Below are 57671 nucleotides of genomic sequence, written 5' to 3'. Positions count from 1 at the left end.
GTGATTAGTAATGAAGAAGTTAAATAATTGATTTTATTTACGTAAAAAGAAAGAGCCCATAAGGGCTCTTTAAGTATGCAAACAGTATGTTAAGAAATATAAGCTATATCTCATTTCAACTAGTAACTACTTTCGTAGGGCCAATACCAATTAAAAATTATCTAGAGTTATCGAAGACTTTAAGTTTTTAATGCAGCTAACTTAACCTCATTCAAAACCATCATATTTTCAATTACCCATATCCAATACCTTTGGGTTAAAACAATTAACCTGATACTGAATCTATATTTCATAAACTGTGATCAATTAATTTGTTAATTATCGAACACAGTTAAATCTTATCACTATGGAGTGATAAATCAATTCTGAAACGATGTTTTACAATGCGTGTCACACATTTGAAATTAATGAAAATTAAAAATGAAATGACGTTTCAATAAATCTTGATTGAGTGGGAGTGATTGTTTATAGTTTTTGTGTTCATTTTGCTTCTGTATGACATTGTGGTTTTTCGGTGAGTACAGGAAAGCGAGGTGATCATCTTCCCTCCATAAATCGACTGTTGTTAGAGGAATCGTGATGCGCGCTGTTGAACATCGCAAGTTGTCCCTTCTGTTTCCGTTTTTAAAGTGGTCCTCAAAGGTAAACTCCCAAACCCTTAAAGCGGATGTTTTAGCCGGACTTACAGGGGCGATTATCGTGCTCCCCCAAGGCATTGCTTATGCCATGATTGCAGGTTTGCCACCTGAGTTCGGTCTGTATACTGCAATTATCCCTGCTATTTTGGCATCACTGTTTGGCTCATCGCATCATTTGATTTCGGGCCCAACAGCGGCACTTTCGGTGATCGTATTTACCACCATAAGCCAGTTCGCTGATCCAGGAACGCCTCTCTACATCCAGCTCTGTTTTACCTTGACACTGTGTGCTGGGATTATTCAATTGCTGTTCGGGTTGTTGCGTTTTGGCGCTGTGGTCAACTTCGTTTCTCACTCTGTGGTGCTTGGGTTCACTTTAGGGGCGGCGATTGTTATTGGGGTCAGTCAGCTAAAACATGTATTGGGTTTGCAATACGACTCAGGCGAAACGGCGGTTGAAAATATCATACTGCTTGTCGGCAATATCAATGCGTTAAATAGTAAAGAGCTATTAGTGGGCTTTGTTACCATCGCAGTTTGTGTGTTGTGTAAACGCATTTGGCCAAAACTACCCCACATGTTATTCGCGACCTTGGTAGCGATGGGATTTGCGACTTGGATGAATCATGCTGGTAACGAGGTACTCATGGTGAGCCAAGTAAGCAGCAACTATTTAAGCCTGTCTTCTCCTTTTGTTGGTTTTAGCCATATATCTACCATGCTTGACGGTATTTTCGCGGTTGCGATGTTGGGTCTGGTTGAAGCGATTTCAATTAGTCGCTCGGTTGCGATGAAATCTCGCCAACAGCTTGATAGTAACCAAGAGTTTATCGGCCAGGGGATCTCAAACATGGTTGGCTCGTTTTTCTCTTGCTATGTCTCCTCGGGCTCTTTCACCCGCAGCGGCGTGAATTACAGCAGCGGCGCGCAAACCCCACTAGCCGCTGTGTTTGCTGGCTTGTTCTTATTAATCATCATGGTGCTGTTTGCGCCGTATGCAGCCTATATACCGATTGCAGGTATGGGCGGCCTGTTGCTGGTTGTTGCTTGGAACCTGGTGGATGTTCATCACATTAAAGTGATTGCAAAACATGATGGTAAAGAGATATTTATTTTGGTTGTGACCAGCCTATCGGCGATTTTTCTTCATCTTGAACTTTCTATTTATGTTGGCGTAGCTGCCTCTCTTTTCTTCTATTTACGCAGAACGTCGCGACCGACTATCGAGTTACTCAATTGCGATGAGCTGAATATTGACGATCAGCAAGATATCGCGGTTGTTCGTATTAATGGTTCGATTTTCTTTGGTTGCGTTCAATACCTCCATCAAGAGTTGCAGAAGATCAGTTCTAAGCAATTGATTATTTTAGGAAGAGGGATCAACTTCATTGACCATCTCGGTGTACAGATGCTCGATGATTATGTGTCAACCAGTGGGCGGAGCGTCTATTTCTGTCGCTTTAAAGCGAACGCCAAAGCATCACTATTAAATGGCGCAACGTCGGTACGAGAAGAGCAATTTTCAGACCGTTTGACACCATTATTAAAGCTAATTTGTAAGAGGTAATTCATGAAAGTATTAGTGACGGGTGGCTGCGGCTATATCGGCAGTCACGCCTGTGTCGCATTGGCTGCTGCTGGACATGAACCTATTGTGCTGGATAACTTCAGCAACAGTAACCCTAAGGCTGTGGTTCGTATTGAGAAGTTGATTGGGCGTCCATTGGTTGTTTATCAGGGGGACATTCGCGACCGCCTCGTGCTTGATTGCATTTTCGAACAGCACAGAATCGGTGCCGTGATGCATTTCGCCGGGCTAAAAGCAGTAGGCGAATCAGTGGCTAAACCGCTTGAGTATTATGATAACAACGTCTCAGGCACGCTAAATTTGTTGGCTGCGATGAGAACCGCACATATTTACCGTTTGATCTTCAGTTCATCGGCGACGGTGTATGGCGATCCTCTAACGGTTCCTATTTCTGAAGCTGCTCAAACCGGCGCAACGACCAATCCATATGGCACCAGTAAACATATGGTTGAAAGTTGTTTGAGAGATTTCTCTGCCGCCAATCCGGACTGGAGCATCACGCTGTTACGTTATTTCAACCCAATCGGTGCGCACCCTAGCGGTTTAATCGGTGAAGATCCGACAGGTATTCCCAATAACCTGATGCCGTTTATTACACAAGTGGCGATCGGGCGACGCGACACGCTCTCTATTTTCGGTAACGACTACCCAACGCATGATGGCACTGGCGTGCGTGACTACATTCATGTGCAGGATTTGGTAGAAGGCCACGTGGCGGCACTGGAAGAGCGAGGTAATGTCAGCGGGCTGCATGTCTATAACCTCGGGACAGGTAATGGCGTCAGTGTCTTAGATATGGTAGCGGCGATGAATAAGGTACTGGGCCGAGAGCTGCCAGTGCGCATCGAACCTCGACGAGCCGGTGATATTGCTCAGTGTTTTGCCGAAGTGGATAAGGCTGAGAAAGAGCTTGGTTGGAGCGCGAATCACGATTTAATGGATATGGTTGAGCACAGTTGGAACTGGCAGCAACGTAATCCTAATGGTTACCAATCTTAATTTTTAAGGAAACATTATGTCTCAATCATTTGATGTTGCAGAGCATCCTCACCGTCGTTTTAACCCCCTTACGGGTGAGTGGGTCCTAGTGTCGCCTCATCGTGCTAAAAGACCGTGGCAGGGGCAACAAGAAACACTCAATATTGAAAACTTGCCAAGTTATGATGATAACTGCTTTTTGTGCCCAACGAATAAGCGAATCAACGGTGATGTGAATCCCAATTATCAAGGCACTTTCGTCTTTAAGAATGACTTTGCTGCTCTTACCGAGCAAACCCCTGACTCACCAGTGAGCGACGATCCTCTTTTTCAACTTCATAGTGCCAAAGGGGAAAGCCGTGTGATCTGCTTCTCACCTGATCACAGTCGCACATTGCCAGAGTTGAACCTGGAAGAAATTGGTCATGTGATTACTACTTGGATGGAACAAACACAAGAGCTTAGCCAGCGTTACCCGTGGGTGCAGGTATTTGAAAACAAGGGTGAAAGCATGGGCTGCTCTCAACCTCACCCGCATGGTCAAATTTGGGCAAACAGTTTTGTACCAACCTTGGTTGCGAAAAAAGACCAACAGCAGCAACACTATTTTGAACGACACCATAGCCCTCTATTGCTGGATTATGTGCAGCGTGAAGTGGCGTCTGGCGAGCGTGTTGTGGTCGAAAGTGAATACTGGGTCGCGTTGGTTCCTTACTGGGCGGCCTGGCCATTTGAAACACTGGTCTTGCCAAAAGTTAAGCTAAGTCGACTGACGGAAATGACACCAGAGCTCCAGGCTGATCTCGCCAAGACGATTAAGTTGTTAACCACTAAGTACGATAATCTTTTTCAGTGCTCCTTCCCTTACTCAATGGGCTGGCATGGTGCACCGTTTATCGGCGGAAATCCCGACGCTTATTGGCAAGTTCATGCGAGCTTTTTACCACCATTGCTGCGCAGTGCCACGGTACGAAAATTCATGGTTGGGTATGAAATGCTAGCAGAGAGCCAGCGCGACCTAACGCCTGAGCAAGCGGCAGAACGCCTACGCAACGCTTCAGAGACTCACTACAAGCAACAAGACTAATTTTGCGACGTTCGGAGAAGCATTTCTTCTCCGAACCTCTGAATCATATAGGTAGATGGCGGTTGGCGAGTTTGACCATCCGCTGTAATGGGAAGCTGATTGTCAGCTTTTTTTTGAAATTGATTTTTAAAATGAAATGATGTTTTAAAAATGTGAGCGGGCTATGCGTTTATCGAAAAGTATCACTGTAAACTATAGATATATCATCGAGCATAACCCTGAGTTTGCATTACAAAGGTTTTAAGAGAATTTCGGTATGAGTGAAACGATTACTTTGCGTCCGTTGCCAGGCACGCTGGACGAAACAAAAGTGGTGAACCATCTAACCACAGTAGTAGAAGCGATTAAGCGCAATATTGCTAAAATTGGTGAGCGTAATCCAAAAATTGGTACTTCGGATCACCAATGGGATTACTGCGACCAGTTTGACTGGGTTTCGTCTTTTTGGACAGGCGAGTTATGGCTTTGCTATCAAATGACGGCTGATCAGCAGTTTAAAAACAGTGCCAAGTTGCGCAAACAATATTTTGCCGACATGTTGCTTGATCCATTCTGGTTAGATCACGATTTAGGTTTCCAATACAGCTTAAGCTGCGTGGCCGATTACAAATTGACGGGCGATGAAGAGTCAAAAATGATGGCAATTCGCGCCGCTGATCACCTTATCCATCGTTTCCGCAAGATTGGTGGTTATATCGTTGCGTGGAATGACACGCATCCTCTTGGCCCTGAAATTACGCAAGGCAAATCGATCATCGATTCTTTGCAAAATACTGCGTTACTATTTTGGGCGTCAAAAGTGACCGGTTCTCCTGTTTATGCGCAAGCCGCTACTCGACACAGCGAGACGTTAGCTAAGCATATTGTTCGTGAGGATTACTCAACATATCACTCATTTAACTTCCATCCTGTTACACAGGAGCCTATTAAAGGTGAGACGTTCCAAGGCTTCGCCGACGATTCTTGTTGGGCGCGCGGACAGTCATGGGCAATCCACGGTTTCGCTCAAACTTATCTGTACACTCAAGATGAGAAATTCCTAACGCTGGCGAAGAAGCTCGCTCGATACGCTGTAGAGCAAATCACAGACGATGGCGTTCCTGTTTGGGATTACTCGCTACCAAGTGACGAAATTCAGTATAAAGACAGTTCCGCAGGCGCGATTACTGCTGCGGGCTTACTGTTGATTTCGCAGTGTATTCAAGATCCAGAAGAAGCGAAGCAGTACCGAGATTGGGGTAACTTCCTGTTGCAAGGTCTGATGAACAGCTGTGATTTAACGGACGATGAATCTGCGCTTGGCTTGCTTGCGCATGGCGCTTCATTTGTCAAAGTTGGTTTGTGCGACAACATGTTGCCGTACGGTGATTACTACTACCTAGAAGCTTTGATGCGCGCAAACGGTTATCAGAAGTTCTTCTGGTAAGCATACTCGAATATCCATTCAGGGGGATGAAAGCCCCCTGTCTCTCCCAACTTTTTGGAGCCTATCATGACCCAAGTTGCCTCTCGTAAAGGTCATATGACCCTGCCTGTCGAAGAAGGGCAGGAAGAAGTAGTACTGGATTTATATCAGCGTTGGCAAGCGGATGCACTTCGCGACAGCGATGGTACAACGATGCCAGATTCATTAGCTGAGCAAGACAGCGACATCTATTCGGTGATGTGCCTTGTTCGTGCCGATCAGGAATACGCCAATCAGCATCCAGAGTATTTGCATCGTAAATATTTGATGTCTTTCCCTGTGACGGCGATGAGTGATCGCGTTGAGATTTACCCGCTTAATGGCTACAGCAAAGACAAATATGAGCTGGATGATGACAGTGAGCCGAAGCTTTGGTGGGAAGTTAGAAACCGTACCTTGAACGAAGTGATTCCAACTGACAAGTGGGAATTTGATGCGGAACATCAGCGTATTGAACTCTTTGATGCGATCCCTTATCACGAGTACACCATTACCTTTATGGCTCGTCAGGTTTGGGACAGCGTTTCTATGTACAACGCGCTGACTAACGATTGGAAAGGCCCTCGTATTAAGAGTCTTGACCCATACCATCCAGAATGTCGTGCTCATCTGTTAAATCATTTTGCACATTGGTTGGAAACGCACCCGAATACTACAGTGGTTCGATTCACCACCTTTGCATTTTTGTTTGTTATTGATACTGGTGAGAAAAACCAAGACATTTATCGAGATTGGACGGGTTACGGCGAAACCGTGAGCCCACGAGCGCTGGAAGATTTTGAAAAGCGTTTTGGCTATAAGTTGTCTCCAGAAGATTTTGTCGATGCCGGTTACTACAACGGTACCTACAAAGTGCCTTCTAAGCAGTACCAAGACTGGATGACCTTTGTCCAAGAGTTCGTTGTAGAGTTTGCTGCAGAGTTAGTCAACATGGCTCATCAAGCAGGCAAAAAGACCGCGATGTTCCAGGGTGACCACTGGATTGGAACGGAACCATTCCTTGAGAGCTACCAAAAGATTGGTATCGATATCAATGTCGGCGCGGTAGAAGATGGCGTAGCGCTGCGTCGTTTAACCGATTCTGGCGGCGATCAGATTCGCGAAGCGCGTTTCTACCCGTATTTCTTCCCGGATGTATTCCGTGAGGGGAACGATCCTGTGGTTGAGTCTATGTCTAACTGGACCAAGATTCGTCGTGCCATGCTGCAAAAGCCGTTAGATCGTATTGGCTATGGCGGCTACTTGTCACTCGCGAACCAGTTCCCGCACTTTATCGATCATGTGACTGAAATCTCAAGTCAGTTTGGCGACTACCTTGAGTACACACAACGCAGTGAATCGAAGAAAGTAACAGGAAAAGTTGCGGTATTGAGCGCATGGGGTGCTGCGCGTAGCTGGCTGCAAAACCAAGCTCGCGACCAACGCTTCTACGTTCCACCTCGCCCAGATGTGATGGAACTTGTGGGTAACAACATCCTTGAGTGTCTGTCTGGCTTGCCGTTTGAGGTTGAGTTCATCAGCTTTGATGACATTGCAGAAAAAGGCATCGATCCGGAGATCAAAGTCATCATCAACACAGGTGACGCGAACTCTGCATGGAGTGGCGGTGAATGTTGGAATGATCCTAAAGTCATCGTTGCATTGCGTCAGTTTGTTGCTGAAGGTGGCGGCCTGCTGGGTGTGTCTGAGCCTTCTGCATGGCAGAAAAATGGTCGCTACTTCCAGCTAGGCGATGTGTTTGGCTTAGAAAAAGAAACCTCCCTGACGATGGGACGTGTCGCGATGCCACTGCAAATTGAAGAGAATCATTACTTAAGTCAGTTCATTAAAGGTGACGAGGATTTCGGTAACCCAAGTTATGTGTACCCACAAGCGGATGACTTGACGGTACTGGCAGCACAAGGGCAACACTTAGCGTTAACCGCGCGCGGATACGGTGCTGGTCGAGCTGTGTATCTGGGTAACTTGCCATTCAGTATGGAAAACGCTCGTTTGCTACAACACATTCTGTTATGGCTGACTCAGCAGGAAGCGCTTCCTCATGCATGGTTGTCTAATAACCCGTATGTCGATGTTGCTTTTTATCCTGAGACCAACAAAGCCACGGCCGTGAATTTCACGGATCAAGCTCAGCAGGTCACGGTATTCAATACACAGGGTGAACCACAGCAATTGGCATTGCAGCCGTATGAGTGGTGTTGGTTCGATAACTAATGAAGTTAAAGAAGGTGTGAGAGCACCTTCTTTTTGTTCCTGACAGTGAACAAAGTTGACTGTTGCATCCTCCCTTTGGACTGAATCAAGGAGTTGTTCGCATCATGTATTCACAACATTTGATGCAGATCCGACGTAAGCTGTCACAAACAATTATTGAACAGCAGTTGTCTCTTCATACACCACAGTCTTGGCAACAACAGATCGCGCAGTGGCAAGACACTTTCGCTCCTCACTCTGGATGGCCTGATATTCAGTTGGCAGACGCCGCGCACGATGGACAAATCATTCAAGCCTATTTACAGCGTGTGCTGCTTCTCGCCTGTCAATTTAATCGTCAGCGTTGTTTGAAGGCTCATTCCATCGCAGAACAAGCTTTGGTGTATTGGTATCAAATCAATCCAACTAACTGGAACTGGTGGTGGAACCAAATCGGAAAGCAGCGACTGATGGGGCCAATGGCTTTATTACTCAATGGAGAGCTTAGTCAGGCATTAAAAAGCAAACTGATCGAAGATCTACCGAATCAAGTTTCGATGACAGGGGCGAATCGCGTCGATCTTGCCAATGGAGTAGCGTATCGAGGCTTGTTAGAAAACGATGAAACACGCTTTGCAGAGGCGATGGACGCGATAGCAGAAACGATTGCCATTACTCACGAAGAGGGCATGCAGGCTGATTTCTCCTATCAACAGCATGGGCCGCAATTACAAAATGGTGGCTATGGTGAATCGTTTCTCAATGTTGCGCTTCCCTGGGCTTATGTTTGCGCGGAGACCCGGTTCCGTTTTTCATCACAGCAACAACGTTTGTTATTGACTTACTATCTACAAGGCTCGGTATGGATGACTCGGACCGGGCGCTGGGACTACAACGCCTGTGGCCGAGCTATCGCCAAACCTAATTTGGAAAAACCGCATTGTCGAACGATGCTGATGACCCAAGCTAAGATGTTGCTGGCGCTGTTCCCTTATTATCGCCTTCAGTTGCAAAGGTATCTCGAGCACCTTCAAGGGCATGACTATCCTTTTGCTGGGTTTAAACACTTCTGGCGTTCTGACTATGCGGCTATGGCCAATAACAAATACGCAGTAACTGTGAAAGCCAATTCCTGTCGCATTAAACCGATTGAAACTGGCAATCAAGAGAACCTTTTGGGGTTTTGGTTGGGTTTTGGCAGTATGAATATTGGGGTGACGGGTAACGAGTACCACGACATTTTTCCTTATTGGGATTGGGCTAAGATTCCGGGTGTGACGTGTCCACAAATTGTCATGCCAGCCCATGAATGGGGAAGAATAGAGCAACAAACGGATTGGACGGGCGGCGTCAGCAATGGTCGTTGGGGGATCACCAGTTTCGAGCTGGATGTGATGCAAACTCAAGGACTAAAATCTTGGTTCTTTTGTGACGGGGTGATTATCGCTCTTGGGGCGGGGATAAGTTCGACGCACCCTGAACCGGTAATGACCACCATTAATCAGTGCCACTATGATTTCCCTGCGTGTGTAAATGATGCATACCAGAACGGGGAGTCAACGACAGTTAAAGCCAAAAGTTGGCTGCATCATGCTAATGTGGGTTACGTTCTCGGTAATGTGAATGCTCACTTACATAGTCACATACAACAAGGCAGTTGGCAGCGAATTAATGCCCACTTGAGTGCAGACAAAGTGAGTGGCAGGGTGTTTAACTTGTCAATTGATCATGGTGTTCAACCTAAAAATGCCTGTTATGAATACACGCTGTTACCTGGGTCTTCATTGGCGGAGACAAAACGTTATGCCGCTCAACCTTATGTTAAGGTATTGGAGAATACACCTGCGCTTCAGGCGGTGGTTTATCAAGGCAATATTGGCTGCGTTTTTCGCTGTGCGGGTCGTATCGAAATACCAGAGTCTGATACGCAACAAGGCGTGACTCTAGAGGTTGATAAGCCGTGTTTATTACTTTGTGAGAGAACACAGACAGGCTTTCAATTTGCTATATCTACGCCCGGAAGAGGGGATAGAGTTAACCTGGTGCTTTACGTCAAAGGGGAAAGTCATCGCTTTTTTGTCGAGACTTTCGACAAGCTTGACCGACTCGGAGAAAGCGTCCGCTTTGACCTACACTTGCATTAGTTTTGTTTTAATTGAGCTGGTGTCTACGCTTGGAGTCCTGCACTTTGACTTTATTTGGACATAAACCACAGCTAAAGCGGGATCTGGCGCACTAATTTAAGCCGAAGATCCCATTACTTATATCAAGGCTATGCGACGAGAGCGTTTGTATTGCGTAGTCATCATCTCGGATCATTGCTATGCGCTATAGTTTGTTAGCCTCGACGTTACTATTATCAGGCTGTGTTGTTACCCCTCACTCGACAAAAATTCAGGCTGATGCCAACTGGCATGTTAATCAGTTGTCGAATGGCATGAGATACCACATCTACCCGACTCAAGACCAAGAGATCTCGGTGCGTATGGTGATGAACATTGGCTCGTTCCAAGAGCAGGAAAACCAAAAAGGTTATGCGCATTTTGTTGAGCACATGGCGTTTAATGGCAGTACGCACTTTTCTGGTAATGAGGCGATTAAATTATTTGAACAGTCCGGTGGGAGCTTTGGCGCGGACATCAATGCTTTCACTACCTATCAGCAAACGGGATACAAACTGGAACTCGCGGACCCAAGTCAATTGCAAGACGCATTAATCTGGATGCGTGATATTGGAGATGGGCTGACATTTGCACCGGCTCAAGTGGAAAAAGAAAAAGGCGTGATCTTAGGCGAGTGGCGCCGGGCAAACCCGGATGATAAGCCCTTTGCTTTGAATGCGTATCAAGCTTCGGTGGAAGGTACGCGTTATGGTGAGCATGATCCTATTGGTACACGAGACTCAATACAAAAGGCGACACCAACTACGCTGAAAAGCTTTTATGAAAAGTGGTATCAACCGCAATACGCCGAACTTATTATCACCGGCAATGTGAATCTAGCCTCTGTTTCGAAAATTATTAATAAGACCTTTTCTAGTTGGGAAAAAACGTCCGATGTTGCCGTTATAAAACGCCGCGATATTCGCGTTAACACTAACAATGAAATCCTGCCAAGTAATTCCATTGAGTCACCCAGCTTGCATCTTGTTGTTGAACGAGGCGCGATTGGGCGTCAGACTGTCGAACAACAGCATCAGGAATGGCTGGATGAAGTCGCCGGACAACTTATTCAGCAGCGATTGATTGCCGATCTTAATGGTGCTGCAGTGCCATTTCAGTATGCGTATGCTCAGCCTTATTATTCTAACTACCACCGCATGATGTCTGCTGGTATTTCCTTTGCGCCAGAGCGTCGTGAGCAAATGCACCGTTTGTTTTTCAGTACGTTAACTTCGCTTCGGGATTATGGTGTAACCCAAGCAGAATTAGACAGTATTATGGCCAACTGGCAAGGTGAACTCACCAATCTGGATTCTGACTGGAGCAAACGTAACCCCAATAGTTTTGCTGAAGCGCGTGTTTTCCAGTTAGAGCAAAACAGCGTCAGCCAGTCTAAACAGAGTTACGCTCAGAGCTTGGCAACGTTTCTCGACAACGCCACGCTAGTCCGTGTGAATACTCACATTACAGAGCTGTTAACTATACCACCAACTTTTTCTATCGGGATGATCAAAAACGAAACGCGCGCGCAGTTTTCCGGTGTTTTTTCTGCGTTGAATACGGCTTACTTCCAGCCCGGAGAAAAACCATTGTCGATGGAAGTGAGAGCGGGTGGTTTCCTTCAGCCAGTTAAGGACGGCAGCATTATCAACGCTCGCAAAGAGGCGGGAGGGTTCGAGGTCTACACACTCTCTAATGGCGTAGATGTATGGTTCCAAAAGGACGAAAAAGCGGGAGGGCGCGCTTACATTTACTTTGCCAGCCAAGGCGGAAAAGCGGCAGTAGATAAGCCGCTTTACCCAGCTTACGAGATAGCAACCATGGCAGCGGTAAGAAGCGGGCTCGGGGACTTTTCAGGTTCGGAGTTAGACAGTTACTTGCGTAGCAACAATACTTCTATTGTCCCGATGTTAGATACCACCAGTCACGGCGTAAAAGTCACCACGCAAAAAGCACAGTTGGAAAGTGCATTGAATGCAATTTATAACCTGAGCACAGAAATAAAGGTCGATGAACGCCAACTGACAGCGGTAAAGCAAGAGTTTAAACAACAGCGACGCGCCTTTTTTGAGTCACCAATGGGAAAGTTAGTTCAGGAAGCAAACCAAAATGCTTATCTGCCGGGAAGTCGTCACCGTATTTTGGATAGCGATGGTGTCGAGAGCGTGACGACGGAACAGATACTTGCGGTACACCAGCGTTTATTTAAGTTCAATAATGGCTTCAAGATGGTCGTGGTAGCAGATATAGAGCCAGAGCAACTTGAACCCATGTTGGCTAAGTTTGTTGCTTCTATCGAAATGAGCCCTGGTCGTTCAATTGACTATGACGTGGCGCTGAACCCAGATGAACCGACACGCACGGTGATGACTGATGGCCATGAGCCGTCTTCACTTTACTTGCAGCGTTTGACCAACGGCCATGATGATGCCCAAAGTGGGAGAGACACAATGATTGTCGATATCCTGCAACGCATCAGTACGGCACGTATATTAGATCAATTACGTGAGGAGTTGAGTCTGGATTACAACCCAAGTATCTATCCAATGATACAAGATCGTGAGCAAGTATCGGATTGGATCTTTGAATCGCAAGTCGATCCGAAAGATGTGGCGATCATGGACAGCCAACTTAATAAAATTTTTGATGAACTGGCAAAAAATATTAACCAACAAGAGGTTGATATCGCGGTGAAACAATTGGTGGTCGCCATGCAGGGAATGGAAGACAGGCCGAAACAGCGAGCGTGGGCATATGGCCGTTATTTGGTGCACGATTATGGACTGGATGTGTTGCTGAATGTAGAGCAAGCGGCCAAAAGTATCACTTTGCAAGAAGTTCAGGCGCGTGCGCGATCAGTCTTTGGACCTCAATCTAACCGTACCACTATTATACTCAACCCACGCTAATCCTGATTGATTCGCCACTCGATTTACCGTGACTCATTGTGTCGCCAACATTTAAATGGACATAATGAGTCACGATTCGAGCGGGGTGATAAGTAGCCTGATGTCATTGCTATCACACGTTTTCTTTTTTAGCCTCTTCCTCTTGTTCATAGCCGGTTATCATGGTGCGTATATGCGCCAGTGGAGTAGAACCCGTCGTGGTCATATAGATATGGCCAATGAAAAATATCGCTATTAAAAACGCACCAATAATATGTAATGTTGCAACCACTGCCAGAGACAGCCCCTCTAAACCGAATCTTTCCCACTCTGCATAAACAAGCAGTAACAACCCGGTAACCCAGATCAGTGGCCCCATTATTAGCTTAAAGCCCAAATAGGCGAAGACCTGTAATGGATTGTGCTTACGCTCAATAGTCGACTTAAATGGGTGTGGCTCACCCTGAAATATGCCTTTACTATAGAATCTTAGCACGGCGACAAGCTTTTCTGTGGTTGGAATATAGTGCCTCCATTCTCCCGTGGTGAAGTGCCAGAAAATCGCAAATACCCACAAAGTCATGAGTGCAAACGCACAGTATTCATGCCAAAGCACCGCAGTTGAAAATCCCAGCAACTGATAAGTACCGTGGATTTCAAACCCTGTTATCAGCATCGCAAACATTAACGCCGCCTGACCCCAGTGCCAAAAGCGCTCGAAGCGTTTATATATCATCACTTTCATTATTGGTTTCCTCGCTTTTTAGCACTGTTAGCGCGAAGCAGTGTATGGCCGATGACGACTAACGTTGTTAAACCAACCAGTAGCCAACCAAGAGAGTCAAGCCAGCCAATGCCGGTTTGGCTTGGAATATAAAATCCAGCTAAGTTTTTCATCCGTCCTTGTTCACTATGACAGGCTGAACATTTGAGCGCTTCTGATTTCGGAGCCACCATGTGAACAACTGGGAAATGGTAGACGCTTTCAACAAAGGTCATTTCCCCGCTGTATTCAAGCCCTGCGGTTTGTAACCCCGATTGTGCGGCTTTTTCCCAGTCAAAGTGTTTCCAGAACGCTGTACTGTCTTGCTTGTCTATAGGGAATAAATGAGGCGTAATCATGATCTCTTGCACGGGGTCATAAGGCTGTTTACTCCGCATGATTTTAAATGGCCAAATCCGACTGTCGGCATCCCCGCACTCTCCTTGCAGTTTGGTTAATTCAATCACGCCTTGATCATTGGGCTTAATGGCTTCGCCAATGGTTGTGTATTCGATGTCGCCATTGAAGCAGGCGTAATCAGGCACAACATTTCGATGCCACTCAAAATCCCCTTTTTTGGCGGTATAGGTAACATATCCTTCGTCATCTTTGGTTGTCGGGCGAGATTTGTCGCCGGCTGTTGACCAGTCCCAGCGTGTTTTGGTTTTGTTTTCGCGGGCAAATTCAGGAACATGGCAGGTAGCACAAGCGACGGTGCTGGTGTGCTCATTCAAACGGTTGGCAAGTCGACCGCCTTCATGGGGAGTGAGTCCATGGCACGACTCACAGCTTGCGCGGTTTTGATCACCATGGCCGGGAATGTCGATGCCGTCGAGGTCTTTCGCGTTGACGGTATAGCGAGAGCCAGCAGTTTGATGCCCGCAGGTGGTGTGGCAATCCTGGCACACAAAGTTAGCGCCTTCGGGTGACATATGGACATCCAAAGCATGGCTTGGGTTGAGTAGGCTGGTGTCGAGGTCGCCATGTTTTACGCCATCGCCTCCACCGCCATTAAAGTGGCAGGCGCCGCAGGTTTCCCGACTGGTTTTGCCGACACTCTGTGCTACGGCAACTAAATCGACAGCAGGTTTCATCTTGCCTGAACCTTTCGGCCACTCTTTTTCTTGATAATTAGGATGGCCAGCGGAGGTTGGGAATTTAAAATAATTGCCAGAAGTATCATGACAGGCAAGACAGTCGACATTTTGCTGTGAAGTAAGATCGAAGCTATTGTCCTCCCAGCCAAAACCGATATGGCAACTGGTGCAGCGCGGTTCGTTTGAGGTCGTCGATATACAAAAGTTGTTTAGCACATTCTTTTTACCCAAGACTTTTTTGTCAAAACCGACGTCAAATGCCCAGGTCCAGTGGGTAGTCTGGTGAATTTGCTTCGACGCTTCGGTATGACATTCAAGACAAGCTTGAGTCACCTCAGGGCCTGACGCGAATGGCCCCTGGAGTTGCTCGAATTGCGAGTGATCGGCGGTTGAGGTCGAGGCAGTAGCGGGCGACGCTTGAACGAGGTTAGTAAATGTACAGGCGACGAAAGCTAATGTGCACAATAACGTCCTATTCATATTAGCACTCCATGTATAAGTCTATGCTAATTTATAGTGCAGAATCGGACTAGCAGCCACTGTAAAAGTAAGGACTATTGCTTTTAATCAAAACCTCTGTCGATAGCTGATTATTTAGTGTGATTGAACTCGCGAATAAGCCATCAAATAGTGGATGGACAGACCCTAATTGAAGCCTTTACTTCTTCAACTGGTACTCATTCACCAGAGCGAGTTTTTCTCTGTAGTCGCTGATCAGCTGTTGTTTCGTTTTCCCTTCGTTATGGTAGAAGAGTGCCTCTTGTTCGCTAAGAAAATCATAATGATTGTTTATAATTTCAAGAACTGTGTTCACACGCTTTAGTGTCGTTGAAGTACAACTTTTGCCATCGAGATCATCTTCGATATCCAAAACATGAGAACGGAACATCTCAACAATAAACAAATCCTCTAAGGCCTGCTCACTCTGAAGGGCGGTTTGGTATTTAGTCACCAGAGCCTTTTTGTGGCTTAACACTGCTGAACTTGCCTCATTCCTCTGTAACCACTTACATTGCTCAAGTAAGACCCTAAGTGCTTCATGTTTAACATTTTTGAACAGGGCTAATGACTCTTTTTGCGAACAGTTTTGCTTCACAAGCCAGCCCGAAAGGAATCGGGTTTCAAAGCGTTCACAAAATTGAAAGATTGGCGCATTCAGGCCATCACTATTGAGCTCAGTTAACGGGTCGAAGGGGTACATGTAGCCAAAATCGAACAGCCAAAGCTTGTTGTCGTCATCCACAAGCAGGTTACCGCTGCACAAATCCCACTCGAACAGACCAATCTTTTCACAAGCTGACAATGTCGAGAACAGTTGATAAAGCAGTGAAGAGGGTATGTCGTTGACAGGTTGGCCTTCGATCCAGTCAGAAAGAATGATGCCCAACTGATAATCGGCATAAACCGTTGCAACGATGCATTCGAAGTCCACGGATGAGTGCGGGGAATCTTTCCGTTTTTGCAAATCGGATCGACGTTGTACTTCATTCAGAAACGAAAGCTGGCCATTGATATTTTGTACTTTGGCCTCTGGGCGTTTCTTTTTCAAGGTGTAGTCTTTGCCGTCAAACCGAACCCGAAACACTTCAGCCGTCAACCCACTCTGAAAAGCCTCGACCACATAAGGAGAGGTTTCTGTCGTCAGTGCTAATTGTTGCGGAGATATCGGGCAATCATCAATATTGCCAACGATGAGGTTTTCTCCGCTCTTTTCAAATTGCAGTTGTTGTTTCTGGCGCTCGTCCATATGTAGATGCCCATCTTCCTATTGATTCTGATTATTTTATCAAGAGTGTTAGTTTGTGAATCCTCCTTATTTCATAAACTAAGAGGCTGAGTCTTGAGGTGCACAATGGGTATTAAAGTTTTTTGAGGATGAGCTAGATGCGAGTGTCATCCCTTTCTGACCGATTTGTCGTATTGTTCTTAAACAATGATTAAGGGGATAAGTGTTTGAAAGTTCGTCTAGAGCTTGTGCTAGCTTAGCGATAAATGAGATTCACTTACGAAAAGATATTTATCTCTTTAAGGAGAACGTTATGAGTAAAGGTAGCCATTCAGCGGGGAAATGCCCAGTAATGCATGGTGGCATGACATCCACGGGATCTACGGTAATGGATTGGTGGCCAAATGCTCTAAATCTAGACATTCTTCATCAGCACGATAAAAAGACTAACCCCTTGGGTGACAATTTTAACTATCGCGAAGAACTCAAAACGCTTGATGTTGAAGCGCTGAAAAATGACCTTAAATCGCTGATGACAGATAGCCAAGAGTGGTGGCCAGCGGATTGGGGCCACTACGGTGGTTTAATGATTCGTATGGCCTGGCACTCGGCAGGTAGCTATCGTACTGCTGATGGTCGAGGCGGCGCATCTACCGGTAATCTGCGCTTTGCACCACTAAACTCATGGCCAGATAACGGCAATCTGGATAAGGCTCGTCGTTTGCTGTGGCCAATCAAGAAAAAGTACGGCAATAAAATCAGCTGGGCTGACCTAATGATTCTGGCGGGTAACATGGCTTACGAATCAATGGGTCTTAAAACCTTTGGCTTTGCATTCGGTCGTGAAGATATCTGGCACCCAGAAAAAGATACCTACTGGGGTTCTGAGAAAGAGTGGTTAGCGCCTTCGGGTGTTGAGGGGAGTCGTTATTCTGGCGAGCGAGACCTAGAAAACCCTCTAGCGGCTGTAATGATGGGTTTGATTTACGTAAACCCAGAAGGCGTCGATGGCAATCCCGATCCGCTAAAAACAGCAGCCGATATGCGTGTGACTTTTGCTCGTATGGCGATGAATGATGAGGAGACGGTTGCGTTAACCGCTGGTGGCCATACCGTGGGTAAAGCTCACGGTAATGGCAATGCAGCGGAATTGGGGCCAGAGCCAGAAGCTGCAGATATTGAAGAGCAAGGCCTTGGCTGGATCAACCATACATCACGTAGTATTGGCCGAGATACGGTGACCAGCGGTATTGAGGGCGCATGGACTACTCACCCAACGCAATGGGATAATGGTTTCTTCAAAATGCTGCTTGAGCACGAATGGGCACTGACAAAAAGCCCGGCGGGTGCTTGGCAATATGAGCCAGTAGAAATTGCAGAAGAAGATAAGCCTGTCGATGTAGAAGATCCTTCAATCCGTTATAACCCTATGATGACTGACGCCGACATGGCGCTAAAAGTTGATCCTGACTACCGTAAGATTTCAGATCGCTTCTACCAAGACCCAGCTTATTTCAATGAAGTCTTCGCTCGTGCATGGTTCAAACTGACTCATCGTGATTTAGGCCCTAAAGCTCGTTACGTGGGCCCGGATATTCCGGCTGAAGACTTAATCTGGCAAGACCCTATTCCAGCGGGTAACACTCAATACGATATCGAAGCGGTTAAAGCGAAGATTGCCGCAACTGGCCTGAGTGTTTCTGATTTGGTTGCGACAGCATGGGATAGCGCTCGCACATTCCGTCGTTCGGATCTTCGTGGTGGAGCAAATGGTGCGCGAATCCGCTTAGCTCCGCAAAATGCTTGGCAAGGTAACGAGCCAGCGCGTCTGGAGCGAGTGCTGGGTGAGTTAACGCAAGTGGCGGAAGAGTTTGCTATCAGTGTGGCAGACACCATTGTTCTCGCGGGTAATGTCGGTATTGAACGAGCGGTGAAAGCGGCAGGTTTCGACTTCAAAGTCCCATTCACTGCTGGACGTGGTGATGCAACTGCCGAGCAAACTGACGCGGAGTCATTCGACGTACTGGAGCCATTGGCTGATGCTTTCCGTAACTGGCAAAAGATGCACTACACAGTTACTCCAGAAGAGATGATGCTTGATCGTGCGCAATTACTCGGTTTAACCGCGCCAGAAATGACGGTACTGCTCGGCGGTATGCGTGTTCTTGGTACCAACTATAGTGGCAGCAAGCACGGTGTCTTCACGGATCGTGTTGGTGTATTAACCAATGACTTCTTCGTTAACCTAACGGACATGGCCTACACCTGGAAACCAACGGGCCGAAACTCCTACGACATTTGTAATCGTAAGACTGGCGAAGTGAAGTTCACTGCAACCCGTGCGGATCTTGTGTTTGGCTCAAATTCTATCTTGCGTTCTTACGCGGAAGTTTATGCTCAGGATGATAATCAAGAGAAATTTGTCAAAGACTTCATCACCGCCTGGACGAAAGTGATGAACGCGGATCGCTTCGACCTTGTTTAACGACACTGACTAAACGTCGTACGTGTTAAAAAACCAGCAGTAACTCTGCTGGTTTTTGCTGTTCAAGGATTAATAGGCTGGGACTTATGGAAAAGGGCTAGACAAAAGCAAATTTAGTCTAGCGGAGCTTGTTTCGCATTGATCTCAGCATAAGTGTGCAGAAGCTCTGTCAGCGTCTTAACCCACACAAATACATCCGTCGGGGTGTTTTCAAGTAGCTTTTCTACTTGCTCACAATGCGTTTCAAGCGTGATGGCTTCTTCCAAACGAAATGAGATCGCATAGAAATGCCAAAGGATCAGGCGTGTCATTCTCTCGCTGTTTTGCTTCGCGTGCTCGGAGTCATCAAACGCTTGTTGAACTTCACTCAGCGCAATAGCCGTCATACGCAGCATCGCATCGAGGCGGGCAGACAACATGCGGTCTTCACTATCCACTTCTTCTTGATCAAAAGTAAACAGCTCATTCATCACGTCTTCTGGCACCATTTTGCTGATCATGCGAGCACTAAACTCTTCCAGTTCATGACGAGGCATGGTTACAAGGCAATCGAAGGTGTAATCACGAAGCATAAAATCACTCTAGTTTGGTCATCAGTTTCAGTTGTTGCATTCTAAGTGCTGAGGCTTGGATTTCCACTGTTTATTTTCGTGAATTATTCTGAGTAGATAAGCCTTGTACGAGTTGTCTTGACACACAGCCTTTGTTAACGATTTTCGATTTAGAACCACTAGATCTTCAAATCGTTGCCGCGTCTGAGAGCCAAGTCATTCTCGCTGAACCAAGCATCTCGAGGTTATTTGGGTATAACAGGCTAAGATTTTTCTCGTATCGGTTAAAAGTACAAGTAACATAAAGGTTGTAATTAATACGTCTTATTTATTAGATAACTATTTTAATCGCTATATGCGTATATATGTAATTTTAAAATTTTTCTTTTATCTAAAATTTTTAAAGAATAAATTTAATTAGCCTTTAAATTTATCACCGACATCTCTTCTAATGATTAAATAATCACCTCTGATTCAGGTTTTTTGTAAGAACTATCTGAAACTCATGTAGTGACAGTTATGGAAAATATAATTTCAAAAATGTGATCTATGAACAGAATGCGAGGGAAATTTATGAATTTTGATTAAAATTAAAACTAAAAAGTGGATTTTTATTTTCCTAGTGTATTGATTGTCTTGTGGTTTATTTAAAATCTTTATGTGACTCGATTCTATAAATCCAATTTATATTATAGATAAACTGAAATTGTTAATTAAATCTCATTATTCCTATAGCATGCGCTTCAATTCTTAAGGCTAGTTTTTCTTGATTAAATTTTATTAAAAACGAAATCATGAAATAGTCGATTAATAATAGTTTAAAATATCTAATAAGCGCAGGAATTTCTATGAAATTAAAAGCAGTGACGCTAGCAATTATGTTAGCTGGTGGTGTATCAGTGGCAAATGCTGCAAACCTGGATCAAAATATCGATAAATCTGGATTCTGGCTGGGCGCAGCTGGTGGTATGGGTCTATCTGATACTGATGCTGGCGAAAGCGAAGTACTCAGCCCTAAACTTGAAATGGGCTACGACTTCGGTAAGCATTTTGGTCTCTACGGCAGCTACGATTACATGCATAACCTAAGCGATGCAGAACTGCACCTTGGCACTTTAGGTATGAAAGGAAACCTGTACTTCACTGACAACTTGTCTATGTTCGGTAAGCTTGGTGCAACCTACATCTTTGCGGATGGTAGCGAACTGAAAACTGACAGCTTTAGCGGTACTGCAGGTGTGGGTCTTGAATACCAACTGACTAATGCTGTAACGACAAAAATCGGTTACGACTACTACAACAATCTTGAAGCGAAAAATGGCCATGACCTTGACCTAAGCCAAGTGTACTGGGGTATGACGTACAAATTCGGCCAACCTGAAACGCCTTTAGTCGTTGAGGAAAAAGTGGAAGTGCCAGTAGAAGTCGTAAAAGAAGTGACGCAAACTTCTCGTTCTACTTACACACTGCCTTACCAAGTGGGTCAGGTTGATGTCAATGACTACGGTCGTTACAACCTTGATGAAGTGATCACGACAATGCGCAGCAACCCTGAGTTGACTGCTGAAATCGTAGGCCGTACGGATGCGACTGGTTCTGCTGCTACCAATGAACGTGTTTCAACGCAGCGTGCAGAGCATGTTGCACAATACATGATCGATCAAGGTATCGATTCACAACGCATCACTACTACAGGCGTTGCAGACCAACAGCCATTAACGAATGGTAGTAACGCACAACTTGAGCGCTCGGTTCAGATCACGTTGAACTAATACCGTTCGTCACAAATCCTCTCTAAGAAGATATGTAAAAACGCCACATGAACCTCGTTCAGTGGCGTTTTTTCTACCTTTCGTTGTCTGAAAAAATGGCGAGTGGTGGAAAAACCGTTAAACAGGTTCAATTGGCTGCGTTACCAAATTAATCAGGTCATAGCTTCTTGATTTAGTTTCAGCGATTTAAGTATCAAAGCCGCAGAGTTGTTGGGGGATTTAACAAGACTCTGTTTTATGCTGAGCCTCAGACACTGTGTCACCTCTAAAATTGCACAAAATATATATGCGTGTGAAGGCCTTACTGCTATTCTCAATAACAGGTTGATGGTCGTGGTTTGTATATTCTAAAAAACATAGAAGAGGCAGGGTTGAAAGCAAAAATCTTATTGAGCGGTATTTTTATCCTCTCTTTATTTGTGTCTTTATTCATAGGAACGCTATTCTCGTATCATCTCCAGAAAGACGAACAAGAAGACTTTGCCGCCAAGGTATTAGAAAATGCTGAAACCGTAACAGGGCAGTTAGTTTCTGTCTTGTCCACGACCAATCAGTTATCTGACTTTACGTGTACTGAAGACAATATCGACAAACTGCGAGAAGTGGTACAGGTTAACTCGGAGATTTTTGATGTCGGTTATATCGCAGAGGGCATTGTACTCTGTACAGCAAACTGGGGCGTGATAACGCCAGTTAAGCTCAAGGCTCAAGACGTTGGCTCGCAGAATGGGTACCATTTTTATTCGAATGAGCAAAATCTCTATCGTATTTCCGACCATTACAATATCACGGTTAAAAATAACTTTTTCGCAGTCAACATCACCACCCCATATTCGCGTATGATTAAATCCATGCCTGAATATCAATTTAAAATTTATTCTAGCAAGGGGCATGTGTTTGATGAGTTCACACCGCAACAAATCAAAAATGGCCCTTTATCCTTACGCTTAAAAACCAACATCTGTAGTGATGATTACGACTATTGTGTCATGACCTCGAACAGTAACGCTGGGCTTGCTTATTACAGTGCTCATACAATACAAATCATCTTTTTAACGAGTATCGTATTTTCTTATCTCATCACTCATCTATCGAAAATGCTTATTGCCAATAACCAGTCAATTGAGTCGCGTTTTAGGAAGGCATTGATTAAGAAGTCTTTGTTTATGGAATACCAGCCCATCGTTTCGATTCAGGATGGTAAAGTTATTGCCGTGGAGAGCCTCGTACGTTGGAAAGATGATGTCTTTGGTAGTGTGCCACCGGACCTTTTTATTGGTATAGCTGAAAAGCTTTCTCTATATCCTAAACTTGCTCACTTTACCGCCAAACGCACTATTCGTGATATGGCGCCGATATTGCGTGAAGATCCGCAGTTTTCAGTCGCAATTAATATTGGTAGCTATGAGATTTTAGAGCCTGACTTCTTAACGTTTCTTGAAAAAGTAGCGCAAAATGAAAGAGTGATTCCGAGTCAGATCAAGATTGAAATTACAGAAAGTATCGATGTCGTGCTTGCCGACCTTGCTGACTTTTCCAGTAGGGCCCGTAAGCTAGGTTTTATGGTGGTATTGGATGATTTCGGGACTGGCGTATCCAACTTAGTTTGGTTAACTGAAGTCGATTTTGACTACATTAAAATAGACCGTGTATTTGTCAACTCACTTAACTTTGATGTAAAGAAAGGAATGGCTAGCGCCGTTATGGAGCTTGTCGCAAGTCTAGGTAAAGAAGTGGTATTTGAAGGTGTAGAAACGGATCACGAGTACCGCATGATAAAAGAGCATTGTACGGCTGGGTACGTGCAGGGTTGGTTGTTCTACAAGTCCTTGCCATTGGCTGAGCTAAAGTCGCTGCTCAAATCAAAATAATTTATGAAGAAAAGAGCCAGCGAAATGGCGCTGGCTCCGCAAATATTTCTAACCTGAATTTAGGTGACTAAGTTAACCAAACAGACGTTCGCTGCGCTCATCACGCTCGTTAATCACAATCGTTTGAGCACGTTTGAAGAAGTTAAAGTCCGTTGCTGTTGCGCTGGTGTAAGCGCCCATCATGCGGCCAATGATCAAGTCGCCGTTTTCTAGTTTCGGTAACATCACGTTTTCTGCGATCACATCAATGCTGTCGCAAGTAGGGCCAGACAACACACTTGGTAAGTACTCGCCTTCGTGCTTCAGCGTCACCAACGGGTATTGCGCGTCATCAAACATCAAACCGCTGAATGAGCCGTAGATACCATCATCCAGGTAGTACCACATTTGGCCGTCACGCTCTGCTTGACCCATTACTGATGCCACACTGGTTACTGACTCTGCAACAATAAAGCGACCTGGTTCTGCAATAACCTGTACTGTTTCTGGCAACTCGTTTAACGCTTGGTTAATCGGTACGCAGAATTCATCAATTGGCATCACTTTTTCTGAGTAAGAAACCGGGAAGCCACCGCCAATATCCAGTGTGCTCAATGCAGGTAAACCGCGAGCCACAACTTCGTCCATCACTTGCTTACAAGTACGGATTGCATCAACGTATTTCTGTGGGTTCATTGTTTGTGAACCAACATGGAATGACAGTCCCTTAATACGAATATTCCACTCTTTCGCCGTTTCGATGATGTTGAGTGCCTGTTCTGGCGTACAACCGAATTTTTTCGACAAGTCGGCAAACACGTCTGAGTTACGGAAGCTTAAACGCACAAGTAGTTCTACTTTGTGGCTGTACGCTTTGAACTTTTCTAGCTCGTTCAGGTTATCAACAACAAACACATTGCAGCCATACGCTAATGCATCGCGAATATCACGGTCACGTTTAATAGGGTGCGTGTGAATCGTGCGATCTGCAGGCACACCTTGCTGTTTTACCAGGTCAACTTCACCTGATGTCGCCAAATCGAAACTTGCGCCTTCTTCCAACAGGGTTTTAACCACCGTTGGATGAGGTAATGGCTTCAATGCAAAGTGCAGAGTGACATTCGGTAATGCTTGGCTTAGCGCTCTGTAATTTTTACGAATCATATCGCAGTCGAGCATTAACAATGGCGCGCCAAATTGTTCAACAGATGTTTGAATAAGATCGACCGTCTCCGCTGGTAAATCCGGAGAAGAAAAAGATTGAAAACCTAGTACAGACGCAGAATGAGCCATCGCAAACCTCCAAAGTTAAGTAGACACTTTTCATGTGTATTGTGATGAAAAGTGGAGCGTCAATAAGAGCGGGGTTACCGCCGTCAAAGAAACTCTTGGATAGTTGCTCTATCGCCTTGCCACAAAACTGCTGTGATGTACTCGGATTGGCTATCATCAAGAAGCAGCGCGATATTAAGGTCATAAGTTTTCACGCGCAATAAAAAATACAGCAAATAAAGAACAAGTTTTTTATCGTCAGGATAACATTTATTAATTAACGTTTACTCTATGATTTCTAAGAATTTATCTAGTATTTGGTTGTGTTTTAACCCGCTTCTGGTCACTAATGAGATATCAGAACTGAAGTGAAACGTATCGGGAAACAACGGTCGCATTTTCCCGGTATTACTCCAATAATCGGCGTAGTGCTGCGGCAAAAATCCGATGTAAGTTCCTGTCAATATGAGGAAAGCAATACCTTCATGATCGGACGCTGTAGCCGAGCATTTTAGCTTTTGATACAGATCGGTGACTTCGGGAGACATTCGGTGTCTTGTGATGACCGAATTGGTCTGTTTAAGACGTTCTATCTCTCGATCGTTTTCGCTGAAGAGTGGGTGTTCGTGGCTACAATAGAGAAAATAATTTTCGTTGTACAAAGTGCGGTAATCAAAGTTGTTACTTTTGTTATTGGCAGGGAATGCGCCGACATGAAACCGTCCGTCGATTAAGCCTTTTTCGATATCTGCTGGGGTCGACATCGTGATGTTGATATTAATCTTTTCACTCATTTTACGGATATGCTTTAGCGCGCGGGTTATCTTCATGTGTGGCTGAGTGACTAAATTATTGACCAGTGCGATATTGAGTTCGCCTCGCAGTTCATTATTGATTTGGTTTACGTCATTACGAAATTGCTCAATTGAAGCAAGCAGAATCTCAGCAGAGTCTAATACTGCTTCGCCTTCATCGGTCAGTGTGATTCCACCTCGTCCCCGATGGCACAGCTTCATATTCAAACGTTTCTCAAGGTCGCTCATTTGTAACGATATCGCCGACTTGGTAATGCCAAGAATAGGTTCAGCAGCGGTATAACTGCCGCACTCGACAACGGTTTTAAACAGGCGGATCAGTTTAATATCAAAGTCGGTGATCTGATTAATGACGCTTCGGGTTTTATTGTTGAGCTTTTTCATAACTAACGTAAAGTAAATTTATAATCTACTTAACATACTCATGTGCTAAAAATAAGTCTAGTTAACAAGGATGGTATAGCGATGAGTAACTACAAATTTGCACAAGATGGAATCGGTTCAGATCTTTCTGCTCATTGGATGGCATTTACTTCCAATCGCAGCTTTCACCAAAACCCCCGCATCATCACTCAAGCTCAAGGCGCTTGGCTCAAAGATGCCAATGGTCGTGATATTTATGACTCACTGTCTGGGCTATGGACATGTGGTGTCGGGCACGGTCGCCAAGAGATTCAAAAAGCGGTAGCAGAGCAGTTAGGGACCCTCGATTACTCACCTGCGTTTCAATTTGGTCACGAGCTCTCCTTTAAACTGGCAGATAAAATCGTCGAGAAAATGCCTGAAGGTTTAGACCATGTGTTGTTCACAGGCTCTGGCTCGGAAAGTGCTGATACATCACTTAAGTTGGCAAGAGCTTACTGGCGTGTCAAAGGCAAAGCGTCGAAAACTAAGCTGATTGGTCGCGCCCGTGGCTACCATGGCGTTAACGTTGGTGGAACCAGCCTGGGTGGCATTGGCGGCAATAGAAAGACATTTGGTCAGTTGTTTGATGCAGACCATATTCCTCACACTTTACAGCCTGAATTAGCCTTCACAAAAGGCTGTGCGGAAACAGGTGGAGTAGAGCTTGCGAATGAGTTTTTGAAGCTCATTGAACTTCATGACGCATCCAATATTGCCGCCATTATTGTGGAACCTATGTCGGGTTCTGCGGGTGTTATTGTGCCGCCGAAAGGTTACCTACAGCGTCTGCGTGAAATTTGTGACCAGCATGACATCCTGTTGATCTTTGATGAAGTGATTACTGCCTATGGACGCATGGGATGCTGGACTGGCGCTGAGTATTTTGGCGTGACGCCAGATATTATGAACACCGCGAAGCAGCTTACCAATGGTGCAATCCCAATGGGCGCAGTGATTACGTCTCATGAAATCTATCAGGCATTTATGGAGCAGGATTTACCTCCTCATATGATCGAGTTTGCCCATGGCTATACCTATTCCGCTCATCCCGTCGCATGTGCCGCAGGGTTGGCAACATTAGATCTGTTGGAAAAAGACGCGTTAATCCAACAGTCGAGCGAGCTGGCACCGATTTTTGAAAATAAACTGCATGCGATAAAATGTGCAAACCACGTTCTCGACATCAGAAACTGCGGCTTAGCCGGAGCGATTCAGATCGCACCGAGAGACAATGATCCAACGATTAGGCCATTCGAATGTACTTTAGATTTGTGGGACAAAGGATTTTATGTACGTTCTGGTGGCGACACGATTCAATTCGGTCCAAATTTTAATGCCAAAGCTGAAGATCTAGAGCGCTTATTCGACGCGGTTTACGAGACATTGAATCAACTAAATTAAAAAATTAAGGAAGGAAGTCAGATCATGGAAGTTATTTCTCACTTTATTGACGGAGACAAGTTCTCACACTCAGGTTCGACGATTGATGTTTACAACCCGGCGACAGGTGAGCCGATTCGCCAAGTAGAAATGGGGTCGTCTGAAACCGTGAATCAGGCAATAGAATCGGCGAAACGTGCCTATCCAGCCTGGAGTAAAACGCCTCCGCTAAAACGAGCGCGTATCATGTTTACGTTTAAGGATCTTTTGGAAGCGAATCAAGATCAAATTGCTCGATTGATCAGTGAAGAGCATGGTAAAACAATAGAAGATTCTCTCGGTGAGCTGCAGCGTGGTATCGAGAATGTGGAATACGCTTGTGGCGCGCCAGAGTTATTAAAAGGTGAATACACCCGAGGAACCGGGCCGGGTATTAACGCGTGGAGTGATCACAAACCTGTCGGCATCGTCGCTGGTATTACACCATTTAACTTCCCTGCAATGGTACCGCTTTGGATGTATCCACTTGCGGTTGTTTGCGGTAACTGTTTTATCCTCAAGCCGTCAGAGAAGGTACCGGCTTCAACTTTATTTATTGTTGAGTTATTGCATAAGGCAGGTTTGCCAAATGGCGTATTAAACGTGGTAAATGGCGGCAAAGAGGTTGTTGACGCGTTGATTGAAGCTCCGGAAGTGAAAGCGATGAGCTTCGTTGGCTCGACGCCTGTCGCGGAATATATTTATTCGCAAGGCACTAAGCGCGGTAAACGAGTACAGACACTTGGTGGCGCGAAGAACCATGCGATCATTATGCCGGACGCCGAAGTATCGAGCACCATCAACTCACTGATGGGTGCGGCATTTGGCTCTTGTGGTGAACGCTGTATGGCGATTTCAGTTGCGGTGTGTGTGGGTGATGAAGTCGCAGATAACTTGGTGAAAGAGCTCACTCCTCGAATTCAGGAACTCAGAGTCGGAGCCTTCACGCAAAATGCAGTGGACATGGGGCCGGTGATAGCAAAAGAGCATCTTGAGAAGATTTCCGGTTATATTGAAAGCGGTGTTGAGGCCGGTGCTGAATTAGTCGTGGATGGCCGTGGTCTTTCGGTTCCTGACTTCTCTGCTGGCTACTTTATCGGTGGCAGCTTGTTCGATAGAGTGACACCAGAAATGAAGATTTACACGGATGAAATCTTTGGCCCTGTGCTGTGTGTGGTGAGAGTTAAGTCCCTTGAAGAGGGTATTCAGCTCATCAATGAACACGAGTTTGGCAATGGGACCTGTATCTTTACACGCGATGGTGAAACGGCAGAGATATTCTGTGACGAAGTGGAAGCTGGCATGGTTGGTGTCAATGTACCGCTTCCTGTCCCGGTGGCTTACCATAGCTTTGGTGGCTGGAAACGTTCGTTATTCGGTGATCTTCATGCGTATGGCCCTGACGGCGTGCGCTTCTACACTCGTCGCAAGTCTATTACTCAGAAGTGGCCAAAGCCGCAAAATAACGAAACTGCGCAATTTGCTTTCCCAAGTAACAAGTAAAAGTTAGCGCTAATTTTCTTGGTTAATCACCTATCCCCTGGCTTTTTAGCCGGGGGATAGGTGATAAGCAGGCTAGATCGGCTCACCCGCTTCATCTTCTACTACGATATCTTTTTCTAAGCTTGCTTCCGCTAGCCAACGCTGCATGGTGTCGCTATTCAGGACTTTTTGCTGATATTGGGTTGCCTTCTTTGACAGTTTGATGCCGTAAGTAAGCGTGCGCAGTACCACTGGTGCATACATTGCGTCCGCAATAGACCATTCTCCAAATAGCCAACCATCCGGGTATTGTTCCATTTGCAGTGACCAGATTTGGTCAATACGCTCGATGTCTTTAAGCGCGTCTTTACTCAAAACTACCGATCTTTTAGCGCGGCAGTTCATCGGCATTTCATCACGTAGCGCCATAAATCCGGAATGCATTTCTGCTGATATAGCTCTTGCTTTGGCTCGCTCAGTAAGAGATTGTGGCCACGCCTTACCATCTAAGAAAGCTTCGTTTACGTACTCGAGAATCGCCAGTGAGTCCCACACGGTAACATCATCACAAACCAAAGTTGGTACCTTGGCGGTCGGTGTAATGTCCTCAAGGGTGTTGTAAAATTCGTCCGTAAACAGTTTGATTTTTTGGACTTCAACATCGATGTCGTATTGCATGAAGATAAGCCATGCTCTGAGAGACCAGCTCGAGTAGTTTTGATTGCCGATATAAAGTTTCATCCATGCTTCCTTGTTTTTTCGCAATTCTCGGAAACATTTACCGTAATCGATTGTGCTATCAAAAACTAGGGGGAGTTTTTGATAGCATCTTCCAGCCCTATGATTTAGTGACCAAGCTTCAACATGACCACGCCAGACAAAATCAGCATGATTCCGATGTAGCGAACCATGGAAGTCGGGTCTCCGTAGAAATAAACGCCGACAAGAAATGTTCCGGCCGCGCCAATGCCTGTCCAAACTGCGTATGCGGTCCCCATCGGGATCGCTCGCTGTGCTGCAAATAGCAACGCGCCGCTGATCGCCATGAATATCACTGCCATTGCTATCCCTAACACCTTGTGCCCAGACTGAGCAACTTTCAATCCAACCGGCCATCCAATTTCCGTAAGACCAGCTAAAACTAAATATAACCAGCTCATAATTTCCACCTGATTAGATAAAGGAAAAACATTTGCAGGCTATGGTATCGATTATTATGATGGATAAAAGTTAATAACTATCGATTTTTTTCATATGTTGAGTTTGGAACAAGTTAGGATGTTGGTACTCTCTGCGGAGCTAGGGTCATTTTCTGCCTGTGCAAGGAAAATGGGCAAGGTTCAATCTGCGGTTAGCCATGGTATCAGTACCTTAGAGATTGATTTAGGCATCGAATTGTTTGATCGTTCGGCCAGAAGCCCCAAGTTAACCCCCGCTGGTGAACGTTTGATACGCAGTGCGAAAAACTTGTTGGCGCAGGCAGATGAATTCGAAAAAATTGCTCAATCCATTGAACGATCGGAAGAAAGCCAGTTGACGATAGCCATTGACGACGGCGTGTATAATCCAAAGTTCGCCGATTTGTTTAAGCGTTTGGATAATCAATTTCCCACGATTCAAATCGATGTGCTGAGTTTAGCGTCTGGAGATATTTCTGCTGAAGTTGCAAATGGTGATGTTGATATCGGAGTGATGTTCACCGAGTTTGAACAGTTAAAGCAAGTCGACTTCTGTTATGTGGGAAGCATTGATTACCTTCCTGTCTGTCATCCGAATTATCCGCTCGCAGATATTGATGTCGAGCTGCAATCGGATTTGGCACCGTTTCGACAACTGGCGATCCGAGGAAAGTCAAAAGTAGAATCGCAGGCTTTGATCAGTATAGCGCCCAAAGTTTGGTGGAGTTCAAGTCATTACAGTGCGTTGGAGCTAGTCAAGCAACAAGTAGGCTGGGCTTATTTACCCTCTTTTTTGGTCAATGAGTTAATCGACTCCGGTGAATTACACAAAATTAAAGTGGCCTTTGACCATAAGCCCTGGAATGCGCCAGTCGATTTAGTCTTTAAAAAGGGCAGAATGAACGGCCCTATCTTTCAGTGGCTATTTGACGAACTTAAACAAATATTTACACCGACAACTTTGATTTAGGTAACTTCACATTGAAGCCGGATGCATCATAGTGACTTGATTGTTTTTATTCTAGATAACACCGGTTATCTGCCCGGTGTTATCAAATATACTCTGTTTATTGCGCTGCAACGACAGACATTTCTACCAGAATAACATCTCTTGCCATGCGAGCTTCAACACATGCGCGCGCAGGTTTTTCTCCGTTGGCAACCCACGCATCCCACACTTTGTTCATCTCGGCGAAGTCTTTCATGTCGCGAAGGTAGATAGTCACGGATAGGAGTTTATCTCGATGGCTACCCGCTGTTTCAAGTAAGGCATCAATCTTATCCAGGCAGCGTTGAGTCTGCTCGGTAATATCCCACGCCGCATCACCAGCTGTCTGGCCACAAAGATAAATAGTACCGTTGTGTTTAACAATACGGCTCATACGCTCTGTGGATTCTATTCTTTCAATTGTCATTGTTTTCCTTTTGACTGCTTTTTTAGGATTTAGTGATAGTTATGATACACCAACCTAGCATTATGACTTCATGAGTCTTGCTTACGTAAATGACTCAGAGCCATCACGTGGCAACTTATTTAGGTTGATGTCGTCGTCAGCTTCGACTCAAGATGAATGTTAACAAAATCAGTCCTTGGAAACAGTGATCGTTTCTTGTAGACCAGTTGTTTCGGATTTTTCTTATGCTTTATACTCAAGTAACCGCGAGTTTTTTAGTCAAGTATCACTTGGAAAGCCGTACTATGTTGCAAGCACAAGTTAATGAAACAAAAATGGCGACTCGAGGCCGCCATGTCATTTGCTGATAGCATTAACGTCGATAGTATAAAGAAATTCGATTCCCATCGATTTCCTGAACGATAAACCGAATCTCATAAATGTCGCTTAATACCGCTTCATCAATCACTTCGTCTACCGTGCCAGCTTTGATGACTTCACCCAGTTTCATCGCAACGATGTGGTCGGAATAACAGGAAGCAAAGTTGATGTCGTGAATCACGATCACGACCGCTTTGTTTTTCAGTTTGGCTAATTTGTGCAGCGTGCTCATGATATCGACAGAGTGTTTGATATCGAGGTTATTCAGTGGCTCATCAAGGAATATGTAGTCAGTATCCTGCGCCACGACCATCGCGATGAACGCCATTTGGCGCTGACCACCAGAAAGTTGGTCAATAAAGCGATCTTGTAAATGGTCGATTTCCAGATGCTGCATAGACTCTTCAATGATGCGATGGTCTTCTGCTGTTAAACGTCCCTGAGAGTAAGGGAAACGCCCGAACGCGACCAAATCTCGCACCGTGAAGCGCATATTGATGTTGTTGGATTGACGTAGAACAGAGAGACGTTTTGCCAAGTCTTCTGTGCTCCACTGGTCGAGCGGTTTGTCACCGATTACGACGCTTCCAGCATCGCTTTCCGTCAGACGGCTTGCCATGGAAAGCAGAGTACTTTTACCTGCGCCATTTGGGCCGATAATGCTGGTGACTTTACCAAGTGGAAAAAGGGCATCTGCATTTTTTACCACGTATTTTTCATTGTATTTTTTGCTTAAACCTTGAATACGGATCATCTGATACACCTTTAGTCGAATTTATTTTTCATAAGCAGAACGAGGAAGTAACCGCCGCCAATAAAGTTGATGATTACACTGATGGTGGTCTCGAAATCGAACAGGTTTTCGACTACCCACTGGCCGCCAGACAGCAAAACCATTGACAGTACAGAACTTGCGACAATCAGAAGGCGATGTTGGTAACCGGTAAATATTTGGCGGGTCAGGGCGACAACAATTAAACCAAAGAACAGGATTGGACCAATCAGAGCAGTTGAAATAGAAACCATCAGCGTGATGATGAACATCACTTGCATCGTTAGCTTATGCGTGTTTACGCCCAAACTCTTAGCGTTATCCACACCCAACCACATCACATCCAGCTTGTTTGAGATACGCATTAAGTAGGCGCCGCATAGCAGCATAGGAACGACACACCAGTAGACTAGCTCGCTGTTGATGTTATTAAAGCTGGCAAACATGGATCCCTGAATGAAGCTAAATTCGTCTGGATCGGTCACCATAGTGAAAAAGCCTGTGATGCTACTGAACAAGCTGCTGAGCACGATACCAATCAGTAGTAAAGTGAAGATGTTGCGCTGACGACCTCTAAAGTAGAAGCTGAATAGGGTCATCGCACACACAATCATAATGCCAGTAGATACGACAAAATTGAGTTGGCTGTTGATGACCAAGACACTCAGCCCACCAAACATCACCACCAATATTACCTGAATCAACACGTATAGAGAGTCAAACCCGAGAATCGACGGCGTCAGGATTCGGTTATTGGTGATCGTCTGGAAGATCAGTGACGAGGAGGCAATGGCAATAGCTGCTAAGACAATTGCCAGGACTTTAGGCACACGACGAGACAAGAAAAATTGGTAGTTGTCTGGTGTCAAACCCTTGCCGATAAATACGGCGCAAATAAGTACTGCGATAGCCGCGAGTACCATGACTTTAATGGAATCACGCATTCGCTTTGTCTCTCAATACCAGGTAAATAAAAACAGAACCGCCTAAGATACTGATTATCATAGAAATAGGAATTTCGTAAGGGAAGATAATCAGGCGCCCTAAAATGTCACAGGTCAGTACCAATATGACCCCTGCGTATGCCGTCCAAGGCAAGTTGCGACGCATGTTGTCGCCAATAAATATCGACACTAAGTTTGGCACGATAAGGCCCAGAAAAGGAATCATTCCCACGATCATCACAACAGACGAGGACAATACCGCGACCAAGATAACGCCAATAAGTACGATACGTTGGTAATTTAAGCCGATGTTTTTCGCGAAGCTCTCACCAATACTGGCAGCACTGAAGCGGTTAGCGTAAGCGTAAGCCAGCAGAGATACCGGAAGCGCCAAATATAAAAACTCGTAGTTACCTTGTAAAACTGAAGCAAAGTTCGCGACCGTCCAGGAACCAAGTGTCTGCACCAAATCATATTTGTAGGCGACAAAGGTCGTCATCGAAGAGACCACATTGCCATACATGATGCCGATCAGCGGCACTAAAATGGTATTTTTGAACTTCAAGCGTTGTAGGAAACGAACAAAAATAATCGTGCCAAGTACCGAGAAAGCGAAGATGGTGATCAGATGTACCCAGCTATTCATATCAGCAAAGAAGATCAAAGCGATGATGTAACCGAACATTGCCCAGTCTACGGTACCTGTAGTGGATGGTGCCGCAAAGCGGTTCTGAACGATTTGTTGCATGATCAATCCGGCGATACTCAAGCCCGCACCGGCTAAGACAATGGCAAGTAATCGCGGCAGTCGACTGACTAGCAGAATATTCAAACTGTGACTGTCACCAGCCAGAATTTGCGATAGGGATACGTTTGCTACCCCGACCAGCAAAGAGGTGCCAGCGAGGATGAGGAGCAAAGCAAACGCCAAAATATGATGTAATTTCATGGTGAAAATATAGATATTATAAAAATGACAATGACCTTTCACGCCATAGGCGGAAAGGTCATCTTTTATAGGGTGACTAAAGTGAGCTTATTAATTAACAACGACTTGGTTTAGCTCTTTAATCATGGTTTGAGTTGATTGGTAGCCGCCAGCTGTTAAATACCATGCTGCTGGGTCAATAAACTTCACGAGACCATTTTTCGCAGCTGGTGTGGATTCGATGAGTTCGTTTTCAAACAACGCTTTTGCTTTACCATTGCTCTGACCAATAGCTTGTTCACGGTCCAGAACCAACAGTACTTCTGGTTGTGCATCTGCAATGTATTCAAAAGAAATCAGGCTGCCATGTCGGCCTGCTGTTGTTTTCACATTGTTAGACGTAGAGGTTGCAAAGCCTGCTTCGTTATACACAAAAGAAAAACGGCTGTCAGGGCCAAACATCGCGAGATTACTTCCGCTGTTAGAGACCGTCAAAGCGCGTGGTGGATGATTCGCTACTTTGGTGTGAAGTTTCTCAATCTGGCTTTGAACATCACTAATTAATTGCTTTGCTTGCTCTTGTTTATTGAAAATCTCACCTAGATTGTTCCAGTTATTTTGGGTACTTTTCCAGTAATCTGTGTTATCGATCTCAAACATATAAGTTGGTGCAATGTCTTTAAGATCTTTATAGATGCTTGCCATGCGCGCTTCTGCAATGATCAGATCAGGTTTCAACGTAAACAAGGTTTCAAAATTCACTTCTTGCAAGCTGCCTGTATTTGCCACAGAATCGCCTTTGTACTTTTCCAGCGTGGCTGGAAGTAATACTTTTGGCACACCTACTGGTGTGATCCCAAGGGCGTCGACGTAATCAAGGCTACCGTAGCCGAGAACGACAACGCGTTTCGGTACTTCATTTATTTCTACTGAGCCTAAGCTGTGTTGGTAGGTTTTAGCGATGGCCCCGATTGGTGCTAGTGCCAGTAGCAGCGCACTTGTTGCTACACGAAGAGAAGTTTTACCAAACATAATGATTCCCAAAAAGGTCTATAAGTCAGTCATCTAACTGGAAAAGCGTTTAAGCATGAAAACAGAGCAAAAGATGATCTGAAAGTACTGAAACTTAAGTTAACTAAAATCAAATAAGAATGATTATTGATTGCAGACACGTTATCAGATAGGTTATAACCAGCAACTGAATTATAGGAATAGTGAGTATTCAAAAAATGAATTTAGCTCAAGTTGATTTGAATTTACTGTTTATTTTTAAGAGCTTACTTGAAGAAAAGCACGTGTCCAATACCGCGGCTTTATTGAATATGAGCCAGCCATCTGTTAGCCGGTCTTTACAAAAGCTGAGAAATTTGTTTGGTGACGAATTGTTGGTTAGGACCGCTCATGGTTATGAACTGACTCCCAAAGCCGAGGAAATCAAACAAGATTTAACCACTGTGTTAACTGGGTTAGAAAAGCTAATGTATGGTCAGTCTTTTGTTGCAGAGAAGAGCAAGGGAACAATACGTTTCTACGGTTTAGTCCCGCAAGTGACGATGTTGTTGCCTAGTGTGATTTCACGCATTCGGCAAGAAGCACCTAGCATGATTGTTGATGTCGACTCTATCCCTAAAAGGCATTTTGATGGTTTGATTACTGGTGATGTGCATTTTGTGCTCTCTACCGCTTCTCCCCCAAGCTCTGAGCAAAACTTGTATCGCATGAAAATTGCAAACCGAGACTATCGATTCTTAATGAGCGACTCTCATCCTTTGGCAAATGTCGAAGAGTTGACGATAGACATGTTACTGGAATGCAACTTTGGTCAGATTTCACTTCAGGGTGGGAAAACACTGTCTATTTACCACCGATTTACCGAACTTGGTGTGGTGGATAAGAATCGAAGCTTGTCGATACCCATACAGCTGTCCAATTTTAATGCAGCGCCTGCAATTGCCGAAGCATCCGATGTGGTATTTCATTTACCGACACCTTTTGCTGAAGGCGCATGCCTTGGTCGAAAATTGGTCACAAAAAAAGTACCAAAAGAAATTCGCCTTGATAGCGAATCGGTCTATCTATATTGGCATAAACGCTACCACAATGATCCGATGTGCAGCTGGGTGAAGTCCTTATTCAAAGAAATTTACGGCTCTGTTGAAGGTGAATGATTAATTTTTTGTTTGCGCTCTGTTCACACTTGTGATGTTGAAGCTTCGCGTACTGACAATGTTGGTATGAATACAGACTGCTAAGCAGAAACTCAAATGAAAAAGGGGCGTTGCAGTTTGCACTGTGGCGCCCGTTTGTTTGCCACTCAGCTTAACTGGACTGAGCCACCTCGTCCACCGTCTGCTCTGCTGGCAGTGACGCACTAAACCCTCGTAGAATATTGATTAAGGTAATGCCAGTAAACAGTGCGATGACCAGTGAAAGGTGCCACGCTTCACTTAAACCAAGCTGAACCAGCGTCAAACTGACCAGAGAAGAAGCTATCATTTGCCCGCCACCAGACATTGCTGCTGCGGTTCCTGCTTGTTCCTTATAAGGTTGCATGACCAAAGCCTGAGCACATGGCAAAGCAATGCCGTTACCCAATATCATCAGTAGTTGCCCAAGCATCAAATACAACGGTTCCACCGGACATAAGAACAACCATATTGCTGCACTGATATGCAACACCGGCGTACATAGCAGCATCTTTTTGTTGCCAATGATCGGGCGGACACGGTTACAAATGGTTGTGCCACCCAACATACCAAGGGCAGGGATCAGTGCCCACATCGCGTATTCATCTGAAGTCATACCGATTTGATCCTGCATAATAAATGGCATGACAGACACGGTTGTGATCATCAAACTGAAGTTAAGCCAACTGATGCTAGCAAAGCTCATGAAGTAACGTGAGGTAAGTAGATTTCGGTACTGACGTAACATCGTCTTAGGCGATGGAATGGAAGAACGCTTTGAAATTGTCTCGGTAAATCGAAAAGCAATAATAATCCAGGCAATCGACACATAACCTAACAACGAAATAAACACCATACTCCAGCCGAAATGGAAGTTGATAAAACCACCAATTACGGGCGCCATTAGAGGTGTGATAGAAGCTGCCATCGCAATGTAAGACATCGCAACCGGAAGTTCGCTACCGCTAAATCGATCACGAGTAGAGGCGCGAGCTAATACCGCGCAGCAGCCAGTACCTAATCCTTGCAGAAAACGCCCCATGACCATGCCAGTAAAAGTCTGACTCATAAATATGATCATCAGCAGCCCAGACATGGCAATCAGCAATCCGGCTAACAAGACTTTTTTCCTGCCTAAGGCATCGGATATTGGGCCATAGATAAATTGGGACGGGCCAAATCCAAGTAAGTAAATACTTACTAATAGCTGAGCTTGGTCGAGTGAAATCGAGAAGTCTTTTGCTATCCATGGCAAAGATGGCATCACCAATCCCATACTCAGCTGACCGACACTGATAATCAGGCAGGCGAGTAAAATGGAACGAAAGTTAATGGCATTTCTCATGAAGATTCACCATTTGAAAGACCGGCTCTCCCGCGAGTTCTCATTCCGCCCTCATCGTCAAATTCATTCAGCTTGGCTTTCACACGTTTTACGGTCGATAAGCTGACGTCACACTGCTCGGCGACGTTTTGTAGCGTGTTACCTTCAAGTAAGAGTGTCGCGATTTGCTGATGCTTTGCCTTATCTGCTGGGCGACCGCGGAATTTTTTCTTCCACCTTTCTGGCTCTCCTTTAATCGCACGTCGACCCTGTTCTGCGGCAAACAAGCGGTGCTGGGTTTGCACTTTTCCGTAGCCAGATAGCAGTGCGATCATGGTTTTGGTCTCGAGTGAATTTGGCTCGAAGCGCAGTGGTTCGCACACAGTTTGAAGATTCACGTTTTTATTGAGTAGGAGTTCAATGGTATTGAGTGACTGACTGAAATCACGTCCAAAAGTCGTTAGCCACCAAATGATGACCGTATCGCCAGGTTTGATGATGTCGAGTAATTGTTGGAATGCCTCGCGCTCTGTCGGAGGTATGCAGCCACGCGCTTTGTCTTCAAAATGTTGCGCTTCAGGAGCCGCCGCTTTCAAAATTGATAGGTTCTCACTGTAAGCACGATTTCGAGGCGAATAGCGAGAGTAGAGGTAGGTTGTCATTATGGTTTGCCTCGTAAAGAAATTGGTTCATATAATGTAATGGTTCATAAATATACGCTGGTTCATTAATGTTTTCAACACCAAATGAACCAAAGAGAAGGAAATCAGCAGAAATAAAAAAAAGCCAGTCAAAAAATTTTTGACTGGCTTGGTTTTAAAACCTAATGGCAGGGGGGCCGTTTTTCATCTTATCTATTTCCTCATTTCTCTGGGGCGAGAAACGAGGTAGGGAGTGGTTAGCTAAGAGACGAAACGTTTAAGCGGTTGCTTGCTTATTCTGTTTTGCCTTTTCACGCATGCCCAATACGACGGTCAGGGCAAATGCAGTGATGAAAGAGATAATCATGCCAATGATGTAGTAGCTTATTTTGTCTGGTGAGATAGAGATAATGCCAGGTAAGCCTGCTGCACCAAGTGCTTGCGCTTTCACGTTAAATAGGGTGATAAACGCACTCGCAACGGCTGAACCTACGATAGCTGCTAAGAATGGGTAGCGAAGCTTCAGGTTCACCCCGAACATTGCTGGCTCGGTAATACCCAGTAACCCAGTGATACCAGATGGGACAGCGATGCCTTTCATTTTCGTATCGCGAGTTGTAAAGCCTACTGCTAGTGCTGCTGCACCTTGTGCTACGTTCGACATCGCGGCAATTGGGAAGATAAATGTACCGCCAGTGGTCGCGATGTCGGCCAGTAGCTGAGTTTCAATCGCGATAAAGCTGTGATGCATACCGGTAATAACAAACGGAGCGTAGATAAAGCCAAACAGAGCGCCACCAACAAAACCAGCCGAATCATATAGCCAGTTCAAACCGTCACCCAGCATAAAGCCAAGGTCGCGAGTAAACGGGCCGACCAAAGTGAACGTTACAAAGCCAGTAATAAAGATAGCCAGCATTGGGGTTAGCAAGTTATCCAATACGGACGGGATAACCTTACGCAGTCCAAGCTCCACTTTTGCCAGAATAAACGCAGAGACTAAAACTGGCAGTACTGAGCCTTGGTAGCCGACTTTTTGGATCTCCAAGCCCAGAATGTTCCAAGTTGGGACCGTGCCCGAAACCGATGCACTGCCGAAGCCCCAGCCATTCAATAAGTCAGGGTGAACCATCAGCATGCCAAGTGCAGCACCCAAGAATGGGTTACCACCAAATTTCTTCGAAGCAGAAAACGCCAATAAAACAGGTAAATAAACAAAAGGCGCGTTAGCGAATGTGTTGATCATGCTCGCTAGGTCTGCCAGGCCTGGGTACGCTTCGATGATCGACTGACCTTCAATAAACAAGCCTTGTGCGGTAAGCAGATTGAAAAGACCCATAAGTAGACCGCCGGCAACGATCGCTGGGATGATTGGCACAAAAATATCCGACAGGCCTTTCACGGCACGTTGAACGATATTTTGTTTCTGGGCACCTGCCGATGCGACGTCGTTGGTCGACATTTCGGCTAAACCAGTCTGTTTCGCCATTTCTGCGTAAACCTGGTTTACGATGCCAGAACCGAAAATAATCTGGTATTGGCCCGCAACTTTGAACTGGCCTTTGACCCCGTCTAAGTTGCCGATTGCTTCTTCATTGACTTTGTCTTCATCTTTTAGCGCTAAGCGTAGACGCGTTGCGCAGTGAGCAAGGGCTTGAAGGTTATCTTTACCGCCTAAATGCTCGAGTAATTGTTTTGCTATGACTGGATAGTTCATTGCACACCCCGATTGGTATTACTGAAATTTAAAATGTATCCAAGTGCTATCGCCAATATTACAGATTGCTCATTGTTACCGAATCACCTGTTTTACCGCTCATAATTGAGGGGATGTTTGACTTTATAATACTCAAGCCCGCTTAAATTTGTGGTCTGAGTACCTATCTGCACCTGATTTATCGTTTTTGTATTTTTGGGAACGTTTGCAAAATGGATTTTTGATGATTATTCATAAGTGGTCAAAGCATAAGACCAAAATGTGTGAGTGTGATCCCCATATTCGTCAACAAAATTCCGCTTAACAAGGGTAAAATCACATAATTGACTGGGGATACAGATAGCTTTCTGCAAACAATCCCAAAAAATAAATCGAATAGAGGCAATATGGCAAGTTTGCACGACGTTGCGCGTTTAGCTGGGGTTTCTAAATCCACTGTATCTCGCGTGATTAACAACGAGTATGGGGTAAAGGAAGCCACTAAAGTTAAAGTACGTAAAGCGGTGGAAGAGTGTGGCTACGTAGTGAATCAAGTGGCTAAGGATCTCAAATCGCAAAAGACAAATCTTATTGGCGTGATCGTACCTCGCGTTTCTTCTCATGCGATTTCTCAAGGTGTCGATGGCTTAACCGCGGTTATTGAGCAGTCTGGCAAGCACGTCCTATTGGCCAATACACATCAGCTTTATGAAAAAGAAGTTGAATATATTCAGATCTTTAACCAAAAGCGGGTTGAAGGAATTATTCTCTATGCGACGCACTTAGATGCAAAACTAGTGAAAGCGATTCAACAGTCTAATGTACCTGTTGTTCTGGTGGGACAAGATGGCTCTCTACACAATGTACCGAGTGTTGTTCATGACGATGTACGTGTGGGATTTGAAGCGGGTAACCGCCTAATTGCCGCAGGTTGTCAGCATGTCGCTTTTATTGGTGTTCAGGGTGATGACATTGCGGTTGACGCACTGCGTTCTCAGGGGCTTAAGCAGGCTTTAGCCTTTCATCAGCAATCATTGCTCGTCCATGTCCGAGGTGACTTCACCATAGAGTCTGGTTACCAGCAAGCACAAGCGTTGATAGAAGACTACCCAGAGGTCGATGGTCTGTTTTGTGCGACTGACCGTATTGCAGTGGGTGCTGTAAAGGCACTGCGTGAAATGGGCGTTAAGGTCGGAGATCAGGTACGCGTGCTGGGCGTTGGTAATGATGAACTGTCGAGGATTAGTATTCCAAGCTTATCAACGTTTAACTATGCGTTTGATAAAGCAGGGGAAAATGCAGCTAAAATGCTACTTGAACGCATTGAAGGCCGTGGTGAAGAGATGAGCAAAGTCGTACTGACTTTCCAAAACATCGAACGTGAAACCTGCTAGATGGAAAATGCCCTTTTAGGGAACGTTCCCCTAAACTGAAAATAAAAAACCGATGTGATTCAAAGCATCGGTTTTTTGCTTCTCGTTCTACCCTAAAGAACCGTTCATTACGCAGAAATGCCGTTCGTTTAGCAACTAACGGCGTCTTTAAGCCTTCAGTCATCCTGAACCACGACGAAGGAGTGTGATTCAGGATCTAATTTCCGAGCACTTTATGGCCGAAATTATTTCATTAACTGCTCAGCGCGCTGCTATTAGATTCCTAGTCTCGCTAGAGCTCGCTGGAATGACACAGATGAAATCGTTAAGCGATTGGCATCATCATTACGCAGTGGGTTTAGCTTTAGAGTTTGGCTGGTAATGCAGTATCACCATGGAAGTCGGTGAAAGTAGCACTTCGCCTTCAGCGTGGCCTGGGTTTAAGTTGCGGACATTGGTATCACAAATCGTTGTCCAGTTTTGTTTACGATCATTGGGTAACTTAAAGCGTGCTGTTGCATTGGTTTGGTTGATTAAGTACACCAACTCTTGCCCATCTTTGCCAATTCCAAGGTGCAGTGCCACAGAGCTGAGTCGGTTCCAGTCATCGTGCTCCATTAGGTGGCCATCCGTTCTTCGCCAAAATATACGATTGTTATTACGATTGTCCCCACTGAACGAGCGGATAAATGGCACCATGTATTTTTTACGGTTGGCAACCATTTGCGACATCCAGATTTTGAAATGTTGTTTGCGTTCTGTTTCTCCCCAGTTTAACCAGCTGGTTTCGTTGTCCTGACAGTAGGCATTGTTATTTCCTCCCTGCGTATGAGACAGCACGTCAGCCGTCAAGATGTGAGGAATACCAAATGAAAACAACAAGCTCGCGATGAGATTACGTTTTTGCTTCTCGCGAGTCGCAATGATCATTAGGTTTTCAGTCTCGCCTTCTACCCCGTAGTTTTCTGAGCGGTTGTCACCGTGTCCATCGCGGTTTTCTTCACCATTGGCTTCATTGTGCTTTTGTTTGTAGGAAACCAGATCCTGGAGTGTGAAACCATCGTGGTAAGTGATGTAGTTAACGGTCAGCTTGTACGGCCAGTTGGCTGCGCTGTATATGTCACGAGAACCCATCAGACGAGTCGCGAACTCTTTTAAGTAGCCTTGATCGCCGCGCCAGAAGCTGCGTGATATATCGCGCAGCTTGTCGTTACATTCATTCCAACCGAACGGGAAGTTACCCACCTGGTAGCCGTTAGGACCGATATCCCACGGCTCTGCGATCAATTTTGTCTCTCTTAGAACCGGATCTTGCGCGACGGCTTTGAAAAACGCGGCTTCAGGATTGTAATTATCTCCCTGACGGCCGAGCGTCGCGGCCAAATCGAAGCGGAAACCATCAACTTTGAACTCACTCACCCAGTAACGAAGCGTGTCCATGACTAAATTTAATGCTGGTTGGTAAGTGAGGTCGACGGTATTACCACACCCGGTATAGTTGGCAAAATGGGTTCCATGCTTGATGTAAAAACGAGAATCCAGAGCCTTTAGGTTAAAAATGGTCGGGCCTTCACCGCCTTCAGCCGTGTGGTTATAGACCACATCCAGAATGACTTCGATGCCGTTTTTATGCAGTTCACGAATGGTCGTTTTCAGTTCATTCACTGCATCCTTTTTCGCATAACGTGGGTCGGGTGTCATGAACAGGTAGGGATTATAGCCCCAGTAGTTCGCTTTCTTCATTCCAAGTAAATGTGGCTCATGCATACACGCTGCGACAGGTAGCAACTGCAACGTGTTGATGTTCTGCTGCTTATAAAAAGCCAACATTTCTGGCGAAGACAATCCGAGATAATGCCCTTTCTTAGCGGCATCAACTTTGGGATGAAGTTGAGTAAGACCTTTCACATGGGTCTCGAATAGCACCATCTCTTCTCTTGGGATACGCGGGTGTTCTGTTTTGTGCCAATCAAAGTCATCTTTGATTACCACACACTTTGGCATAGCAAAGCTTTTCTTGGCAGAGTAAGGCGGTTGGTAATGGAGTACCTTATCTATCGATTTGGCGTAAGGGTCTGAGATGAGCAGCGGTTCATCATTGTGGGAGACAATGTAGCCGTACTTCTGTCCAGCCTTCACTTTTGGAATAAAGGTGTGCCGTATTCCGGCGTATTCACCGGGTAGATCGTGCAGCGTGTACTTGTCGTCGTCGGAAAACAACGCCAGTTTTATGTCTTTATTCTCGGGCGAGTGAATAGAGAAGTTACAGCCTTCTTTATTCAGTGTTGCACCCAAGGGGTATGGGCGAGATCGAAATTGCGTCATCTGAGATTCTTTATTTAATAAATATTGCTACCTATAGGAAACTATAAGTTAAAAACTTTGTCTTACTAAGGTCAACAGCCTTAATTACATAAAGAAGATAAAATATTCATGTAATTTAATTACTTTAAATATTCACTTTTGTGTTTAAAATTTGATCTTCCTATCATTTTGTACCTGTCCATGAATGAAAAGACTTACGGACTACGCCCTATATCCGTGATATACCTAGATGAAACGCCGTTCGGTAAATTTTCTACGCCTTTCTCATCCCCCTTAATTTAGTTTGGGGCGGAGGAAGTCATCCCTTTACGCCTCGGGTAATCTCGTTTGTGTTGAAACAAAACGGGGACTTGTTCCCATCTTACCTCTCTTTCTCTAGATGAAGTTAAACTGCCTTTATTCATCTTAAGAGCGAGCAGGGAAGACAGAATTATAAATACCCTTAATGGAGTTAAGAATGAAAAAAGTAAGTGTAATTGCTGCAGCAGTGGCTGCTTCTTTAGCTGCTGGTTCTGCATTCGCAGTGGACTTTCATGGTTACATGCGTGCTGGCGTTGGCGTGAGTGGTGACGGTGGCCAACAAGTAACATTTGAAAAGAACAAAATTGGTCGTCTTGGTAACGAAGGCGATATCTACGGTGAGGTACAACTAGGTCAGGAAGTTTACAACAACAACGGTAAAACGTTCTACGTAGACTCTATGGTTGCAATGACTTCTAACGGCTCTAATGACTGGGAAAGTACTTCTGCTAACTGTGGGACAAGTTTGAACTTTCCTAATGGCCCAGATTCAACTGAAGGTGCAACAGCTGAAACCAACTGTGTAGACGACGCACAATTCGCTCTACGTCAGTTCAATGTGCAAGCGAAAGGCCTGCTAAACTTCGCTCCTGAAGCCACACTTTGGGCAGGTAAGCGCTTTTACCAACGTCACGACGTTCATATCTCTGACTTCTACTACTGGAACATCTCTGGCGCAGGCGCGGGTATCGAAGGTATCGAAGCTGGCCCTGGTAAATTTTCTTTCGCATGGGTTAGAAATGACCGCAATGACAACTTTAACCTAGGAAACAATCCTGGCGACACTCCAGACGCTGGTAATGATGGCGGCGCAGTAAACGTAAACACGCTAGACTTCCGTTACGCAGGCCTTTCTCTATGGTCAAATGCGTCTCTGGAAATGGGCCTAGACTACGCAATCGTAAACGAAACTGAAGACGCGTCAAGCGCAGCTAAAGATGCGAAAAATGGCGTTATGGTTACTGCTGAGTTGACGCAAGGTTTAGACTCTGGCTTTAACAAAACAGTATTCCAATACGGTACAGAAGGTTACTCTAAAGCGTTCGCATTCTGGGGCGATGGTAGCTGGTACGGCGCGGAAGCAAACGACGGTGCAGACGGCTACCGTTTAATCAACTGGGGTGTAATTGGCCTGGGCGATAACTGGGAACTTGGCCACCAGCTAGTGTACGGTGTTGGTCAAGATATGTGGGATGGTCAAGACAAATGGGAAACTGCATCTGTCGTTGTTCGTCCAGTATTCAAATGGGATGAAAACAACAAGACTATCTTCGAAGCGGGTTACGCGATGGATGATAACGATGGTTTCGAAAGCACTTACGGTAAGATGACGGTTGCTCAAGCTTGGTCTGCTGGCTCTAGCTTCTGGGCACGTCCAGAAATCCGTCTATACGCGACTTACCTAACAGCTGACGACGACAACGACATTCAAAGATTTGATGGCGGTCGTTCAGACGATACATTCCAATTTGGTGTACAAGCTGAAGCTTGGTGGTAATCATCTAGCCACTAAGTCCTAAATTGTCCTAGAATGATACAGCCAGAACCTATCTGGCTGTATTTATTTCAAAAACAATAAAAAAGTCGAGGTAGACAGTAATGAGAAAATGGCTTGCTCCCGTACTGCTGGGCATGTTGGCGTCTGGCTGTGCGTCTGTAGAACAAGTAGAGATGACTTCTAATGACCAGCAACAGGTGATCACCCAGTCTGGTGATATTCAATGGGTACCGCTCGATGTACCTGTAGTTACTGATTTTGCTTTGACTGATAAAAGCCAAATGCTACTGGATGGTAACAGTGCAGGCGCTATCGCCGCATTTGCACTTCCGGGAAACCGTGGCAGTCTCGATTTACAACTAGAGACATTCGTTAGCACTGACCTTCAATTTTACGCACCAAATGTCATCGTGGTTAATGCGGACGGAAAAACCGTTTATTCAGCAGATTTTTCAAAGTTTGAGTACGTACCTGCAAAAATGTTGGATAACGACAAATTCGTACTCGATCTCAATGTTATTCCTGACATGAGTGGTAATGACCTTCATGTGTTGATTTACACCACTTCCGAAGATTTGAAAGGAAGTACTCAGATTCTGCATCCGGCAAAAGCCTATGCTAAAGCGCGTCATACTCAGCCACCAGATATTGCTGATCCATATGCGAAGCACAGCCCTCTTGGTCAGTTCCGTCTCTCGGTAACCGCAAATGATATCGTTACGACTAAGATTGTGGCGAAAAACGATAATATTCCAGAAGGTGCAGAATTGACCGGTTACTACCACCGTGCAATTGAAAGAGCTGTAGCCGAAGACAATATTCCTAAAGCCCTAACCTTACTCGATGAAGCGAAAGAGTTAGGCATCGAAGGTGCACAAGAAGTATTTGTTAAAGCGGTAAATAGCAAATAATCGAATAAAAAGGCCAGTGCAATACTGGCCTTTTAAATAATAAATTAATCTTTAAATAATTACCCCTACATACAGTTATCTCATTCACATATTTATTTTTATCCCTTTGTTTTTAATACTAATCAGAGTAATAATTAAACAATATTCCTAACCTGATTTTTATGCTCGGGGAATATACCTATCCAAGTAAATAAGCTCAGCAGGATAAAGTTTTTATGACCTCATACATGAGGGGATCTCAATATTAAGCTTTGTCTGTTTCAACGAGCTTTACTAATTAAAAAGGAATGACGTGAATATGAAGATGATGAAGACTTCTCTTGCTGCTGCCTTACTTGTTGCTTTAGTTGGGTGTCAATCTACCTCTGAATCTGAAACGGCTACGCAACCTGTTATGAATATGTCTGATGCTGAAGCGATTGCATTCATGCAGGCTTGTGATAACCCAGATAGTGCAGATAAAGGACCAATTAAGAAACCGTTATTTGTCGTGGGTACATTTGCAGATTCTGACTGGAAGCATGTGCCTCAGCGCCAATATAATTACAAAGGAAATAATATCTACCAAGCTGTGACTCAAGAAAAATCAGGCTCATTTAAAATGCAGTATGCAACAGAGTTATGGTTCCCTCAGTTTACGGCTAAAGGCAATCGAATGAATGTTGGCGAATTAACGCGATTAACATTTGGTGGTTACGGTACAGATACTTCAGTCGATATTAAAGAAGACGGGAAATACGTCTGGAACCTTCAGTTTGAAGGGGAAGGTAAACCTCTTCATGTCATGGTTAATAAGTGTCAGTAATATTCTATTAAGTTAGTTTAATTTTGATTTTTATTTAATTAGCCCCTGCATGTGAAAAATGCTGGGGCTAATTTTTTTTGGGAGATTATACGTGAATAAACGACTATATCGCTCTTTACTGGCCTTAGCCGTAACAGGCGCTCTATCGGGCTGTAACTCATCTGATGGTGATAACGGAACAACGTTACCCGAAGTCCGTAACTATGCTTGCCAGACAAATGTATTGGAGCAAAGTAATCAGCTTCGGACTTATCAGATCATGGTTGAAAGCTTTGTCGATGGTGATACGAGTATTGGTTATTCCACGGGATATGGCACCAGTCATCACAATGGTGACCTGCAAGGTATTATTGATTCACTCGATTACATCCAAAGCTTAGGGATGAATGCAATTTGGCTAACGCCTATTTTTGAGTCTGAAGCGATTGAGGGACAAGATGACTGGGCTGATCGTTTGGATGCCACGGGGTATTATGCGACGGATTACTTTACGATAGATCCACACTTTGGTGATTTAGAAACCGCGAGAACGCTGGTGAAAGAAGCACACAGGCGAGGCTTGTATGTCTTTTTTGATGGTGTGTTTGGTCACCACAAAGCGGGATTAATTAAACCTTCTCCATCGGGCTTGCTACCATCAGGATCAAATAACCCCGTTGATTATCCACAGAGCCTAGAATTCTATAAAGAAGTGGCGACTTATTGGATCAACGAGATCAAGATAGACGGATGGCGTTTAGATCAGGCGTATCAGGTCCCGACCGACGCCTGGACACAACTGCGTAAAGCGGTGGATCAAGCCTCGCAAAATGTGACATACACCAATAGTGACGGTGAACAGGTGAACCCTCTTGGCTACATGGTGGCGGAAATCTGGAAAGGGGAGTCAGACATAGCAGATGAAGCCTATGGCACAGAAAGTGCTCCTGCCTTGTGTTCTGCTTTTGATTTTCCGATGCGTTACCGTATTGTCGAAACGTTAGCCGTAAATGAGAGTGGTGTGGGCGGCAGAGGGGTTGACTGGCTGGATAATGGTTACTTTACTCATCAACAGTACCCAAGTCATGCACAACCTAACTTAATGATAGGCAACCATGATTTAGTGCGTTTTGGTGATCTATTGCAGCGGGGTGGGATTGCAGATGTGAACGATGCAGAATATTGGTTACGCCATAAAGCAGCATTTGCTTTCCAGGCGGCTTACTCGGGACCGATCACCTTGTATTACGGAGACGAAATTGGCGATCAAGTCGATGGTTTTGCTGCAAAAGAAGACATCAATACGTGTGCTTTGGCTGGATTGTGTGATGACCATGTCGCCAGAAGCAGCGCAAAAATAGAAGGGATTACCGCAACTTTAGATGCTAATCAGGCTGACCTTAAAAGTTATGTTCAATCTCTGATGACAATGCGCGCTGCGCACCCTGCGTTATATGAAGGTTCACGTACTAACCTGTTGTCGAGCAACGGCAGTTATGTCGACCTCAAGACATCTGATACCGATCAGGTATTGTTTACGTTAAATACGCTGGAGAGTGCCAGAACGGTAATACTCAGTGAGGAATCGGTAGGGAGTAATGGTGTTCTGGTGGATCTGTTAACCAACGAGACGATCACGTCAAGCAATGGCCAGTATTTAATCCCGATGTCGCCTTTACAAGCGCGCTTTTTTGCAATAAGCCTGTAGAAGTTAAAAAAGGGGGGAAGCGATAGCTTCCCCCTTTGGTATCGTTGAATCAATTAGTTTTGAGTGACCGTTACGATTGGTGCTGCTGTATCAGCGGCATTGAAGTGGAAGTTGTAGCTTGCGTCTGCTGGTACCGTAATACTAATGTTACCGCTTGCTCCGCCCGCTTCCATAGTAAATGGAGTACCGAATTCAATTGCCCCCTGGCCTCCGAAGTTAGTGGCGTCAGCCCAATCTGAGCTGGCAACCTTCATGTCGAATGTGCCTGCAGTCAGGTCAATATCTAATGAGTACACATCGTTTGCAACATAGCTGAACTTCGCGCTTTCAATTGCTCCCCAGTTCGCATCTGTGACATCACCGCGTAGGTAAAGTGCTGTTTCCCCAAACGTTGGTGCATCTGCTGACTTGGTTACCGAAACGACAGGTTTTTCTACGCTTTCATCTTGAACGTTAAGTGCGTTAAGAATGAAGTTGTATTTACCCGTTTCAGCTACCGTCAGTGTACAGTTCTCCTCAGTTCCCAGATCAAGAGAGTCATCTGCCTGATCTGCTGCGTCACAACCAATATTTGGATTTGACCAACCAGCATCGGCAAACTTAAACTCATGGTCGCCTGCTTCTAATACGCCAGTGACAGAGTACATACCGTTACCAATGAAGGTCATTGCCCAGTCTGAACTGTCTGCCCAGCCGTTCATTGTGCCTTTCACATACACCACGGTGTCACCGAAAGGAGGAATGCTTGATACGTCTTTGTTTGACGTATTCACAGGTAGGCCTTCGCCTTGGGTAGTACCTTGAGGCTGTACAAATACTGCTGTTGTTAGTGCTGGTACTGTGAAGGTTTCTTGTGCGAAGCGTGCACCTTTCACGGTACCATCAGCAGAGTTTTGCTGAATCGTGTGAAGTTCAAAACCACTCGCGCCCGCTACAGTAAAAGATTGTTCTTCAGACGATGAGTTAATCACCGCTACAATCGCGTCGTTTACTGGATCCAGATCTTGACCGGCAGATACACCATCATCAATCGACATAACAATCAGGCCAGCAACTTGATCTTGCCCAACGTTACGGAAGTCAACACGGTTCATCACTTCTTGAGCAGTATCCAGACGGAACAATTCGCTTGAACTACGGATTTTGAGTAGCTCTAGGAATTGCTGTTTAGTCAACTCAATATCATTTGTATCAGGCATAGCCGTGCTGTCAGCGATGATCGTTTTGATGAGATCCCAGTTATCGCCATCTTTATCCTCGCGAGGCAGACCCACGTTCCAGTTGTTGTCGCTACCGTCAAAGAATACACGGTTGAACCAGTCGCCAGAATCGTAAGAGTCGCGCTGCATCGATTTCGAACGGAGTAGTTCTGAACCCATGTGAATGAACGGAATACCCTGACCTAGCATTACGGTTGAAAGAGAAACGCTTTGCATGCGAGCACGATCAGCAGAGCTGGTACCCGTTGCGATTTTGTAGGCGTTGTTATCCCAAAGTGTTTGGTTGTCGTGCTTCGAAACGTAAGAGATGTTCTCTGAAGGCATCTTAGTGTAACCAGCAGGAGCGCCGTTGTAATCGACATTCTTACCAAGCTTGGTCTCACCGGTGTAATCGAGAAGTACATAATCCGCCAAGTTACCAGCCATACCCAAACGAACGATATCTTGGTTGTGCAGACGGCCATTCACTGAGTCCGAACCTGTTTTAGTCTCTTCATTTGCGTATGCAGCGTTACCAAAGCCCTGATTGTAGCGTAGCGAGTGGCTACCATCGGAATCGACACCACCATCGAAAGGACCGCCACCACGAACGGCGTCACGTAGACGGTCTGAGAAGGTACCAATCTCTGTGCCAGCCATGTTCAGCTGAGTCGCTTGATCAAAGCGTGCGTCGTTCGCCACTTCACCAAAGTCCCAACCTTCGCCGTAGAATAGTGTATTTGGGTCAATCTGACGGATTTGCTCTAATGCATAAACCATCACATCTTTTGGCTGGTGGCCCATCAAGTCAAAGCGGAAACCATCGACTTTATAGTCTTCTGCCCAAACCTTGAGTGAGTCAACCATCAGTTTGCCCATCATCAGGTTTTCAGTCGCAGTGTTGTCACAACAGGTTGAGTTTTCTACGCCACCAGTATTGACGTTTAGACGGTGGTAGTATCCCGGAACGATTTTATCCAGCACGGATTTGTCATTGATGCCAGATGCGTTGGTATGGTTGTAAACCACGTCCATCACTAGCTTCAGATCCATCTTATGTGTCGCCTGAACCATCTCACGGAATTCAAGAATACGCTGGGTACCATTAGGGTCCGTTGCGTAGCTGCCTTCTGGGACGGTGTAATGGAATGGGTCGTAACCCCAGTTGAAGCTGTCCAGAGCGCGCAGATCGTTCATCAATGCCTGTGCTGAATCGGTTGAAGGATCGTAATCGTTGAGTACATCTTCAATAATTTTTGCATCATCTTCTGATTCACAAACCGAAGCGTCTGGTTTAATACCACACAGTTTGCCAACCGTGTCGTTGATATCGACGCGGCTCTCTACGTTCTCATCGACAGTAGCGATATCAAATGCAGGTAGAATGTGTAGCGTTGTTAAACCCGCATCTTTCAGTGCTTGCAGGTGAGAAACAGACTCACGTTCAGGCTCCGTTAGCGCTAAGTATTTACCGTTATATGCTGATGTGCCTTGGCTGTCATTGAAACTGAAATCACGCAAATGTGATTCGTACAATACGTGATCTTCGTCTTTTTCAACGGTTGGACGGTCGTAATTGTTCCAGTCTTGTGGCATTAAGCTAGCGTCGTTTAGATCGACAACTTGTGAGTAAAGCGAGTTTAGCGACAAGCTTAATGAGTATGGGTCAGTGACCATACGTGTTTCCACAACGCCTGTTGTTGGATGGTAAACCTTCACTTGGTAGCGGTAGAATTTATTCACCACGTTGCTTTGTGGTTCAGAAACCCAAATACCAGTGACGCTATCTTCACTCATCGCCACTGTTGCTTCTTCTTGTAGATTCTCATCGTAGATAATCAGAGAAACGTCTTGAGCCGTAGGCGCCCAAAGTTTAAAGGTTGCAGCGCCGCCTTCAACAATCGCGCCCAGTTTCTGACCGATCGCGTTACCCGCATCGGCATCAGCGAATACCGCATCCAATACGCCTGGCTTTTGCACTTCAGTCGCTGAAATAACATCACCATCGGCGTTGTAAGCCACCATCACGATCTGCGATTTCAGAATGGTACGCAGTGTTGCGTCATCCACATCGATACCTGCCGCTTGCAGGCTAGACAGGTGACGGAAGCGAGATTTCAGATTGTCCGACAGCTCTCCTGCTTTGCTTAGTTCTACCGCTGTACCGCCAGTGACTTGCTTGTCTTCATCCATTTGGATGTCGTTTGTCAGGCTGTAGTAAAGCTTCATTGAGTCAGCGTTTGCGGCTGCTTCCCACGCAATTGTGGTTGCATCTAACCAATGTGCTTTTTGACCGTCAACATCGACAGGGCGCTCTTCGATTGGTTCGTAGAACAGCTCACTACTGCCATGGAAGCCAAATACCCCTTTAGATTCGCCAATCTTAGTCAGCTCAACTTTCGAGTTTGAGCTGCCGAAGGCCTTGTCGTCGCCATTGTGTAAGATGAAGTTCATACATTCGTATGGATCAGACGCGTCAGGGTCGACTTTAAGAACGTAGTACGCACCGTAGGTTTCGCTGATACCGTCATATTCGCGTGGCGATGCCCAGTCCGTACCGTTGCTTGTAATGCCCATAGCATCTAAATCTGTACTGGTACAGCCTTCACCATTCCATAGGTGGAGACCCCAGCCATCGTAGTCGCTTGCAGACGATGCTGAGGCAACATCACGTTTATAGTAAACAACAACTTCATTCTCTCCCGCAGGGTACAGGCCTGAACTCGGGCTGGTGGTATTGTCGTCGGTGCTGTCACTGCCACAACCGCTGATCACCGCGACGGAGATCAAAGGCAGTACGGTTCTGGCTATCATAGATAATTTAAATGTTTTTTTGTCCACGTTTACAAATCCATTGTTATTGAATGATATAAAGAACGCGTCAACTTGTCGGTTCAAAAAGCGAGAAGATCAATACGTCCTAATATGGTAAAAATGCCGAAAGGAAATGTTCGAAGAAATGCTAATACACTGACTCATCAGCAAAATGTGAGAGCGGGCTGTTTAGTTTTTTACAAATGAAAATTTTCTTACACAGTAGATTTGGTTCACAAATTAACTAATAAAATGGACGCATAGTGAGAGGCGTGACACACACTCAAAATGTTAATTTTGATAGGAGTAGGAAGGGGGGATGACAGGGGAGGAGAATGTCTCAGCCCCAAAAGCGTGACTGCCTTCTATAAAAAACAGGTTGATAATTCGCTAAAGAAAATAAGTATGGTGTGTTTTAGATTAAACGACGCTATCTCTGCTTCTAAGCTTTAGATTTTGATTAAGTTGCCGATATAAAGCCCAAGCGCCGAAACTAATCTGGCATAAATGTTTCCCTTAGGGAAGTGTCAATTTATATCGTGGATAACAAGAGGCAGTTTATGAGTAGTATGGGCATTGCCATCGCGGCAACTGGCCTTTCACTCGTCCTTATATTTGTATGGATGATCTCGTTGTCGATGCGAAAGCAACGTCTGGAGATTGAGCGGAAAGCTCGTGAGGCCGTATACCGAAAGGCAATGCAAAAAGCCCGTGAGCAAGAGCTTAAAGAGCGAGAGTTTAAGGCGGAGACGGGGCATATTCCGACAATTTTATTTCTGGCCAAAGAAGCAGAAAGAAACAATCTCAAGCAAGCGTTGTATTGGTACGATAAAGCCGCAAAGCTGGACAACATCACTGGCATGTACGGCATCGTTCGCCTCAGTGAACGCATACGTGAAGATGTGATTTTGAAGGAGCAGGCAAACTTTTGGCGTACTGCTATCTCGGGTGTGGAAGGTGATATAGAAGCGAAATTTGTCACCGGAAAAGCTTTGGTATTTGGTCGGGGTGTAGAACAAAACGTCGCCAAAGGACATGAATTGATTGAAGAAGCGGCTGCCAAGGGCTGTGTAGAGGCGATGCTTTATATGGGGGAGTGGCAGTTATCCCCGGAAAATACATCGGGTCATAGTGCCGATGCCCTCTATTGGTTCATGAAAGCAGCGGATAAAGGTAGTGCCGCAGGAAAAATCCAGCTTGGCTTGTGTTATGTTAATGGCACGGGCACCGAGAAAAACATGCTAAAAGGCCGTTATTGGCTGGAAAGGGCAGCAGAGCTCGGCAGTGCTGAAGCGATGTACTATGCTGGAGATGCTTGGAAAGATTCGAGTAAAACTGGTGACGCCATTGCGTATATCTGGCTGTTTCTTGCTGCCAGTATGGGTTATGAACCTGCACGAACCTTGCGGGATAAAGTTGCGGCTAATATCGGTGTTGATGTGGTGGTTGGGTTACAGGCCGTTGCCAAGCCACTACAACGAAAGCTGACATCGGGCATGGTGAAAAAGCACGCCATCATTCGTGCGCTGAACAAAGTGTATAAACGTGAGGCGTACTTCCCCGATGAAGATGAGGTGGCGGGTGTACTAGCCGATGAGCATCATTTAGAACAAGGCCTGCAGAAAGAAGGATGTGCTCCTCACTTTCAGTCTGATTTAATAACAGGTGAGGTGGAACCTAAATTAAAACCATCGAACTCTTCTCAGCCTTCCAAAGACGTGCTCGACTTTACCCAGAACTTCCTCCAGCCATAATGCTGAATAAGCCTCACGCGTGAAGTGAGGCTTCCGTTTTGCGTTGTGCTATCCATAGAAAGCAAGTACAGCATGTTGAAAATCAGCGATACCGCTAACTCTGGTGGCGTGGTTAAGAATTGAGTTAAACAATTTTTGTTAGTCGGATACACTAGCGGTTTCGCAAACTGGCGCTTGCCGCATTCTTTGCATTATCGATAACAAAAATAAGAGGACAGGTATCATGCAAGGTATCCTCTCAATACAATCTCATGTTTCTTTTGGTCATGCTGGTAACAGCAGTGCTGTTTTCCCAATGCAGCGCATGGGTTTTGAAGTATGGCCTATTCATACCGTGCAATTTTCTAACCATACCCAATATCAAGAGGGTTGGACTGGGCGAGCTTTCTCTGCAGATGACATCAGTGAACTTGTCCGTGGTTTGGGTAATATTGGCGCACTGGAAAAGTGTCAGGCGGTATTAACCGGTTACCAAGGCAGTGCTGAGCAGTGCCTTGCAGTGGAACAGACGGTCACGCAAGTGAAGAGTAACAATCCAGACGCACTTTATATATGCGACCCAGTGATGGGTGCGCCAGACAAAGGCTGTATCGTTGCTCCGGGGATTGCTGAAAATCTGTTAACGCGTCTGATGCCAATGGCGGATGTGATCGTGCCAAATCAGTTCGAACTCAGCCAATTTGCAGAAATGGAAATTTATACGTTAGATGATGCGATCTCCGCCTGTCAGAAAGCGTTAGCGAAAGGTCCTAAAGTGGTGTTGGTCAAACACCTTTACTGTCTGGATAACGGCAGCTTCAACATGCTACTCGCTACCCCAAATGGTATTTATCTGGCAAAACGCCCGCATTTTGAATTTGCCAAACAACCTGTTGGCGTGGGTGATCTTATCTCTGCGATTTTTACTGCTGGTCTGCTCAAGGGCTGGAGCCCGAAACAAGCTTTCCAGCATTGTCATGACGCTTGCTATGGCGTATTAAGCACTACTTATCATGCTGGCGAGTGGGAGTTACAAACTATCGCCGCTCAGCAAGAGTTCGTAGAGCCAGCTAAACACTTCCCAATTGAAGAAGTAGCCTTAGCCACGGCGTAATCGAAGTTGATATAAAAAATGGGGAGCCAATCGGCTCCCCATTTTATTTGTCTATTGAATCGTAATTCGATTATTGCTGTTCTTTTTGGTGCTCTGAACGGCAAACTGCAGCAGTGAAGACAACGTCTGTAGAGCTGTTTAGTGCAGTTTCTGCTGAGTCTTGAATAACGCCGATGATGAAGCCGACCGCTACCACCTGCATTGCTACGTCATTCGAGATACCGAACAGGCCACAAGCAAGAGGGATAAGGAGTAGAGAACCACCTGCAACACCTGAAGCACCACATGCAGAAACGGCTGCAACGATACTCAGAAGCAATGCTGTTAATAGGTCAACTTCAATACCCATAGTGTGAACTGCAGCCAAGGTTAGTGTTGTGATAGTGATTGCAGCACCTGCCATGTTGATGGTTGCGCCTAGAGGGATAGAAACTGAGTAAGTGTCTTCATCCAGTTTTAGCTTCTCACACAACGCCATGTTCACCGGGATGTTTGCCGCACTTGAACGAGTGAAGAATGCAGTCACACCACTTTCACGCAGACATTGGAAAACCAATGGGTATGGGTTTTGTTTGGTTTTGAAGTAAACGATCGCTGGGTTTACTACCAATGCGATGATAAACATTGCACCTAACAGTACTGCTAGTAGGTGAGCGTAGCTCGCTAGCGCGCTGAAACCTGTTGTTGCAAAAGTTGATGCAACCAAGCCGAAGATACCAAATGGCGCTAGACGAATAATAAAGCGTACGATGTGAGACACACTGTGGCTTAGATCTTCGAAAACCGCTTTAGTCGTTGCTGAAGCGTGATGTAGCGCTAGACCAAGACCAACACCCCAAGCAAGAATACCGATGTAGTTTGCTTCTACTAGCGCGTTGACTGGGTTATCTACCACTTTAAATAGTAATGTGTGTAGAACTTCTGCAATACCTTGTGGTGGGGTAGCACCCTCGGCGCCGGTTACAAGCGTTAAAGTGGTTGGGAAAAGGAAGCTTAGAACCACGGCAGATAGCGCTGCGAAGAATGTGCCCAATAGATAAAGCACAACGATCGGACGCATATAAGTGTGTTGGTTTTTCTTTTGGTTTGCGATAGACGCTGCAACCAAAATAAATACTAGTATTGGAGCAATCGCTTTAAGCGCTCCAACAAAAAGGCTACCAATCATTCCAGCACTTTGAGCGTGACTTGGTGAAACTGTTGCAAGTAAAACACCAAAGACAATACCGACAAGGATCTGGAGAACGAGGTTACCACGAGCGTATCGGGCAACGAGGCTGTTATGTTGCATACATCATTCCTGCAATGTTATGCCTAAGTGATTGAATAATAACTACACATTACACGGCGATAATGCCCTTATTAAATAAGGGGTGAGCATTGCTTCTGGTCACTAAGACACATGATTATCAATTATCCTGTTTTTATATATTCAGTCATTCTCTGACTGAACCGCCCATATCTTAGCTTGGTAATATTTTGTGTCTAGTTTTAGTTTGTTTTTGGATTAAATGTTTGCTGAATGTTATTAAATTAAGTTGTTTGTGTTGCAATAAGTTGGTGATTATGAATGATGCTTTTTAATAAAGTTATTAAAAAGGAGACAAATGTCTCGTTCAATTTGATTGACCAACAAAAGCCAAAGCGTTAGTTGGTGAGTGAAGGGGCGTTAATGAACGTTGGCAGTATAGTTTCCCATTCGCTTACCTATGGTCACTCATGCGTTCTTCCATTAGCTGTGAATAGCTATTTGCTTTCAGTCCGTAGATGATTTGGATATGTTTATCATCTAAAACCACTACGCCGTGGGCACCATGTCGCTTGAGAGCATT

General features: G+C 45.2%; 41 protein-coding genes (1 of these 41 cut by a window edge). 21 read left to right on the top strand and 20 right to left on the bottom strand.

Annotated features, from left to right (window positions below; genetic code table 11):
* The first annotated feature begins 579 nt into the window (after positions 1 to 579).
* The 7 genes from OO774_RS17435 to OO774_RS17405 all read left to right on the top strand — a co-directional run bounded on the left by OO774_RS17435 (position 580) and on the right by OO774_RS17405 (position 13020).
* The gene (locus OO774_RS17435; RefSeq protein WP_264907882.1) at positions 580 to 2205 is read left to right on the top strand and encodes a SulP family inorganic anion transporter; all 1626 of its coding nucleotides are present in this window, start codon (positions 580 to 582) and stop codon (positions 2203 to 2205) included.
* Between the two features lie 3 nt (positions 2206 to 2208).
* On the top strand, positions 2209 to 3225 hold the full coding sequence (gene galE, locus OO774_RS17430; RefSeq protein WP_264907880.1) for a UDP-glucose 4-epimerase GalE: 1017 nt from the start codon (positions 2209 to 2211) through the stop codon (positions 3223 to 3225).
* Positions 3226 to 3238: 13 nt separating this feature from the next.
* Positions 3239 to 4291, top strand: coding sequence for a UDP-glucose--hexose-1-phosphate uridylyltransferase (locus OO774_RS17425; protein WP_264908726.1), 1053 nt, complete (start codon positions 3239 to 3241; stop codon positions 4289 to 4291).
* A gap of 256 nt (positions 4292 to 4547) precedes the next feature.
* Entirely contained in the window at positions 4548 to 5717 is a 1170-nt protein-coding gene (locus OO774_RS17420; RefSeq protein WP_264907878.1) for a glycoside hydrolase family 88 protein, read from the top strand.
* Positions 5718 to 5783: 66 nt separating this feature from the next.
* Positions 5784 to 7970, top strand: coding sequence for a 1,3-beta-galactosyl-N-acetylhexosamine phosphorylase (gnpA, locus tag OO774_RS17415; protein WP_264907876.1), 2187 nt, complete (start codon positions 5784 to 5786; stop codon positions 7968 to 7970).
* A gap of 104 nt (positions 7971 to 8074) precedes the next feature.
* Positions 8075 to 10093, top strand: a complete 2019-nt coding sequence (locus OO774_RS17410; RefSeq protein ID WP_264907874.1) for a polysaccharide lyase 8 family protein — start codon at positions 8075 to 8077, stop codon at positions 10091 to 10093.
* A gap of 179 nt (positions 10094 to 10272) precedes the next feature.
* On the top strand, positions 10273 to 13020 hold the full coding sequence (locus tag OO774_RS17405; RefSeq protein WP_264907872.1) for a M16 family metallopeptidase: 2748 nt from the start codon (positions 10273 to 10275) through the stop codon (positions 13018 to 13020).
* Between the two features lie 112 nt (positions 13021 to 13132).
* Here OO774_RS17405 and OO774_RS17400 read toward each other — a convergent pair whose 3' ends face one another.
* The 3 genes from OO774_RS17400 to OO774_RS17390 form a co-directional block, all read right to left on the bottom strand.
* Positions 13133 to 13744 carry a cytochrome b/b6 domain-containing protein gene (locus tag OO774_RS17400; protein WP_264907870.1) on the bottom strand — a complete coding sequence of 204 codons (612 nt, stop codon included), beginning with the start codon at positions 13742 to 13744 and terminating at the stop codon, positions 13133 to 13135.
* The gene (locus tag OO774_RS17395) at positions 13744 to 15339 is read right to left on the bottom strand and encodes a tetrathionate reductase family octaheme c-type cytochrome (protein WP_264907868.1); all 1596 of its coding nucleotides are present in this window, start codon (positions 15337 to 15339) and stop codon (positions 13744 to 13746) included. Before OO774_RS17395 ends, OO774_RS17400 begins: the two co-directional genes overlap by 1 nt.
* A 178-nt stretch (positions 15340 to 15517) precedes the next feature.
* Entirely contained in the window at positions 15518 to 16606 is a 1089-nt protein-coding gene (locus OO774_RS17390) for a phosphotransferase (protein ID WP_264907866.1), read from the bottom strand.
* Positions 16607 to 16898: 292 nt separating this feature from the next.
* On the opposite strand from OO774_RS17390, the gene katG reads away from it, so the two are divergent.
* The gene (gene katG, locus OO774_RS17385) at positions 16899 to 19070 is read left to right on the top strand and encodes a catalase/peroxidase HPI (protein ID WP_264907864.1); all 2172 of its coding nucleotides are present in this window, start codon (positions 16899 to 16901) and stop codon (positions 19068 to 19070) included.
* Positions 19071 to 19183: 113 nt separating this feature from the next.
* Here katG and OO774_RS17380 read toward each other — a convergent pair whose 3' ends face one another.
* A complete protein-coding gene (locus OO774_RS17380; RefSeq protein WP_264907862.1) occupies positions 19184 to 19642 on the bottom strand; it encodes an exoribonuclease R in 459 nt (152 codons plus the stop codon).
* An 827-nt stretch (positions 19643 to 20469) separates the two neighbouring features.
* On the opposite strand from OO774_RS17380, the gene OO774_RS17375 reads away from it, so the two are divergent.
* Both OO774_RS17375 and OO774_RS17370 read left to right on the top strand, forming a co-directional pair.
* A complete protein-coding gene (locus OO774_RS17375) occupies positions 20470 to 21393 on the top strand; it encodes an OmpA family protein (RefSeq protein ID WP_264907860.1) in 924 nt (307 codons plus the stop codon).
* A 371-nt stretch (positions 21394 to 21764) separates the two neighbouring features.
* Complete coding sequence (locus OO774_RS17370; protein ID WP_264907859.1) at positions 21765 to 23264, top strand: EAL domain-containing protein; 1500 nt, start codon at positions 21765 to 21767, stop codon at positions 23262 to 23264.
* A gap of 72 nt (positions 23265 to 23336) precedes the next feature.
* On the opposite strand, the gene OO774_RS17365 is transcribed toward OO774_RS17370, so the two are convergent.
* Both OO774_RS17365 and OO774_RS17360 read right to left on the bottom strand, forming a co-directional pair.
* Positions 23337 to 24536: a type III PLP-dependent enzyme gene (locus tag OO774_RS17365; protein ID WP_264907858.1), complete on the bottom strand. Its 1200-nt coding sequence runs from the start codon at positions 24534 to 24536 to the stop codon at positions 23337 to 23339.
* Between the two features lie 263 nt (positions 24537 to 24799).
* Positions 24800 to 25714, bottom strand: coding sequence for a LysR family transcriptional regulator (locus OO774_RS17360; RefSeq protein ID WP_264907856.1), 915 nt, complete (start codon positions 25712 to 25714; stop codon positions 24800 to 24802).
* An 81-nt stretch (positions 25715 to 25795) separates the two neighbouring features.
* Here OO774_RS17360 and OO774_RS17355 point away from each other — a divergent pair, with 81 nt between their 5' ends.
* Both OO774_RS17355 and OO774_RS17350 read left to right on the top strand, forming a co-directional pair.
* Positions 25796 to 27136, top strand: a complete 1341-nt coding sequence (locus OO774_RS17355) for an aspartate aminotransferase family protein (protein ID WP_264907854.1) — start codon at positions 25796 to 25798, stop codon at positions 27134 to 27136.
* 24 nt (positions 27137 to 27160) lie between these two features.
* Positions 27161 to 28657, top strand: a complete 1497-nt coding sequence (locus OO774_RS17350) for a CoA-acylating methylmalonate-semialdehyde dehydrogenase (protein ID WP_264907852.1) — start codon at positions 27161 to 27163, stop codon at positions 28655 to 28657.
* Positions 28658 to 28729: 72 nt separating this feature from the next.
* Here the strand turns inward: OO774_RS17350 and OO774_RS17345 are convergent, their stop codons facing one another.
* Positions 28730 to 29377, bottom strand: coding sequence for a glutathione S-transferase family protein (locus OO774_RS17345; protein WP_264907851.1), 648 nt, complete (start codon positions 29375 to 29377; stop codon positions 28730 to 28732).
* Positions 29378 to 29481: 104 nt separating this feature from the next.
* Positions 29482 to 29796 (bottom strand): multidrug efflux SMR transporter, encoded by a 315-nt coding sequence (locus OO774_RS17340; protein ID WP_264907850.1) that lies wholly within the window; start codon positions 29794 to 29796, stop codon positions 29482 to 29484.
* Between the two features lie 94 nt (positions 29797 to 29890).
* Between OO774_RS17340 and OO774_RS17335 the strand changes: the two genes are divergently transcribed.
* The gene (locus OO774_RS17335; RefSeq protein ID WP_264907848.1) at positions 29891 to 30784 is read left to right on the top strand and encodes a LysR family transcriptional regulator; all 894 of its coding nucleotides are present in this window, start codon (positions 29891 to 29893) and stop codon (positions 30782 to 30784) included.
* Positions 30785 to 30881: 97 nt separating this feature from the next.
* Here the strand turns inward: OO774_RS17335 and OO774_RS17330 are convergent, their stop codons facing one another.
* The 5 genes from OO774_RS17330 to OO774_RS17310 all read right to left on the bottom strand — a co-directional run bounded on the left by OO774_RS17330 (position 30882) and on the right by OO774_RS17310 (position 35265).
* Positions 30882 to 31229, bottom strand: coding sequence for a RidA family protein (locus OO774_RS17330; RefSeq protein ID WP_264907846.1), 348 nt, complete (start codon positions 31227 to 31229; stop codon positions 30882 to 30884).
* 352 nt (positions 31230 to 31581) lie between these two features.
* On the bottom strand, positions 31582 to 32343 hold the full coding sequence (locus tag OO774_RS17325; protein ID WP_264907845.1) for an ATP-binding cassette domain-containing protein: 762 nt from the start codon (positions 32341 to 32343) through the stop codon (positions 31582 to 31584).
* 11 nt (positions 32344 to 32354) lie between these two features.
* The gene (locus OO774_RS17320) at positions 32355 to 33305 is read right to left on the bottom strand and encodes an iron chelate uptake ABC transporter family permease subunit (protein ID WP_264907844.1); all 951 of its coding nucleotides are present in this window, start codon (positions 33303 to 33305) and stop codon (positions 32355 to 32357) included.
* Positions 33298 to 34254 carry an iron chelate uptake ABC transporter family permease subunit gene (locus OO774_RS17315; RefSeq protein WP_264907843.1) on the bottom strand — a complete coding sequence of 319 codons (957 nt, stop codon included), beginning with the start codon at positions 34252 to 34254 and terminating at the stop codon, positions 33298 to 33300. Before OO774_RS17315 ends, OO774_RS17320 begins: the two co-directional genes overlap by 8 nt.
* Positions 34255 to 34344: 90 nt before the next feature.
* Positions 34345 to 35265, bottom strand: coding sequence for an ABC transporter substrate-binding protein (locus tag OO774_RS17310; protein WP_264907841.1), 921 nt, complete (start codon positions 35263 to 35265; stop codon positions 34345 to 34347).
* A gap of 197 nt (positions 35266 to 35462) precedes the next feature.
* Here OO774_RS17310 and OO774_RS17305 point away from each other — a divergent pair, with 197 nt between their 5' ends.
* Positions 35463 to 36401, top strand: coding sequence for a LysR family transcriptional regulator (locus OO774_RS17305; protein ID WP_264907840.1), 939 nt, complete (start codon positions 35463 to 35465; stop codon positions 36399 to 36401).
* 151 nt (positions 36402 to 36552) lie between these two features.
* On the opposite strand, the gene OO774_RS17300 is transcribed toward OO774_RS17305, so the two are convergent.
* From OO774_RS17300 to OO774_RS17290, 3 genes are all read right to left on the bottom strand, one after another.
* Positions 36553 to 37764, bottom strand: a complete 1212-nt coding sequence (locus OO774_RS17300; RefSeq protein WP_264907838.1) for a multidrug effflux MFS transporter — start codon at positions 37762 to 37764, stop codon at positions 36553 to 36555.
* Entirely contained in the window at positions 37761 to 38405 is a 645-nt protein-coding gene (locus OO774_RS17295; protein ID WP_264907837.1) for a recombinase family protein, read from the bottom strand. The genes OO774_RS17300 and OO774_RS17295 overlap by 4 nt, the downstream gene beginning before the upstream one ends.
* 256 nt (positions 38406 to 38661) lie before the next feature.
* Positions 38662 to 40101 (bottom strand): sucrose-specific PTS transporter subunit IIBC, encoded by a 1440-nt coding sequence (locus OO774_RS17290; RefSeq protein WP_264907835.1) that lies wholly within the window; start codon positions 40099 to 40101, stop codon positions 38662 to 38664.
* A 386-nt stretch (positions 40102 to 40487) separates the two neighbouring features.
* Here OO774_RS17290 and OO774_RS17285 point away from each other — a divergent pair, with 386 nt between their 5' ends.
* Positions 40488 to 41474, top strand: coding sequence for a LacI family DNA-binding transcriptional regulator (locus tag OO774_RS17285; protein ID WP_264907833.1), 987 nt, complete (start codon positions 40488 to 40490; stop codon positions 41472 to 41474).
* Between the two features lie 324 nt (positions 41475 to 41798).
* On the opposite strand, the gene glgX is transcribed toward OO774_RS17285, so the two are convergent.
* Positions 41799 to 43778 carry a glycogen debranching protein GlgX gene (gene glgX, locus OO774_RS17280; RefSeq protein WP_264907832.1) on the bottom strand — a complete coding sequence of 660 codons (1980 nt, stop codon included), beginning with the start codon at positions 43776 to 43778 and terminating at the stop codon, positions 41799 to 41801.
* Between the two features lie 457 nt (positions 43779 to 44235).
* Between glgX and OO774_RS17275 the strand changes: the two genes are divergently transcribed.
* The 4 genes from OO774_RS17275 to OO774_RS17260 all read left to right on the top strand — a co-directional run bounded on the left by OO774_RS17275 (position 44236) and on the right by OO774_RS17260 (position 48979).
* On the top strand, positions 44236 to 45576 hold the full coding sequence (locus OO774_RS17275; protein WP_264907830.1) for a maltoporin: 1341 nt from the start codon (positions 44236 to 44238) through the stop codon (positions 45574 to 45576).
* Between the two features lie 101 nt (positions 45577 to 45677).
* Entirely contained in the window at positions 45678 to 46487 is an 810-nt protein-coding gene (locus tag OO774_RS17270) for a MalM family protein (protein ID WP_264907829.1), read from the top strand.
* A gap of 298 nt (positions 46488 to 46785) precedes the next feature.
* Positions 46786 to 47292, top strand: coding sequence for a glycosidase (locus tag OO774_RS17265; protein WP_264907828.1), 507 nt, complete (start codon positions 46786 to 46788; stop codon positions 47290 to 47292).
* Between the two features lie 91 nt (positions 47293 to 47383).
* On the top strand, positions 47384 to 48979 hold the full coding sequence (locus OO774_RS17260) for an alpha-amylase family glycosyl hydrolase (protein WP_264907826.1): 1596 nt from the start codon (positions 47384 to 47386) through the stop codon (positions 48977 to 48979).
* A 53-nt stretch (positions 48980 to 49032) separates the two neighbouring features.
* On the opposite strand, the gene pulA is transcribed toward OO774_RS17260, so the two are convergent.
* Positions 49033 to 53019, bottom strand: a complete 3987-nt coding sequence (pulA, locus tag OO774_RS17255; protein ID WP_264907824.1) for a pullulanase-type alpha-1,6-glucosidase — start codon at positions 53017 to 53019, stop codon at positions 49033 to 49035.
* Positions 53020 to 53552: 533 nt separating this feature from the next.
* Here pulA and OO774_RS17250 point away from each other — a divergent pair.
* Both OO774_RS17250 and pdxY read left to right on the top strand, forming a co-directional pair.
* A complete protein-coding gene (locus OO774_RS17250; protein WP_264907823.1) occupies positions 53553 to 54746 on the top strand; it encodes a tetratricopeptide repeat protein in 1194 nt (397 codons plus the stop codon).
* A gap of 223 nt (positions 54747 to 54969) precedes the next feature.
* Entirely contained in the window at positions 54970 to 55839 is an 870-nt protein-coding gene (gene pdxY, locus OO774_RS17245) for a pyridoxal kinase PdxY (protein WP_264907821.1), read from the top strand.
* A 70-nt stretch (positions 55840 to 55909) separates the two neighbouring features.
* Here pdxY and sstT read toward each other — a convergent pair whose 3' ends face one another.
* Positions 55910 to 57130: a serine/threonine transporter SstT gene (sstT, locus tag OO774_RS17240; protein WP_264907819.1), complete on the bottom strand. Its 1221-nt coding sequence runs from the start codon at positions 57128 to 57130 to the stop codon at positions 55910 to 55912.
* Positions 57131 to 57542: 412 nt separating this feature from the next.
* Positions 57543 to 57671 carry the 3' end of a PTS glucose/sucrose transporter subunit IIB gene (locus OO774_RS17235; RefSeq protein WP_264907817.1) on the bottom strand. The gene runs 174 nt beyond the window's last position, so the window shows 129 of its 303 coding nt (coding positions 175–303); the start codon falls outside the window, past its right edge — the gene reads right to left on this strand; it ends in the stop codon at positions 57543 to 57545.

The sequence above is a fragment of the Vibrio sp. STUT-A11 genome (assembly GCF_026000435.1).
Classification (GTDB): Bacteria; Pseudomonadota; Gammaproteobacteria; order Enterobacterales; family Vibrionaceae; genus Vibrio.
The sequence above is the reverse complement of the archived record's forward strand: the minus strand, read 5'-3'. Positions and strand labels throughout refer to the sequence as shown.

Excerpts from the sequence above, each read along its gene's own strand:
- OO774_RS17435 (WP_264907882.1), top strand. The coding sequence starts at position 580 with ATGCGCGCTGTTGAACATCGCAAGTTGTCCCTTCTGTTTCCGTTTTTA.
- galE (WP_264907880.1), top strand. The coding sequence starts at position 2,209 with ATGAAAGTATTAGTGACGGGTGGCTGCGGCTATATCGGCAGTCACGCC.
- OO774_RS17420 (WP_264907878.1), top strand. The coding sequence starts at position 4,548 with ATGAGTGAAACGATTACTTTGCGTCCGTTGCCAGGCACGCTGGACGAA.
- gnpA (WP_264907876.1), top strand. The coding sequence starts at position 5,784 with ATGACCCAAGTTGCCTCTCGTAAAGGTCATATGACCCTGCCTGTCGAA.
- OO774_RS17410 (WP_264907874.1), top strand. The coding sequence starts at position 8,075 with ATGTATTCACAACATTTGATGCAGATCCGACGTAAGCTGTCACAAACA.
- OO774_RS17405 (WP_264907872.1), top strand. The coding sequence starts at position 10,273 with ATGCGCTATAGTTTGTTAGCCTCGACGTTACTATTATCAGGCTGTGTT.
- OO774_RS17400 (WP_264907870.1), bottom strand. The coding sequence starts at position 13,744 with ATGAAAGTGATGATATATAAACGCTTCGAGCGCTTTTGGCACTGGGGT.
- OO774_RS17395 (WP_264907868.1), bottom strand. The coding sequence starts at position 15,339 with ATGAATAGGACGTTATTGTGCACATTAGCTTTCGTCGCCTGTACATTT.
- OO774_RS17390 (WP_264907866.1), bottom strand. The coding sequence starts at position 16,606 with ATGGACGAGCGCCAGAAACAACAACTGCAATTTGAAAAGAGCGGAGAA.
- katG (WP_264907864.1), top strand. The coding sequence starts at position 16,899 with ATGAGTAAAGGTAGCCATTCAGCGGGGAAATGCCCAGTAATGCATGGT.
- OO774_RS17380 (WP_264907862.1), bottom strand. The coding sequence starts at position 19,642 with ATGCTTCGTGATTACACCTTCGATTGCCTTGTAACCATGCCTCGTCAT.
- OO774_RS17375 (WP_264907860.1), top strand. The coding sequence starts at position 20,470 with ATGAAATTAAAAGCAGTGACGCTAGCAATTATGTTAGCTGGTGGTGTA.
- OO774_RS17365 (WP_264907858.1), bottom strand. The coding sequence starts at position 24,536 with ATGGCTCATTCTGCGTCTGTACTAGGTTTTCAATCTTTTTCTTCTCCG.
- OO774_RS17360 (WP_264907856.1), bottom strand. The coding sequence starts at position 25,714 with ATGAAAAAGCTCAACAATAAAACCCGAAGCGTCATTAATCAGATCACC.
- OO774_RS17355 (WP_264907854.1), top strand. The coding sequence starts at position 25,796 with ATGAGTAACTACAAATTTGCACAAGATGGAATCGGTTCAGATCTTTCT.
- OO774_RS17350 (WP_264907852.1), top strand. The coding sequence starts at position 27,161 with ATGGAAGTTATTTCTCACTTTATTGACGGAGACAAGTTCTCACACTCA.
- OO774_RS17345 (WP_264907851.1), bottom strand. The coding sequence starts at position 29,377 with ATGAAACTTTATATCGGCAATCAAAACTACTCGAGCTGGTCTCTCAGA.
- OO774_RS17340 (WP_264907850.1), bottom strand. The coding sequence starts at position 29,796 with ATGAGCTGGTTATATTTAGTTTTAGCTGGTCTTACGGAAATTGGATGG.
- OO774_RS17335 (WP_264907848.1), top strand. The coding sequence starts at position 29,891 with ATGTTGAGTTTGGAACAAGTTAGGATGTTGGTACTCTCTGCGGAGCTA.
- OO774_RS17330 (WP_264907846.1), bottom strand. The coding sequence starts at position 31,229 with ATGACAATTGAAAGAATAGAATCCACAGAGCGTATGAGCCGTATTGTT.
- OO774_RS17325 (WP_264907845.1), bottom strand. The coding sequence starts at position 32,343 with ATGATCCGTATTCAAGGTTTAAGCAAAAAATACAATGAAAAATACGTG.
- OO774_RS17320 (WP_264907844.1), bottom strand. The coding sequence starts at position 33,305 with ATGCGTGATTCCATTAAAGTCATGGTACTCGCGGCTATCGCAGTACTT.
- OO774_RS17315 (WP_264907843.1), bottom strand. The coding sequence starts at position 34,254 with ATGAAATTACATCATATTTTGGCGTTTGCTTTGCTCCTCATCCTCGCT.
- OO774_RS17310 (WP_264907841.1), bottom strand. The coding sequence starts at position 35,265 with ATGTTTGGTAAAACTTCTCTTCGTGTAGCAACAAGTGCGCTGCTACTG.
- OO774_RS17305 (WP_264907840.1), top strand. The coding sequence starts at position 35,463 with ATGAATTTAGCTCAAGTTGATTTGAATTTACTGTTTATTTTTAAGAGC.
- OO774_RS17300 (WP_264907838.1), bottom strand. The coding sequence starts at position 37,764 with ATGAGAAATGCCATTAACTTTCGTTCCATTTTACTCGCCTGCCTGATT.
- OO774_RS17295 (WP_264907837.1), bottom strand. The coding sequence starts at position 38,405 with ATGACAACCTACCTCTACTCTCGCTATTCGCCTCGAAATCGTGCTTAC.
- OO774_RS17290 (WP_264907835.1), bottom strand. The coding sequence starts at position 40,101 with ATGAACTATCCAGTCATAGCAAAACAATTACTCGAGCATTTAGGCGGT.
- OO774_RS17285 (WP_264907833.1), top strand. The coding sequence starts at position 40,488 with ATGGCAAGTTTGCACGACGTTGCGCGTTTAGCTGGGGTTTCTAAATCC.
- glgX (WP_264907832.1), bottom strand. The coding sequence starts at position 43,778 with ATGACGCAATTTCGATCTCGCCCATACCCCTTGGGTGCAACACTGAAT.
- OO774_RS17275 (WP_264907830.1), top strand. The coding sequence starts at position 44,236 with ATGAAAAAAGTAAGTGTAATTGCTGCAGCAGTGGCTGCTTCTTTAGCT.
- OO774_RS17270 (WP_264907829.1), top strand. The coding sequence starts at position 45,678 with ATGAGAAAATGGCTTGCTCCCGTACTGCTGGGCATGTTGGCGTCTGGC.
- OO774_RS17265 (WP_264907828.1), top strand. The coding sequence starts at position 46,786 with ATGAAGATGATGAAGACTTCTCTTGCTGCTGCCTTACTTGTTGCTTTA.
- OO774_RS17250 (WP_264907823.1), top strand. The coding sequence starts at position 53,553 with ATGAGTAGTATGGGCATTGCCATCGCGGCAACTGGCCTTTCACTCGTC.
- pdxY (WP_264907821.1), top strand. The coding sequence starts at position 54,970 with ATGCAAGGTATCCTCTCAATACAATCTCATGTTTCTTTTGGTCATGCT.
- sstT (WP_264907819.1), bottom strand. The coding sequence starts at position 57,130 with ATGCAACATAACAGCCTCGTTGCCCGATACGCTCGTGGTAACCTCGTT.